This is a genomic window from Mesorhizobium sp. B2-5-11, assembly GCF_006440835.1.
In the GTDB taxonomy this organism is placed as follows: domain Bacteria; phylum Pseudomonadota; class Alphaproteobacteria; order Rhizobiales; family Rhizobiaceae; genus Mesorhizobium.
In genome coordinates, this window is sequence record NZ_VFUK01000007.1 from 227,618 (window position 1) to 285,288 (window position 57,671).

Genomic DNA, 57,671 nt, shown 5'->3' on the forward strand with positions numbered 1-57,671 from the left:
AAAGCTGCCTTACGCCTTTTTCGATGTTGTGGACGACCTTGAACGCCATGTCAGCAATACTCCCCGCCTGGAGACAGGCCGACCGGAACGAAGACGAGAAAGCTCATGATCTCAAAGAGATCAGGAGCCGCGGTCTTGAGGTCGTTGACCAGCAAATCGACCGGGAGCGCAAAGTCTACGTCATCTGAGTCGTCATCGGACCCCCAATCGCCCTCCTCCGGCGCGGCGTCCGGCTGCTTGTTTGTTTCGTTCTCGCGGTTCAGTTCGAGGATGCGCAGGTAATAAATCCGGACGACCTCAAGCACTCTGGGATGCGCAACGGGACCCATCGGCCATCGTTGTTCGAACGCGTTGAGGGATTTTGCGTCCTGCATTTTTTCAGGACCGCGCCCAGCGCGTTCCCTCCACCAGGTCATCACGGGCGGCACAATCTTGCGGAGATCGGCGACATATTCAGCCTGGAGATCGTCGTATCGCGCGTTCATCGATTGTGCCTCTCATCTCCTGCTCCTGGCTACCTTCGCCTTAACCTTCGAGCCCTGGCTCATGTAGTGCTCTTCACAATGCGGTCGGGCGAACTTCGCCTTGCGCATCATCTCCTTGAATTTTTCCACTCCGAGATGGCAGCCGCCCTTGTCCCATGCCTCGTTCAGCGGGGGCTGGTGGTCGTGGGTGCGATACTCCTTCTTTTCCCATGAGCCGTCCGCATTCTTGGTCCATTGCTTCTTGCTCTTCCTCCTCCCCCTCTTTTCCCGATGGAATGGGGCGGTGCCGGTTGCCCTCTTGCCCTTGCATTCCCAGCAAGGCTTGCCATTGACCGCGTTGCGCTGCTCGGCCGAGCGGCCCGGCCGGCAGGCCTGACTATAGGGTTTGTTCTTCGGGCAAGGCGTGTTGTACAGGTCACCCAACTCGGCCCTGAGCGTCGTTAATGCGCCAAGGGTCGTGCAATTCGGCGGAGTGCACATGGTGTTCTGCAGCACAGGATCGCCGTGCCGGCAAACGCCCTTGCCTTCTACCTTCACCGTGAACGACCACAATGTGAAACTGGCCTTGCCCTTGATCTTGTGCGTCACCACGCCCGCGCCGAGACCTGGCGTCGCCGGTTCATTGCCGGTGGACATCGAGCACTCGGAAACGTTTTCCAGTGCCGTCGGATTGCCGCCATCCGCTTTGACGCTCTTGCTTCCCTTGATCAGGTCCTTGGCGAACGCCATGTTGACATAAGGCACCGGAACCGGCCCCGCGGGTGGCGGGGGCGGCGTCAAGCAGACGTCACCCGGCGCGATCGCCTGGCCGTTGCTGCCCTTGTGGAACCACCCCATGTTTTCCGCGAACACCGTGCAGGGCATGCCTTAGGCCTCGGCTGGCGTGGACGCCTGACGCATGGCAATCAGACCATTGTCGGCGAGGTCGTAGATGTCGGCAAAAGCCAGTTCCCTCACTTCCCAGTCGTCCGTCCAGAAGGCTATGCGTTCCGGCGACGCGCCATAGCCCGGCGGCGGCAGTTCCACGATGCGCTGCTGTAGCCGCGACGGCGGCCAGAAATCGTCGACGCATCCCGCGATCAGCCGCGCCATTTCATCAAACCATCGGTCGGTAGCCTCCGGCGGTGGGCCGAGTCGAACGATCGCAAACGGATAGCGCCGGCCGGCCCTGTCTTCGCTCATGCGCCAGACGCCCGCATTTGGCTGGTCGCCAAAGATGCCCGCACGGACCGAGAAGCGCCATATGCGCGGATTGAGCTCGCCCGTATCGGGCCTGTCACGCAGTTCAATCGACATCCAGCGGTCCCAGCGGTCGGTGAGGACGCGCGGCAAATTCCAGGTGATAAAGTCACCTGTCGAGGGGATCTTGCCGAAAAAACCTGTCGTCATATCTGCGCCGGACAGGAGAACTTCTTGAACATTTGCAAATTGTAGGGGTAGTCGATACTTGACGCCTTGAGCGTCAAGTCCCCGTAATAGCCTACTGCCCCTACCCGCAGGCTGTAGACATCCGCGAGTGATGTCGCGGTGAACCGCGCCGTCCGCAGCATTCGCAGCCACGCCCAACTGCCCGTGTCGCTCACCATCATAACCGGCGAGCCGTCGACGGCCTTGTTGTCGCAAGCGGGCGCTGGTTCGTCATTGCAGCGCATCAGTTCGGTTTTGCACACGATTGCCGTCACCAACCACGTGAGGGCGGAGTCTGCGCTCAACAGATCCTTGAGGTTTTCCCTATGAGCCGAAAGGGCGGTCAACCGGGCCAGCTTGACGTCGGGCAGGAAACTGTCCCACTGCGCGTAATAGAGCTTCAGTATATCTTTCGACAACGCGGCGGCCGAGGTCTTGGCGTTGTCGAAACAGCCGCCGGCAAAGACCGCGTGATCCAGCGCCGCCAAATCCTCGGCTTCCGCAGCGCGCACCAATGGAAAAGAGTCGGTCATGTCCCCCAACACCGCCCAGAGGGCCTATATCATAACAATAATAACAAATTTTTGGCGCGAAAGGTGAATTATTGTTCCAGGAGGTGCCATCACTTGCTCCCCTGCATACCCGAGGAGGACCATCCCCTATGCGCCTGAACGAACAGCTATATTTTTGATCCCAGGCCTTGATGGTGCATCCTTAGTCAAAGGAAGCGCTATGGGCCACATTCTGCCTGGGAGCGCCTCGACGACAGAGGCGGCCCGTCGAGCGATACAGCACGGTCAAGAGAGGCTGAGGGCGCTGCCAAGCGCCACGGGATCAAGCAGAAGACCACCGGCAACGGCGCTACCGAAGGGGCGATGGCGCTGATGGTGGCGGCTGACGTTTTGTGAACGACTATGCTCTGGGGCCGACCGCTGAACTCGCGCGTTGTTCGTTCACATCCAGGCCGGGAACCGGCGCGTCCGGCGCCAATCGATTAGGGGTGTATCCGGATTGGCGAGTGCGGCGCGTATTGCGTCCAGCCGAAGCCTGCGCATCGAATGGAAGGTCTCGTGATTGCTCCCGCCGCATCCCCCGTCCCACCACGCGGACACGCGATCGGCGACCGGAAGCGGGCTGGCGGTCAGGGATTCAAATTCCTTGCCGAGCGCGGCCGCGTCTGTCGTGAACAGGTCGGTATCATTGAGATCTACCTCGAACAGATCGCGCAACGCCAGCCCGGCGGCGAAGACAAGCTCTGGCTCACGCATCTTGGCGATCAGCCACGGCATGACCGACCGGTCGCCAAAGAGGCCGATTGCCGCTGTCGCAGTGGCGCGCAAGGCAGGCTGCTTCAGACGGTCCTGCAGCCAGCCCTTGCCGGCCTTCAGGGGCGTCGTCAAAAGGCGCATCTCGATCGCTGCAGGCGCGAGGGCCGGCTCTGCCAGTACGATCTGGTCAAGCACCGGGTGAGCCGAGCGCGCTTGACCAAGAAGGCAAGCCGCAAGTGCGGCGATCAGGCGTTCCTTCGACGTGTGGCCCTCGAGTCCTCCCAGCACCGTCGGAAGGACGTCGCGCCGCTTGAGCCCGCCGGCAAGCCGAAATGCACGCCTGCGAATATTCGAGTCCGGATCGCCCAGCAAATCGCCAAGGCGGGTACCGGGATCGACGCGATGATGCCAGAGTGCCGCGAGGCCGAGGCCGCGCAGCCGCGCATCGCGCGCGTCCAGCCATTCCGCCACGAACGAACTCAGATTTTCGCGCGGCGTACGCGCTATCGCGCCGGACAGGCCCGACGCGCCATCCTCGCCCAGCGTTCCCGCGGCGTCGACCACCGAGGTAACTGTTTCGGCCTCGCCCCAATGCAACGCCAGCACGCAGAGCACGAAAAGCTCGCCGGGCTCGGCGTAGTCGGCGAAATGCGCCTGAGCCGCCTCCCAGCCGGCCTTTCCGGAAGCCATTAGCCCTTCGAGATTTGCATTCAGGCGCTGGTCGATACGGCCGATATCGGTTTCGCCCAGGATCGGACCATCGATTTCACGTCGTCGACGGGACCAGAGGAAAGCCGCGTCGCTGGCGTGCTGGTCCACCATGGCAGCGATAGACGCGATCCGCTGCATCGTGAACGCCTCAGTTGAGATGGATGGCTCCGCCACGGATGCGGTTGGTGCCGCTTGCGTGGCTCGTCAGTTGGTTGCCGCGAATTGTGATGCGCCCATCCTTCTCTAGGATAATCGATGCCAGGCCGCAGCGCAGTTCTATCCGTTCTTCTCCGCTGATGACGACACGGTCGCCTTCGCGGACAACTGACAGTTTCCTCTCCTTGTGAGCTGGATCGACGATACGTCCGACGACCAGCGGCCGCATCGGGTCGCCACCTTCAAAAAGCAACGCCAGTTCCGACCCGATCGACGAAGTGTCCAGCTCGGTCAGACTGCGCGCCGCAATTGCTGTCTCACGTGGATTGCCAACGAAGACAACTAGCGGCGCCCCGTCTGCGAAACCAATCAGCAGGCCGATCACGACGCCGTCGATACGATCCAGCACTTGCATGATGATGCCCTCAATTGTTGTGGATGTTGCTTCCTTTGACGACCACGTCGCCACCGGCCTTAATGTTGATCTTGCCACTGCCCTTGATCGTAATGTCCTTGCCGTCGGCAACAATAGTACCGTCCTTTTTCATCGTGATCGACGCGTCGCCGCATTTGAGCGTGATGGAGTCGCCGGCTTCGATCACCAAATTCTTGCCCACCTTGATCAAACTGTCTTCGGCAATCTCGATACCGCTGCCCTTGCCGACCTTGAGAGCATGCGCTCCACCGATGTCAGTGGCATCATCTGCGCCGATCTTGGCTGCTCGTGCCTTGCCTATCTGGGAAGACTGTGCGCCGCCAACAGCGAAACTCTGGTCGGCGCCAACATTGACGCTCTGCGCCGCCGCGATGTCCCAGCTATCCGACGCGCCGATATCGTGGCTCTGCGCCGCGCCGACAGTGACCGACCGTGTAACACCGATGGTGTTCATCTGTGCCCCGCCGACAGAGCGGGTCTCCGCGGCGCCGACGGTGTCGAAACGCGCCGCCTTCACGGTAACGGTCTGGACAATCCCCACGGTCTGAGAATGATTGGCGTCGATGTTTTCCGTCGAGTTCGACACGACATGGATGGTTTCGTTGGCCATGACTGTCAGCGAGCGGTTGGCGCCCACTGTCTCGGTGTCGTTCGAGCCGATGTTGGTGGTCTGGTCGACGCCGATCTTGACCGTCTTGTTGTTGCCGACGTCCTCGTCGAGGTTGTGGCCGACGGAGTGTTTGGCGTCGTGGTCAATGCGGTCGGACTGATCGTGCTGGACCAGCTTTGTGCGGTCATGCTTGATCAGAAGGTTGTGATCCTTCTGCGCCTGGAAATTGACCAGTTCGGAGCCGGCCTTATCCTCGAACATCAGTTCGTTGTAGCCGCTACCGCCTTTGGAAGAATCCGACTTCCAGCCCGATTGTGTGGCGTTGCCAGGCAGGCCGTAGGGCGGCATCTGCGAGGCATTGTAGACCCGGCCGGTGATAATCGGCAGGTCCGGGTCGCCTTCGATGAAGTCGACGATGACCTCCTGGCCGATGCGCGGTATCTGGATGAACCCCCAGCCACTGCCGGCCCAACTCTGCGACACCCGTACGAAACAGGAACTGTTCTGGTCCTTCTTGCCGACGCGGTCCCAATGAAACTGGACCTTCACCCGCGCATATTTATCGGTGAATATCTCCTCGCCGGATGGACCGACCACCGTCGCCGTCTGCGGGCCGCGCATGATCGGTCGTGGCGTGGTCCGCGGCGGGCGATAGGGCAAGGCTGTCGGCGCCACACCGAGGACCACTTTGAAACTCTCGCTTTCGACGTCGGCCTGGGCTCTATAGCCGGGGTCAAACAGCCTGTATTCGGCGCTGACCACCAGATATTCCTGGTTCTGGTCTTCGCGCGGAAAACCGTCCAGCTTGAACGTGCAGCCGGAATACAAGCCCCGCACGGTGCCGGCCGCGGCGATGCGCTGGTGCAAGGCCTGGATCTCCTCGCGCCGGATCGAAGCCAGGCTGTCGCCCCGGCTTACTTCGAGATGCGCGCCCGGCTGGCGGTAGTTCTCACCCGCGGACAATTTGTGACTGAACGGCTGGGCCGACTTGGCCATAAGGTCGGCGCCCGGCTTCTTGAAATCATAATCGGTGTGGGCATAGGCGCCTGGGCGCACCGAGCTGCCCGGTATCCATTCGGTGATGTATTCGACGTCGCGCCGGGAGCCCTGACCTTCAAAGTTATAGAGCACTTTCTCGTAGCCCGGCGCAGGCTTCAGCTTGCTCATCGCGTCAGCCAGGACAAGCGTATGCTTGCCGTCATCGTGCTCGAAGAAATAGAAGATACCTTCGTGCTCCAGCAGCCGCTGCACAAAGTCCAGATCGGTCTCGTCGTATTGCACGCAATATTCACGCGCCGGATAGGACCCTTGCAGGCGTAGATCGAATTCGGAGATGCCGTATTTCTTGAAGACATCCTTGACGATGTCAACGACGCTCTTGTTCTGGAAAATATAGCAATCTGTGGTGTTGCCGAGAAACCAGAGCCACGGCCTCATGACGGCCTCGTAGTAGGCTAGCCGGTCCTCCATGCGGGTGAGCCGAAACTCCGACACGATTCCACTGAGCCAGCGCTTTGGATCGGATTCACCTTCGATCGAGACAGGCCCGCCCAGCATCTTCAACGGGTCGATATCGGAGTCTGTGCTCACGAACCCGACCGTGTAGGCAAAGCAACGGCTGATCTCATCGCGTCCGACAAGATGCGTGAAGGTCAGCAAGTCGGAGCCAACCGGTGTGCGGACAACGGTGGCACGTTCATTCGGCATGGGTCGAGCCCCCTCCTGGACGCGGCCGCCAATGTGATGGATTTGAAGTTCCCGCTATATCAACGGTGTCATTAGCGGTGTTACGTTCAGGAACTTTCCAAATCCGCCACGCCAGGCCATGCTTAGCCTACCACATGTTTTCCCGCTGACCAAAGAGGACGGGCGGGCGACAGAATCTTACCCCTCGACTCGTCGGCTTGAAACGCCGCTGTCCTGTTTTGCCTGCAAGCTGCTAGAATGTTGGAGTATCGATCAACGATCGACGGCGATCTTGGATGTACATCAGTCTGCGGATCAACAATGTCGACGCCCTGCTCGCTGGCACCTCGACCAGCTACGTGGCGCGTGATAGCGGCTTCGAAATCGGGCGCGATGCTTGTGACTGGACCTTGCCCGACCCCGACAAGTTCATCTCGGGTCGGCACTGCGAGGTTCGATACGAGGCGGGCGCGTTCTGGCTGTACGACATCTCGCGCAACGGGACCTTCATCAATGGATCGAGCCAGCGCATGAGTGGCCCGCATCGGCTGGTCGATGGCGACCGGATGCTGATCGGCCGCTATGTCGTCTTGGTATCGGTCGAAGAAGAGCGCGCCACGGCAGACCACCCCAGCCGCGATTCGACACAGCGGGAAACGCCGGTCGCGACAGGCCGGCCGCTGGAGTTCGGAGATGGGCCTTTCTTCGAGCCCGCGCAGCAACGGTCGGCACAGCGCATTTCCGCGCCGACATTCCCGTCGCCCGCCCTGCCCTCAACCAGGGACGAGGTGCTGCGGGAGATCGCGATCGCAGCCGGCATTTCGCCGGAATTGCTTCAATCGCGCGACCCCCATGAAGTTGCCGCCGAAATCGGCGCGGTCTTGCGGGACGTGGTCGAGGAGCTGACCCTGCTGCTGAAAGCACGCGCGGCCGCGAAAATGTTGGCCAAAAGCACACAGCGAACGATGATCAGCGCCGCCGACAACAATCCGATGAAGTTCGTTCCAGGAACCGACGACATCCTGGAAATCATGTTCGCCCGGCGCAGGACCGGCTATCTTGATGCCAGGCGCAGCATCGAAGATGCGTTCCGCGATCTCAAGACTCACGAGTTTGCCACTTATGCCGCGATGCAAACCGCGCTCTCCCGGCTGCTTGACGACCTGTCGCCCGAGGCGATCGGCAGGAAACTCCCGCCTACCTCGTTTACGAGGAAGAAGAGCCAAGCCTGGGACGTCTATGTCGCGACATGGCGGACCATGGAGGAGGCACATGAAAACGGCATGCTTGATATATTCCTGGCCTATTTCAGCGAGGCCTACGCCAAGGCCGGCAAGCAGAAATAGGAGACCCCAGGAAGGCACGGCCCCGGGAAACGTATGGCACATGGCCAAAAATGCATGGCACGGCAGTCGGCGAAGAAAAGTCTCGCTGACGCCGGCGGCCGGTTCCAATCGACGATTTCTGAGATTACGATCGCATAAGACAGTTCGCCAAGCGGGTAAGACTCATTAAGCTGGGGGTCTGCGGCAAATGTCATGCCACGGCGGGATAGCATCTTCTAGCCACTGCCACGGCCGGCAGCGGCTGTTTTTCCTTTACCCGACTGGAAACCGTTCTGCGCCCATCTCACCCCATCGCCGGCGCCCCGCCTGCACGGACGATCTGCGATGAGTTCGGAGGACGACCCCTTCGGCCCGGCGGGCAAGACGGTCATTCGCGCAAATCCGCGGAGCAAGCAAAAATCGACGCTAATTCCCGAGCTGCCCGTCGCGGACCGAGGCCAGTCCTCTCCAATCAAGGATTCGACGGTGTTCGATCCAGGCGGCGGGCGGTCGCCAGGCTGGGCATCCGGAACCGTGATTTATCAAGGTGGCCCCGGCGATGTTGGGGCGCCGGCAGGCTCTGCTGGAACTGCGCCGGCGACAGGGATCGAGCAGGAAAGCCTATTCAACGCCGGGAGCGGCATCAAATACGCCGCGGCAAACCCCATTCTCGCCGCGGCGGCACCTTTGCTGATGCTGCTCGGACAGTTCAGGCTCTTGCCCGTTGAAAGACAGGCGGCGCCATTGGCGCAACATGTCACCGAGGCGATTGAGAAATTCGACCGGATAGTTGAGAAGTCAGGGGTTGCCGAAGAGGATGCCCGGATCGCGAAATTCGCCCTCTGCGAAACCGCCGACGATCTCATCGGTAACCTGCCCTGGCCCAGGAATGACGCCTGGGCGCCACACGGGATGCTGCGGCAATTCTTTCACCTCGAGCCCACCGGCACCGGCTTCTACGAAGCGCTGAACAAGATCCTGGCCAGTCCCGAAAAACACTACGATCTGCTCGAACTGATGCATGCCTGCCTGTCGCTGGGTTTCGAAGGCCAGTATCGAGGCGTGACGCGACAAGACAACAATCTCGAACGCGTTCGTCGCGACGTCTACGAGACGCTTCGCTATTTCAGGCCGCGTTCCAGTGGAGACATCTCGCCGCATTGGCAGGGCGTAGCGGCGACGATGGCGCAGTCCTCCGCCCGCCTGCCGCTTTGGGTCGTCGCGGCAGCGGCGACCGCGTTGCTGACAGCGGCGTTCTTCGCATTGCGGGTCTTCATAACCAATGAAGGCGAGGCGGTCGCGGGTGAATTGCTGGCGCTCGACCCATCAACACCAGTCGTCATAGAACGCGCCAGCGTGGCGCCGTTGGCTGAGCCGGCGAAAGTCACCCCACCAGCGGCCACCGCGCAGATTGATCGTATTCGTGCGGCATTGGCCAAGGATCTCGAAGGCGGCGGGCTGACCATCGGCACCAAGGGCGACTTCATCGTCGTGGAGATCAACAATCTCCTGCTGTTCCAGTCCGGCAGGGCCGAGGCGAGGCCGGAATTCCAGCCCATTGCCACCGACATCGCCGCGGCTCTGGAACACGAGCCTGGACCAATCCGGATCGTCGGCCACACGGACAATGTGAAGCCACGAAAGTCGAGCGCGTTCAAATCCAATTTCGACCTTTCCGTCGCCCGGGCGAAGGCAGTCGAAGTGTTGATGGCAGTGAAATTCAGCGATCCCTCGCGACTGACGGTCGAGGGTAAAGGCGAGGACGAGCCAATCGCCGACAATGCGACACTGGATGGCCGCGCCAAGAACCGCCGTGTCGATGTGATGATCCCCCGGGAGGAAACACTGTGAGCACGGCCCGCTGGAACCACCCATGACGCGTTGGCTGTTGCGGATATTCAGCGTGATCGCGCTGGTCGGCTTCGCCGCGGCAGTGTGGTTTGCGGGGCCATTGATCCGCTTCACCGAGATCCGGCCGCTCGGACCTGGGTGGCTGCGCGCGACGATCATTGGTGTGATCCTCGCGCTGCTGGCGCTTTTTTACGCGCTGCGTTTCTGGAAAGCGAGGAAGGCGCAAAAAGCGCTCGAAGCCGTCGTTGCGCACAATGACGACCGCGATGACGATTCTCGGGTGCTCGAAGCGCGGATGAACGAGGCCGTGGCGGCGCTCAAACGGTCGAGCGGCAAGCGCAACTTTCTCTATGAGATCCCCTGGTACGTTGTCATGGGCCCGCCGGGTGCCGGCAAGACAACGGCTCTGGTCAATTCAGGCCTGAATTTTCCGCTTGCCGGTTCGGGGGACGCCCAACCGGTGGCCGGTGTTGGCGGAACACGTGCCTGCGACTGGTGGTTTACCGATCAGGCCGTGCTGATCGACACCGCAGGTCGTTATACGACGCAGGACTCCAATCCCGAGATTGACAAGAAGAGCTGGCTCGCATTCCTGTCACTGCTCAAGAGGTACCGCACCAGACAACCGATAAACGGCGTCATCCTGGCCATCAGCCTTGCCGATGTGATGAGCTTCGATGATCAGCAGCTTGATGCCCACATCGTCGAGATACGCAGCCGCCTGAGAGAAATTCACGAGACGCTGAAGATCCAGTTTCCCGTCTATCTGCTTTTCACCAAGGCCGATCTGGTTTCAGGGTTCACGGATTATTTCGGCGGTTTCGACGAGGCGCGCAGACGCAAGGTATGGGGCACGACATTCCAGACGGCGGAGCGCGATAGGAACATGGCCGCCGCGGCTCCTGCCGAACTCGATGGGCTGGCGGAACGACTGGCGGACGAGATGGCCGACCGCCTCCAGGAAGAGGCTGATCCGGTCACGCGCATCTCCATCTTCGGCTTTCCGGCTCAGTTCGGCGCGCTGAGGGGGCGCATAACCAGTTTTGTCGCCGGTCTATTCGACCCGTCCCGCAGCCAGGTGAACGCCAGCCTGCGTGGACTCTATTTTTCGTCAGGCACGCAAGAGGGAACGCCCATCGATCAGGTGCTGGGCGCAATCGGCCGCAATTTCGGGGGCAATTCCCGCCCGCATCTTTCCGGAACCGGCAAAAGCTTCTTTTTGCATGATCTGCTGACGGACGTCATTTTTGCCGAATCCGGATGGGTTTCGTATGACAAATCAGCTGCGAGGCGGGCGGCGGTGGCCAGATTTGGCGGCCTCGGTACGATAGCGCTGATCGCTGCTGCCGCACTCGGTACGCTCGCTCTGAGCTTCGCGGCCAACCGCTCGCTGATCGCGTCCGCAACGGTTGCCATGGGCCAGTATCGCGCGACGGCGGAAACGCTGCTCAAGGCAGCCACGGTTACCGATGTCGACCTTGAAAACGTCATCGGCCCGCTCGACCAGTTGCGCGACCTGCCGGCCGGATTCGAAGCCGCTGAGCTAGCGACACCGATCGGGGAGACGTTCGGCCTCAGTCAGCGGGAAAGACTTCTTTCCGCGTCCCGGACCGCTTATCGGAAAGGCCTGGAACGCATGTTGCGCTCGCGCCTGCTGATCCAGGCCGAGCGAACGATCCAAGCCAAGATGGGCGATCCCGCCGCACTCTACGTGCCGTTGAAAATCTACCTGATGCTTGGTGGCAAGGCGCCGAAGGTCGATGACGCGCTGATCGTTTCCTGGATGAAGCAAGATTGGGAAAAGAACCGATACCCGGGCGAAAACAACCGCGAGGGACGAGCGCACCTCGAAAAGCACCTGCGCGCCATGCTCGCCTTGGACGACGCCTATGACCCCGTTTTCGAACTGAACCAGCCACTTGTTGAAGCCGCACAACGCTCTCTCGAACGCATGAGCCTTGCCGATCGAGCGACCGCTTTGATCAAGTCGGCGATCTACGCGGCGGCGCTGGAGGACTTTTCCATTTCCAAGCAAGGTGGTCCCGAAGCGCAACTGCTGTTCGAACGTATCGATGGCAGCGATCTGGCGGACCTTCGTGTTCCCGGTCTCTACACCAATGCCGGCTTCAACAGGTTCTACCTTGCCCAACTCTCGCGCGTTGCGCAGATGCTCGTTGACGAGCAGTGGGTTCTCGGTGGTGGCGGAGAGCAAGGCGACATCGATCAGCAATTGCTCAGGCTCGGCCCGGAACTTCTCGATCGCTACGACAAGGCGTTCGCCGCGGCGTGGAACAGCGTTCTCGACCAGTTGAAATTCAAGGCGATGCTGACAGACAAGCCGCACTATACCGCGCTTTCAGCCGCTGCCTCCCCCAATTCGCCGATAAAGCGGCTGTTTTCGGCGATCGCCAACGAGACGGCGCTGACACGGGACCCAGGTGACGGTCCTGGCGCCGAGACAGAATCCGCGGCTCAAAACCAGCAACGCAGCGCCGCAGAATTAGCCAAGGGCTTAGCCCGTATCGGCATACACATAGCCAACGGCAAATCGCAAATCCGCGCCGGCGCACAGCCCGCTGACGTACAGAACTTGAATCCGGGCGCGAACATTGAAGCGCGATTCAAATCATTCCAGGTCCTGGTGAACGGGCCCACCGGACATCGCCCGATCGACGCACTAACCCAGAACTTCAGCGACATCTATCAAAGCCTGCGACTGGCCACCGAAGTTCCTTCGCAGGTGGAGCGGCTCAACGGTAATCTGCAGCTACAGATTGCCACCCTTCGCGCCAATGTCTCGCGTCTGCCCAAGCAACTCGGCCGGATGGTCAACACGACGGCAGATGAGTTCGAAGGTAACGTCGCCGAAACCTCGGTGACAAACTTGAACCAGATACTCGACCAGACGGTCACAGCCCCCTGCGAGGCAGCGATCAACGGCCGTTACCCCTTCGACGGGAGCAGCACCGAGGATGTCGTCATGACCGATTTCGCGAAGCTGTTCGCCCCAGGCGGACTGATGGACCGGTTCTTTGCACAAAATCTGGCCTCGCTGATCGACATGACCGGCCAGGACTGGCGTTGGAAACAGGATACGCGCTTTGGACGCAACTTGTCGAAATCGACCTTGAAGGACTTCCAGTTGGCTGCGGAAATCCGCATTGCCTTTTTTCCATCGGGCGCTTCAGTACCCTCCGTCAGCGTCACCTTTACACCCTTCTCGCTGCATGGCGATGCCGACATGGCCGTACTTGATATCGATGGCCAGACCGTTCAGAGCAACCAGACCGGAAATGGGCCGAGCACGGTGACTTGGCCGACCGGTACGGCTACCCCATCCGCGAGCCTCAGCCTGACGCCAGAAATGCCGGGGCGCCAGTCCGCCATCACGTTCGAAGGGCCGTGGGCCTTGACGCGGCTTCTGAGCAAGGCGGCTATCACGGGCAACGAGGGCAGCATGCAGGCCCGCTTCGTGATCGGCGGGCGCGACGTCACCTACACGATCCAGACAGGGTCCGGCACCAACCCCTTCCTGCTCCCGGCCCTTTCCGGGTTCACCTGTCCCAAGGCGTTCTGAGATTGAGATGATCCTGGGCAGTAAGCCGCAGAAGCGCAAAACCAGGCACACACATATTTTAGTTTTCGATACTCTAATGTTTGAGCCTGTGGCAAAGTGGCACGAACGCGCCCGAAGGTGCGCCGCGGAGGACGCTGGGTGAAGCGTTTGGTGGCAAATTGAACAATGTCGCCCTTCCCATTGAAAGCTTCGGCGTGAGCCACAGAGGCTGTGTGCGGGAGCTCAATGAAGACAACTACCTGGTCGAGCCCCAGGCTGGCCTGTGGTTGGTCGCCGACGGGATGGGTGGTCACGACGCCGGAGAAGTCGCTTCAGCCAGTATCGTCAATCATCTGGCAACGATCGGGATTGCCAGCTCCGCACCGGATCTTCGGGCGCGCTTCGAAGACAGGCTGAGCAGGGCTAATGCCGAGATCCGCCGCATATCCCAGTCTCGCGGGATAACAATCGGCTCAACTTTTGCCGCCCTGCTTGCCATAGACGGGCGGTTCGCCTGCCTCTGGGCTGGTGACAGCCGCGTCTATCTGATCCGCGAGGCCTCGATCTCGCAAATATCGAAGGACCATACCGAGGTTCAGGAACTCATCGATAAAGGCATGCTCACCGAAGCCGAAGCGCTCACCTGGCCGCGCCGCAATGTCATCACGCAGGCAGTCGGCGTCAGCGACGAGATTGTCATCGATTTCCAGCAAGGTGAAATCCTGCCGGGGGACATCTTTGTGCTGAGCACCGATGGCCTGACGGCGCATGTCACCGATGCCGAGATCAAGGCTGCGACAGTGTCCGCGACACCTCAGTCGGCGTGTGAAAACCTGCTGGAAACGGTTCTGGCGCGTGGCGGAACAGACAATGTGACCATCGTGCTTGTCAGGGTCGCGGGCGGATACGATAGCCAGTCGCCCCGTCCAGCTCTGTACAAAGCGCGGGGGCGGGGCTGATGAGCGCCGACGACAAGACGCGGATATCGCCAGGCGCGGCCAACACTGCCGTGGGCACGCAACTGAGCGGTATCTACGAACTTGACGAGCGGATCGCATTCGGGGGCATGGGCGAAGTCTACCGGGGCCACAACATCCAGACCGGCGACCATGTCGCGATCAAGATCGTTTTGCCGGAATTCGCGCGCGACCAAACGATCTTGTCCCTGTTTCGCAAAGAGGCAACTATCCTGAACCACCTGTCGCATGACGCGGTCGTGCGTTATCACGTCTTCACGATCGATCCGGGGATCGGTCGTCCCTACCTCGCCATGGAATTCGTCGATGGAGCGTCGTTGTTCGACATCATGCGACGTGGGGCGATGCCGACGGGAGAGGTACGAAAGCTGTGCCATCGCCTCGCCTCCGGTCTAAGCGCCGTGCACCAGGCCGGAGCAATACACCGCGACCTCTCGCCGGATAACATTATTCTGCCGGGGGACCGGGTTGACCGTGCGAAGATCATCGATTTCGGCATCGCACGCTCGGCGACGGTGGGCGGAGAGACCCTGATAGGCGGAAGGTTCGCGGGAAAGTACAACTATGTTTCGCCCGAACAACTCGGGCTCTACAGCGGCGACGTCAGAGAGCAGTCCGACATCTACAGCCTTGGGCTGGTATTGGTTGCCGCCTTGCGCGGCAAGCCGGTCGATATGAGCGGCTCGCAGTTCGAAGTCATTGAAAAGCGCCGGACCGTGCCTAATCTCTCCGATATCGATGACGATTTTCGCGGCATTGTCGAAGCCATGCTTCAACCGGATCCGCGAGACCGGCCCGTCAGCATGGCCGAAATCGCCAGGATGACACGTGACGACAACGAGGAGACAATCCCGCCGACTTCCCTCACACCCCGCGTTAGGCCGGGTTTGCCGCCGATAGGGCAAGCCGCTGCTCCAGCCAGCAAGAATGAGGTCGAGCGGCACGACGACGCAGACGCGACGGGTTCAGGTAGGCCGCGCTTCGTCCAGCATGTGCGGCCCGCGCATTTGTCTGGACCGCCGCGCCCGCCCCCCCTCGGCGCTGCACGTACGGCCATGGCCGAGGTGCCTGGCAAATCCACAAGGACCCGAACGATCGCGCTCTGTGCCTTGGCGGCGCTAGCCGTGGCCTCTGGAGGCGGCCTTTATCTGGGCGGCGTCATGACGCCCGCGACGCCGACTGTCGGCAAGACGTCGCTTTCCGCGGCAGAGCCAGCAAAGCCCACGCCCCAAACGTCACAGCCCGCCGCTACGCAGGATGTAGCGAACGCGCCCGAGCCGCCAAAGGTTGTTCCGCCGGCGCAGCCGGAAACGCAGGCCGGCACACCGCCCGCCGAGGATAAGCCACATGCTGTGGCAGCTCAAAGACTGCCGTCGGCCAAGCCCGTCGACATACCTCTACGAACCGAGGCGCCGCCGAAGCCAATCGCGACGAACGCGCCGCCGCCCGAAAGGGCATCGCCGGCAATCCAGCCCGACACGACGGCCAGCGATAGGCAAAAGCCGACTTCACCCGCTACGACCGCTCCAACCCCGCCAGAAGCCGAAACGGTCCAAACTCCGCCGCCGGCTGAGACGGAGGTTGTCGAGACCAAAAAGCCCGAACCACGGGCCAGCCCGCCGGCCGCCCCAATCCCGGAACTGAAATCGAATGCAGGTCCAGCGGTGGATGCCAACGGCAACAGCCAGATTTCTGCATTGCCGACAGGCAAGCAGCCGAACCAACGCGTTGTAGCGTTGAACGTGCCCAAACCAGCGATCCCCCCGGCGGTCGACGATATCGCTCAACGCGTCGCCTGGGTTCGCGCCTTCGGCGGCGGCGACTGTTTCTATGCCGCCGTCACATCTGCTACCGACAAGGCCGCCGCAATCGAAGGATTTGGCACGGCCGTCCAGCCATTCGAACGCATGCTCGGCGATTTCCAGGCAAAATTCCATGTCGAGCCAGACATCAGCGTCCGCCTCATTGAGCCAAGCCAATGCGAGGTAACCAATTTTCTGCGCTTTCTGGGACAGACCGCGGCCGACCAGCCGCAGCTTGTTCTCGACCGAACATCCGTGCCGAACGGTACGCCGATTAGCGGTACATTGGTAACGCGCAGAGGGCTCATCTCCAGCGTTCTGCTGATCGACCACAAAGGCATGGTGTTCAATCTCGACGACCGCATCGTCACGGGGTCGGACAAGGCGACCTTCAGGATCCCGATTGGTCTCGGCACGGCCGATAAGGCTGCTGGAAAGTCCGTGCCGCAGATAATACTGGTGATCACGGGCCCTCGCGACATTCAGTCGGCTGCCTTCTCCGATCCCACGCCAGCTTCGGCGCTGTTGCCCAAAATCATCGAGGAAGTCGAGACCGACGGATCTCGGTTCTCAGCCACTGCCAAGTATTTCCGGCTCGGCGGATAGCGTGGGCCTAGCATGGAACGCCGCCGCTGGTGTTTGACCGCTTGGTCTGCCCTGCCCGAAAAGCAGCAGGTCCGGTTCCAGCCCTATCTGCCCCGAGGGCGCGCATGAAACTCGCGATCATTTTGGGCGCTCCCCTCGCCCTGCTGTTGTCCAGCCAAGCGCGAGCCGAGTTCACGGTCTGCAATCAGACACTCGATGTCGTCAATCTCGCCGTCGGCCAGAAGGTCGACAATGCGGACCAGACCGATGGATGGTGGACCATCGGCGCAAACCAATGCGTGAACGTTATCCGGGAGGAACTGACCAACCGCTACGTCTACATCTATGCAACTGACGTGTTTGGTCATGCCATCCTCGCCGGATTGACCGAAATGTGCATCGAACGGCGACGTTTCTCGATCCGCGGCAGTGACGAATGCTGGCAGCGCGGCCACATCACCGCCCGGTTTCTGGAAGTCGACACCCTCGAACAGGTGCGGTGGACCTTCTTCCTGACCGCAAGCAATCCGTGACACACCATATCGACACGAGCTTCAGACAGAAGAAGCAGGCGCGCGCCGCCCTTCGCAGGCGCACGCTATGGCGTAGGTTGATGGTGGGTTTGACCTCGGCTGTGCTGCTTTGCGTGGCCGCCGGTTTTTACCTGACCGCGGACTATTGGGCATTCGGCGACGAAGACGAGGAGTTGCATGCAGTCGAGGGGGCGGACGATGTGCCGGCCGACGCATCCGTCTACGTGCCAGCGCTGATCGATCTGGCGGGGGACCCGATGTGGATCACCCTTGCGCCAGATGCCGGCGCCGCAACCAAAGGCCGAGTGGTCCCGCGTCCGGCAGAACTCGATCAGGCCGACGTTTCTCCCCAGCTCGAAGTCCTGTCAGACGTCATGCTGAGCGCCAGCGAAAAATTCATGACGACGATACCATCGACGCAGGAGGATTTCGCATTCTTCCAAGCACAACGAAAAACCGCTGCCGCGCCATCGGGCGATCTGGAGAACGATCTTCAACCCTCGCCTCCCGCCAGGGAACTTGAAGCGGCTTCCGGTCAGAAAGCCGACAGCGACGATCCCGAAGCCGGATGGGGTGAGACGATCGATGCAGGCGATGCAGCCCTGCCGGCATTCCAGAAGACCGAGATCGAGAACAACACGAGCGTCGTAGCCGTCACCAATGAGTACCAGCGATTCGCGGCGACCGAAGACACGTTCGTGAAGGTTCTCAATGATCGCAGTCTGGACAGCGTAGCGTTGGATGCGCACTTCTCCGCGCAGGATGCCAAGCTGGCAGGCGAGGCCCTGAGCGCGCTTTTCCACCGGGACGGCCTGGCAGCGGGTTACGTCGTTGCGATGCGAGGGTTCAGGCCGACGCGCGACACGAGCGCAATGTCCCTGATGCAGGTTTCGATCTACGCCAAGAACCTGTTCGTCGGCACGCTGACGCGCAACGGCGCGGGCGCCTTCGTGTCGGGTGTTGATCCCTGGGTTCGCGAAGATCTGTTCAACTATTCGGGCGCACAGGAAGAAGGTACGCATAAACGACAGTATCGTCTGCTCGACGCCATCTATTCGACGGCAGCCCGCAACAATGTTCCAACCGGCGTGATCGGCGAGGCGATCATGTATCTTTCGAGAGGACAGGATCTGGACGCCTTTGCAAGCGAGGACCAGCGTCTGGTGATGATCTATTCACAGACGCCCAGGGGCAAGGACGAGGGCGCGGGACGGGTTCTGTATGTGGGCGTGCAGGGGAGCGAGAAAAGCCTCGACTGTTTTGTCTTCCAGCAAAGCGACGGCCAGTTTGCGTGTGTTACAGGTGACGATCAGGTACGCTCGCTGACAGTCACCAACGGCATGGTCACGCCGGTGAATGGCGTCATGACCTCCACCTTCGGACCACGAAAGCACCCCATTCTGGGGACCGTGCGCATCCATAAGGGCGTCGATTGGGCGGCACCCGTCGGCACGCCGATCGCAGCCGCCTTCGATGGCGAGATCACCTTCCAGGGCGATGGGGGAAGCTACGGCAATCTGGTCAAGATCTTGCACAAAAACGGCCGCGAGACGCGTTATGCGCACATGCAGAAATTTGCAATCGAAGCCGGCGTCGGCACCAAGGTCAAGGCAGGCGACGTCATCGGCTATATCGGCACCACCGGATTATCGACCGGCCCTCACCTGCATTTCGAGCTTTACCAAAACGGCGAGGCGATCGACCCCTTGGGCACGGTTACCGCGGTCGCATCGAACGATTCCGCGGTCGAAACGCTCACCGAGCGCATCGTTCACGTCGAAAGTGGCGGTAGCGCTCGCGCCAAGAATCCTAATTCTTCCGCGACGGGCGCCGGCCAGTTCATAACCAAGACCTGGATCAGGATGATGAATACCTACCGCCCGGAGCTTGCACGCACGCTGTCGACCGACGACCTACTCGCCCTGCGCTACGACGCCACGATCTCGCGAGAGATGGTGCGCAACCTGGCGCGCGAAGGCGAGGCCTACCTGCGCCAGCGCGGCCACCAAATCACGGCCGGCCGGCTCTATCTCTGTCACTTCCTTGGAATGGAAGGCGCGCATCAGGTTCTGTCGGCATCAGGTTCGGCGCAGCTGAGCGCTGTCCTGGGGTCGGCCGTCATCCAGGCCAACCCGTTCCTCACCGGCAAGACAGCCAGCTACGTGGTGGACTGGGCCGAAAGAAAAATGGGCCAGAAGCTGACTCATCTGGCAACCGACGCCGGGTCACAGACAACGACCACCGAAATCCGTCAGACGTCGCCGGAGTTCGAAAAATACAAACAGGCCATCACTGCTCTCATGGGCTCGATCCCAAATACGCTCTGAGCGTCAGGTCTGGCATGAGTTTCTTGCGCAGAAGGGTTCCCCCTCGGTTTGCCGCGCAGTTTCGACGGTTATTGCGTTTTTATCCGCATTTCCACGCGGCGGTTGGCAGGATCGTACGGGTTGGCGTTGCGAGGGTTCTTCTCGCCCATGCCGACGGCGTTGATGCGCGCGGCCTCGACACCGCTGGCCGTCAGGAAAGCTGCCACCGATTTCGCTCTTCGTTGTGACAGACCTTCGTTGTAGCGCAGCGTGCCCGTCGCATCGGTGTAGCCTTCGACGACGAAGTTGAACGTGCTCAGCCGGTTGTCTTTCAAAGCCTTGGCAAACTCTTCGAGCTCAGCGCGCGCGGTTGCGTCGAGTTGGGCCGAATCCAGCCCGAAATTGATCAGCATGTCGAGGTTGGATCTGCCTTCCTGCTGCCCATTGGTGTTGCTCTTGTTGCACTCCTCTTCGGAACCGACACAAATTCCTCGAGATTTGCCAAGATCGGCTGCGCCGGCAAAAAACTTCACGATGTCTTCTGATTTCCGAGCCGGATCGGCGGAAGCATGGTTCGAGAAAAACACGACCGCCAACACAAAGGCTGAACGACTCCACTGCATAGCGCTCCTCCTGTTTGAGTATCCGATTTTGATCGATCGCGAACATATCAAATTCCAGCGCAATTGTCTGTGGCCAAACGTTGGAGGTGCGATCATCGCGACTGTTTTGGCCGTGGCACGGCTTGAGACTTGACCCGCGCCGTGCCTGAGGCTTGAGTGGCCAAAGTTCCTCGATGAAAGCGCGGCGTTCATGGCCCATGGGCTCCGATTCAAAACGGCACGGGATCTTTTCGCAGCTTGTCCCGCTATCACCAGGGACATGCGCACTCCTCCGACCGAACAGCACTCGATCGCGTTTTGCCGCGACCTCCTCGCCGGGCGCATTCCTGAGGAAGCGATTACATTTTGCGCCTACCTGCTTCCCGAGCGGGCCGCGGTCTGGTGGGCCCACGAATGCCTAAGCCATCTGAGCGACCTCTTCGATGAGACCGATCACCGGTTGCTCGGTCTTGTCCGCGACTGGGTGAGCGAACCCGACAGCCCCCGCCATCGAACAGACGTCAGAGCCGCCGCGGCAAAATCGCCAACAACCCCGGTCGGCTGGATTATCCTAGCTGCGGGATCGCGTGAAGATCGGTCAGCCGTGGCCGCGATGCCGGCACTGGATTTGCAGCCTTCTCCTGCTGCCTATGCAATCAATGCCGGAATTCTGGCCGGTCTGGCACGCGTGGCGCTCGTGGACCGCTTCTCGGTGCTGTCGGCGTTCGTCGAAATCGGTATCCAGATGGCCGAGATCGAGGCCCTCCACCAGTCAACGGATGCATCTTAGGGGCACTCGCCCACAGGACCGGCTCCCACAGAACTGGAGGACGCCCTCCGTCCCGCCTACTTGCAACCGCCTTGAGCCCATTTGGCGAGCGCCACCTTGAAGCGTGTCCCAAGCGGATGCTGCAAGCGCAGAACGGAGACATCGTTGGCGGCGAAATTCTTCGCCTGATCACACAGTCGGGTCTCGTTCCACTCATGGCAGCCGTCGCAGTGCTTGCCCTGCCATACCGAATTGTCGAGGCCCTCCACCGGACTGAAGCGTGGCTCGCCTTTTATGAGCTCCGCAATACTCTTCCCATCGATTTCGGGGTCACCGAAATCGATGGGAACGTCGAAAAAGATCGGGTCGTCAGAGGCGAGTTTTGGGATTTTCTGACGGAGCACATTGAGTGCGAGTTGGGCGTCATTGGCGGAGCTCGACGGATTAGCAGTGGCATTGCGCGTATCCGAGCCGCCTTGCGGTCCGGGAACGCCCGCCTCACCGACGATCAGCGGTGCGTTGAGATCAACCTTGTGCAGGACGACCTCGGTGGTCAGCGAGACGTTGCTCCAGGGGCGCTGCTTGCTAGCGGTTGCCTTGAACACATCGGCGGTAACACGGTTCATCGCCTCAGTGATGGACACATTTGTCTCGCCAATGTGCGCAAGCAACGCCGAGGTGAACGGCGAATGTTTGCCGGATCCGTCGTAGGCGACCTGATTTGGACTGGTGGCGAACGCGACAAGCGTACCGGCACCGCCATTCTCGATCGAGATTTCCGCAAGGCCGCTTTTTGCTCCCCTGACGCCGGCGGTCTTTGCCAGCACCTCGGCTAGAGGATTGTCGCGACAGGCGTCGAGGAAAATAAGCCTTATGCTGGTCTCGCGAGACATCTGTCGCAGAACGAAATCGACAGGCACCGCCTCGAAGTCGAGCGAAGTCTCGTCCTCCAGGGCGGCATCGATCGGAAGAAGATAGTTGCTGCCTGAAACCTGCAAGCCATGGCCCGCATAGAAGAAAAGCGCGATGTCCGCCCCGCGCACCTGCTTTGCGAACTGCGCTATTGTCGTCTGGGTCTGCAACTTGGTCAGATCGAAGCCGGAAACGACTTCAAAACCAAGATCTTTCAGGCTTTCGGCGATGGCTTTGGCGTCGCGCACCGGATTGGCGAGTGTCGGGGCGTGCAGATATTGGGAGTTGCCAAGTACCAGCGCTGTACGGCGCTCGGCATCGGCTGCCGTCAAAGTGAAAAGCAGCGCAACTGCCGCGAGCCCGATTGCGCGCAGAAGGCTACTGCGACGGGCGATCAGATCGAAACCCACCGGGACAACAGATCCTTCCTCAGTTGACGAGCTTGGTGGCGGAAAACTCGATCCGCCGATTGAGCGCCTTGTTCTTCGGCGTGTCGTTGCCGGCGACTGGGCGTTCCTCGCCGTAGCCGGTCGCCGTAATCTGCGTGCGCGGAATGCCCGCTCCAACAATGGCGTCGGCCACTGCCTGGGCCCTGCGCTCCGATAAGCGCTTGTTCTCTGCAACCGGTCCATCGGCATCGGTGTGTCCGGAAACTTCGACCTTTAGGCCTGGGCATTTGCTGACGACACCGACGACCTCAGCGAGGAGCGGGCGGCTTTGGGCATCGAGCCGCGCGCTCGCGGGGCGAAAATAGATCGCCCCGGTACGGGACAGCACCGCAAACCTGTTGAGGCATTCCTCATCGTTGAAGTTGGTCTTCGTCGCATCGGTGGCGACGGGCCCGACCTCGGTGCTTGCCGCAACGGTCTGGGCGGGGGGCGGCTTGCTTCCGTCGGCCGTGAACACGAAATCGAACGACACCGATGCGGTAGGAACAATGTTGGTCACACTGGCCGCCTGTTGGAGTTTGTCGACATTGGGCAATAGACCGAAGTCTTCCACATGCACCGCGACAGGGGCCTCCGAGGCGACCGACACCATGGTGTCGCTGACCATGGTCACCACGACGTTGGCCTCAAGATCCTTGTCGACCCCATGCAGGTTGAGACGGAATGGAAGAACCGCCTTCATACGTCGCTTGGTGGCGAGGTCGGCAAATGCCGCCGGATCCACTTTCGCTGTCAGTTCGGCGGTTGGAAACTTGTAGGTCTCAAAGAAAAGGAACCGCATCCGGACATTGCGCAGGTCGACCCCGGTATCCACTGAGTTGAGGTCAAAGGAGACCTTGGCGTCGCCGGTCGAAGTAAGGCTGCCGGAAATATTCCTGATCTTGTTGGTTTCGACGATCGTGTTCTTCTTGACCGACTGATAGGTGAGGACCGAAGCGGTCGGATCGAGCGCCCAGTTCGTCTGCGCGTTCGCCGTTCCCAGTCCGGGCAAAAACAACACGAACAACGAAACGATCAAGCCAAGCGTCTTCGCGGCGACTCTGCTTCTTGACCGTGCTTTGCGCCAGACTCCGAGAACTTCGAACATGGCTCCCCCTGCCTACGACAACAGAACCCCGTATCGACATCACGACCATGCGGTGTCTCCAGAGAGCATAGAGCACTTGCTGCCAATTGGCGAGCATCCCGGTTGGTGTGTTTGGCCAGCCCGCGATCCCGGCATCGCGATACCGCACCTTGCCTGAGTGCGGGGGATTCGAAGGTCCTGCTATTCCCATCCCAAAGACGTCAGGAACTCAGCGCGGGCGCGGATGATCCGCGGATCGAGGAACCGCTAGAAAGCTATCTTAAGTCCGAGCTTGGCGCCAATAGTGGAGCTATCCGACGAGGCCTTACCACGGACTTCGCCGTTGACGGTCGTCAACTCCGAAACTTTCAGGTTGAACCCCGTCGATAGCGCCACGGAAAAATCCGCATCGTCGAAGGCGATCGTCCTGGTACCGATCTCGGTCGTGTTCTTGTAACCGAAACGCTGCTGCAATTCGCCACGCGCATAGGGGCTGAACACCATACCGTTGCTCAGCGTGTAATCGCCATAAATGCCAGGCTCGAACTTGATGGCGCCAAATGAAAGCCGGCTCTTGCCGAACTGATTGCCACCGCTGTCAGTGTAGGGATCGCCGCGGAATGAAACACCAAGCAGGCCGCCACGCAGATCGAAACGGGTGCGTTCGCCCAGCGCGAAGATGTGGCCGACAGATCCCGTGACCGCGTAGCCCTCGGTGTCATAGCTGCCGGTGGTGTCAAGCACCCCGTTCATCACGTCGCTTCGGCCGAAGAAACCGGAGGCCGAGACCAGCGCGTAATTGTAGTCCTTGCGCAACAGTGCGTAGCCGCCGAACAGTCCGGCCTTGTTGTTACCTTCCCCTATGGCATCAAATCCCTGGAAGGCCCCGAGATTGACGTCAGTCGAGGCGTAGCCGGCGAATACACCGATGTTCAGGCCATACTCATTGTCGAACTGGAAATGCTTGGCGGCATTGAAGTCGAGGCTGATGGCGGCCGAAAAATCATTGGCATCGAAGCTCGGGCCCGGGCCATTCAAGCCGCCGCCACTGATGTTATAGCCGTCATGCTCGGTATGAGCGAACTGGCCGGAAGCAAAGACCCCGAAGCTCGAAGAAACCGGTACCATTCCAGGTCCGGATGCAGGCGAAAGGTGGAGGTCAGCATCGATCGCGTCGCGATTTATGCCGTAGAGAGCGTCGAGTGCCACCTCGACCGCGCCCGCGTTGGTCGCGCTGGTCGGCGCCGCCGCAATACCGAAACTGGCCGGCGTGGCACGCAGGAACAAGCCGCCATTCGGGCCGTTCACGATCTCATAGCTGAAAAGCGAACCCGGCGTGCCGGAAATGCTTCCGAGACGGAAGGTGCCGGCAACCGGTCCGCTGGCCGAGACGATGATCGGGATATTGGTCACTTGGGCGAATTGGGGGGTGCCCAGCAGATTGATAATAATGGTGCTGGTGCCGGCAGCCGAAAACGCATTGGCAACGAGTTGATCCGACCGTAGCGTCTGTTGGTTGATGTCGAGGCTGATGGTGGCGCTGTTGAGGGCGAGGCCGCCGAGCATCAACACGTCATCGGCGACACCGTCCATCATGTTGATCAGGGAATTTGTCGCGATGATCGAACCCGGCATAGTGACGTTGCCGTTAATGAACAGCGTTGAACCGTTACCGAGGTTGAGTTGGTTTATGCCCTGCGTGCCACCGCTGAAGCGAAGGGTCGAATGGTCGGCCGAAAAATTGTCGAAGCCGGCAAAGTTCTGGCTCTTGCCGCCGGCGGCAAGGTCGGTGTCGACGACTGTGCCGTTGGCACCTGTACCGCTGAATAGCACCCCGTCGCTAAGGATGAGCGGCTCGACGGCGCCGATATGATCGATGGTTAGCGTGTTGGGTCCAAGGCCGGTAATGTCACCCTCGATCGTGCCACCCGACAAATGGACATGTTCGGCGTCGATGCCGCCCTTTATGTCGCCGCCGAAGACCGAGACGCTGTCGAAGCCTAGGCCGCCGGTGATGTTGCCGCCTGACGTGGCGCCTATGGTTCCGCCGTTTATGTTGACGGTGTCGTCGCCGTCATTGCCGAATATGCTGCCGCCAATGGTGGCGTTGCCAGCGACCATTATCGTGTCGTTTCCGGCAGCTCCGTCGAGGTCGAGGTCGACCGCGGCACTGCCGCTGACGCTGACCCGGTCATTGCCAGCCCCGGCATCCAGGGCATCAACTGTGCCCCCCGCAATGATGATGGTGTCATTGCCATCGCCCCCGGAGAGAACGCCGACGGTCGGCGCGCTGAAAAAAATTCCCTCCTCGGTAGTGAGGATGCCGATCGATAACAGGTCGTCACCTCTGCCGCCGGTCACATTGCCAACCTGTGTACCGTCGCCGAATATCACGGCGCTGTCGGCACCATCTCCAAGGTCAATGTCCTGAATACTGCCGGCCTGAATGACGACCAGGTCATCCCCGGCCCCGGTATTGAGATTGGCCGCGACGGTTGGGGCGTACGGAACCCCCAAGAAATCCCCATAGAACATCTCAAACCGGTCGTTGCCGCCGAGGAGTTCGATTGTACCGTCCGCCGGCTGCAAGGAGGTCGACCCTCCCGCAGGCAGGCCGCCTACACCGGGTGTTGTCGCCGCTTTATCGGTCAGGAGGCCGCCAAAAATTCTCACGACGTCGTCGCCATTGCCGTCGTAGTCGTTGACGATGACTTCCGACGAGTTCTCGAACCCGCTAAATCGGGTGGTGAATACGCCATCGACGTCCTGAAAATCCCCGGTCGTCGTGCAGTTCACGGTAACCGATGTCGCCTGGAAGGGAGTGCCGCCGCCGTTTGCAGTAGCGGAGCAGGCCGCCGCGCCAGACACTTGGAACGTGGACGCCGCCGCTAAGGCGAGCAACGAGACTCCCGTCAATCGATAGGCCTCGCGCGACACTCTCATTCGACCCCACCTTAGAGAAATCGATACCGTCACAAATCAAGGCAATTAAATAGATCAACGATCCATCTCATGGGATCGTTGACTGCTTAACCGGCACTGTACGCGTCGCGTTGCTGGGCGGCAATGGTTTGGCGTTCGTTCTCAGGAGACTATAAGGCTATCTGTGGCGACAAGGACACTATCGTAAACTTAAATGAGCCTGTCAAAAGCAGTGGCCAAACTTCAAAGGCATCTTTAAAGATCAGAATAGGCCGCCGAAACAGTCAGATCCCCCGCATGTGCAATCTTGCGATGGTAGCTTGCCCATATTTCGCCACCACACTGCTCAACCCAGCGGTAACAGAACGAGAAGTCGGTAGGGAGGTCCAGTTCCGGCGTCACAATCTTCGCAAACGGCGTCAGGAAATTCTCGAACTGAGCGGTGTACTTGCTCTTTCTGTAACGAGACCGGTCCACCGTCTCGGGTAACTTCTCGATTATGGCCGTCACGCAGTCGCGGGAGACCAGAAAGATGCCCGTGCCGCATGACGTTACCCGGACAAAGCCTTCTTGCTCTTGCCGAGGTTCGACGACAGTTCCGATGAACTCCAGGCTTTGCGCAAAGGCTTTGTCGAAGGGCAGTGTCGAGAGGGAGTGGAGTTTGCGCAGATCGATCCGGCGCCGCGGATACAGGGTGCCGACGACTTGCTTGTCCAGCGCCAGCATCGCCGCGATAAGATCAGGTGAAAAGCCCATGTCACTGTCGATCATCAGAATGTGGCTGCAATCCGATTTATTGTAGTAGAAATTCGTGAGCAGATAGTTCCGCGAAAATGGAATATCCGTGTACTCGATTTCCGACAGCGTGAAGGCGTATTTGGACAGGCTCTTATGAGTTAAGGCCGCGAACAGGCTGCGAACGAACACGCTTTTGTAGGCGGCTCCATAAACCGGCAGCGCAAGATTGATCTTGGTCGGCATCTTGTCCTCCACAGTCCAATGACTGATCGCATACAAATCCCTTTTCCCTATCTTTGACAGGATTCTTGGTATAAATTTTGGTGACCTTCGCCGGTATGAGGGCAGGCGCTCAGGCTGATTGTGGTTGCGTCGTGGTGCGTTGGGAAGTTGCTGGACCAAGATTGAGGCAGGCCGGAGCGAGCATGCTGATATGACCCACTGCAACAGACTTCTGTTTCGTGTCCCACTGTTTCTCATTTTTCTGCTTCTTGGCTCAGCTGGTGCTCGCGCCGCGGTCGAGCCGACCGCGGCGCCGCAGCCACGCAACCGGCTAGCGATCGTCATCGGGAATTCGAACTATCAAAGCAGCCGACTTGAGCATCTCCCCAATGCCGCAAATGATGCCGCAAAGCTCTCAGAGAGCTTGAAGCGGCTAAATTTTGAGGTCCTGACGGGCACCGATCTTTCGACCCAAGATTTTTCCAGAATCTTTCGAGAAGCTGATGCAAGGCTGCCTACCGTCAGCGCAGTTTTGATTATCTACGCCGGTCATGGCGTGCAGTTGAACGGCGAAAACTACCTGCTCCCGGTCGATACGCCCGATCCTGAAAGCCTGGAAAAACTCACCGCCACGGCCATCAAGCTGAATGATGTGATCGCGCGGTTCGCGCGCCGCGACCGCCAGACGTTCATATTCCTGGACGCGTGCCGCAACAATCCGCTCGGTGCCGGTGCCGGCAATGGTCTGGCGCAAGTTGAAGTCGGTGAAAACACGTTCGTTGCCTTTGCCACCCAGCCAGGCAATGTCACGGCCGATGGCGGCGGCGAAAACAGCCCGTTCACCATTGCGCTGCTGAAGAATCTCGAGATCCCCGGGCTCAGCATTTCGGATATGATGATCCGCGTCCGCAACGAAACCGAAGCGTTGACGGTTGGCCGTCAAGTGCCGTGGGATCAATCGAACCTGCGTGAGCAGTTCTATTTCACGGAGCAACAGGTACTCGATCCGGGACAGTTGAGCGCAAGCCTTTCACGCATCCTTGCGGACCCTGCGGCAAAGAAGAGATTGCAAGTCGAACTTGCCTCCAATGACCTGCAGACCGCCGTGCTAATCGTCGGACAGACGTTGCGGTCGGTCGAGATTCCGGCACCGTCCGCCAGTTCACCGGAGCCGGTTGGCACACAGGTCGCCAACCTGTCTCCGACCGAAAGGGTTGAGGACGCTCGCCAAAGCGTCGTCTCCGGTCTCGAAACGCTCATTGTCGGCGCATCCATGGGCGAGGCGGACAAAGACAAGACAGCCGATCTTGCGCGCAACGTTCAGACCGAACTTCGTCGCTTGGGTTGCTACCGGATGCAGATTGATGGAGATTGGGGCACGGGTTCAATCCGTGCTCTCACCGACTACTACAAGAATACCAAGCAAGTCGCGGCGACGACGGAGCCGAGCGTCGGACTGCTGGGCGATCTCTTTTTGCGCTCAGGCAGAATCTGCAAGCAGCCGGTCATCGTGAAGGCCAAGCCGGCTAAGATAGCGTCGGACGCCGCCCCTTCACGAAACGGCTCCGTACGGACGACTGCGAAACGCTCGCAGGCCGCCCCGAGACGTCCCGCGCCTCCCCCACCGGACATCAGTGGCGGCATAGGCATTGGTGGTGTGTTTTAGGTTGGACCACGTCGCGTCAGTCCATCGCGGCGCAGCTTGCGTTGACGGCGGCAGAGGTGCGCTGAAGTTTCCGGCGCTACGTCTGCTGCGCGTATGGACGATAGCGAGCCGGTCAACAATGGGCCGCGCTCGAGTTCCAGATCAGGTGCTGCAGCCCAATAAGATGCGCGATCCTAGGATATGCTGGCGTAATTGTTCATTCATATTCGGTGGCTCAGTACAAGGTAGATAGCGGGGACTAACATCAACCAGCCCCCCATTCCCAACACCACCAAAATCGCCACGCGCTCGGTTCGCCTGACAAGGTCGGCAATGTTTTCCTCGTTCGTCAAAGAAACAGCGTCCAGTAGCGCAGGCGCATGATCATCGTTGTCATTTGCCGGTTGGTTTGCGTTGCCACTCTCATTGGTTCTCTGGATCGATGTCATTGTCTTTTGCTCACCAAACATACTGGAAATAGAGGGCCCGCCAGCCACCGAAGCGGCTTGCGGGCCCTATCAGCACAGGAAGGGACGTAGCTGTGCCGATCCACGACATGTCAGCCAAGGAATATGCCGATCACCAAAAATGTGACGGCTGCGGCGAAAGTTGGCGCGAGCAACCAACGCGCTTGGCCAATGCTTTTATCCATCTGCTTTCTCCTGATTTGGAGAAGCAACTAGCCTAGCCCTAAGCCGTTCCGCCTAGTCTCAAGAGATAAGACCATTGCGTTTTGTGATCGGCCTTTGGTCTGGTCAGGATTCCGACTGAAGCCTGATCGAGGAACGTTCGGCCTGCCGACGTGTTCAGTTGCCTGGCGCACAGAAGACTTGTGCTGTCGCCGGAACAACAGGAGAAAAACCATGAGGATCCACCTTACCAGCACCGCTGCCGCGCTATTGCTTTTGGCCGGCGTCGGCGCAGTTGCGGCACAGGATGTTGTCATCACACCGGAACAGGACACCGTCGTGCGCAAATACGTGAAGAAGCAACCGCTGGCTTCCGTGAACCTTCTCGGACTTGAGCTGAATGTCGGCACGGCTCTGCCGGACACGGTCGAGCTCCATGAGGTCCCCAATGTCAAATACCGGTATGTGGTGATCGACAACCGCACGGTTTTGGTGGACCCGGGCACCCGCAAGATCGTCAAAGTCTACGACTGAGACCTAGAACGAACCCGACCTCCGCCATAGCTGGCGGCGGGTTGGGTATGTCAAATCGCCCTTCGGACAGTTGAGATAAACTCCTGAAGTCGAGACGTCGCAACCCCCTCGTGGCGCGCCTGGTGGATCTAGAACACGCGCTCAACTCGACTTGGCACAAGGTACTTACTTCCTGGTGATCCAATCCAGCAAGCCAACTTCGACCTGATCGCACCCGGCGTATTCGAGTACCAGGGTCTTAGCCAGATCGCGCCATTGACATTTGGGCGCGTATGTTCCCAACACCAAATCTTTGAACACTGCCCGGAGAACATCGGCATCGAACGCTGAGATAGCGAAGGGAACCGGGTCTGCATCCTCCCAAGCTCGGGAGGTGTCATCGCCATGGCTTTGGCGCAGCCGTTTCAGAAGCTCGCGTGATGCCGCGAGCACGCGTCGGGAGTGATCAATATCGCGCGGAAATGCGGCGCGACGTGGCAGGAAGGTGGCTTCAATAGCCGCCCGCGCAATGTCTGTATGGGTATCGAGCATCGCTGCCTCCCTTAAGCAGCTATCGGGGCTGCACCTTCTTAGGTGCTGAGCTGCGAATCTCAGTCATCAGCCCTTGCTCTCGGAGCCGAGCTGTCTTCGCATCCCGTGCCGCCCGCTCGACCTCGATCGACTCGCGCGCAACATCCGAGATGCGCTCTTTTCTCTCGTGCCTTTTTTGTCGGTGAACCGTTGCCTTCTCCGCATCGTCGCCCCGATCTGACGGTCCCGCGGTGTTGTCGCACAGAACGATTGTGGCCAGATGCGGGCGACCTGGGAGGTGTTTCACCTGCCGAGCCAGCAGCCGCTGCCGCTCGGGCTGCGACTGTTTTGCGAACCGTCTAAAAGGTTGGACATCATGGCCAGGCCAATCATCCACTTTGAGACAATAGGGCGTGATCCTGCGAACCTGCGCCGCTTTACGCGGAACTCTTCGGATGGGAATTCGAGATCGGCGGATCGGTGTCGCCGCTTGTTCCCGACGCACTATGGCTTCCTTGCCCTGCCTCCGGGGCTCAATCGGTAGCAGGGGCGTTGGAGGCGGGAGGAATTTTGATCCGGATGTAGTCCCGCTTCTTGGACGTGGTGCGCTTTTCAGAGCCCCCTTTAGAAACTCAATTTCCAAGGCTTGCCGGCCTACCAGCCGCTCCAGCGCTGCAATCCGCGCCTCATAGGTCTGCATTGTGTCGGCCGCCGCCACGTCTTCGTCGAAGGAGCCGGCCTCGTATTTCTGAACCCAGATGCGGATCAGGTTACGCGGCAGTTCGTGCCGCTTGGCGAGACCATGCAGCGTCTCGCCGGACAGGAACTCCTGCACTACCTGACGTTTGAACTCGATGCTGTGCGTGCGATAAGCCACCATGGGCTTCCATCCTTCGAAAGCCCGGCTTCCAAGTCAATTCTGCTTGTTCATCCTGTCCGGCCCGAGGGGCGCACTCCACACATGGGTCTCATTTAGCCGGTATTTGCACCGTCATGACGCAGAGAAGCTCGAACAGGAGGGTGGCACCGGTTAGCGCGGTGACGCCCGAAGGATCGAGCGGCGGCGAGACTTCGACCAGATCGGCGCCGATGATGTCGACGCCGGCCAGCGCTCGGATCATCTTCTGGGCCTCGCGCGTCGTTATGCCGCCGATCTCCGGGGTGCCGGTGCCGGGGGCAAAAGACGGATCGAGCGCGTCGATGTCGAACGAGACGTAGGTCGGCGCGTCGCCGACGATCGAGCGCGCCTCGGCCATCACCGCGCCCACGCCGCGCTCCATGAATTCCTCGATGAAGATGATCCGGATGCCGGCCTCGCGGGCGAAATCGTAGTTTTCCACATCGGAGATCGCTCCTCGGATGCCGATCTGGACCATGCGCTTGGGATCGAGCAGGCCTTCCTCGACGGCACGGCGGAACGGGGTGCCGTGATTATAGCGGTTGCCGAAGAACTCGTCATAGGTATCGGAATGGGCATCGAAGTGAATGAGGCCGGCCGGTTCCTTGGCGATGCCGCGCAGGATGGGCAGCGTGATCAGATGATCGCCGCCGACGACCAGAGACCGGGCGCCGGAGTGGTGGACGTTTTCGAAGAAGGCGCTGATCGTGTCCAGCGAGCCGGGCAGGTCGAGCGGGTTTACAATCACGTCGCCGCAGTCGCCGGCACGCACCTGTTCGAAAGGCGAGACGCCCGTCACATGGTGGACGCGCCGCACCAGGCTGGATTGGTTGCGGATTTCGCGCGGTCCATGGCGCGCGCCCGGCCGGTTGGTGGTGCCGCCGTCGAAGGGGACGCCGATCAGCGCGATGTCGACCTGCTCGGGGGTAGCCATGGGCAGGCGCATGAAGGTTGAAGGGCCGGCAAAACGCGGAACGCTGCCGGAATCGAGTGGCTGGAAATTTGTAATGCTCATGGTCTTGTGTCCTGTTGGCGCATCGGGTCGCTTGACCGCGAGGCGCACTCCGAAGGTGGTGCTATTTCTGTTGGAAGTCGGACCTGTGGGCGTCGCGCCAGGCGTTCTGCTTGCCGGCGCGCTTGGCCGCGAGGCAGAACAGGGCCTCGGCCAGCAGCCGGCCGGCCAGGATGCTGGTGGTGCCGCTGGAAGCATCGAAATCCGGCGATACCTCCACGAGGTCGAACCCAGCAAAGCCGTCGCGGGCCACTATCCTTACGCCGCGAATGATCTCGCGCGAGGTAAGGCCGCCTGGTTCGGGGCTGTTGGTTGCCGGGGCAAAGGCTGGATCGACGCCGTCGATGTCGAGGCTGATATAGAGGCGCGCGCCGTCGGCACTGGCGATGGCGCGTGCGCGTTCGGCAACCGTTTCGATGCCGAGGCGCTCGACTTCCTCCATGGAAAACACAGTGATGCCGAGCTTGCGGTAAAGCGGGGTCCATTCGAGCAGGTTGCGGGGGCCGCGCGCGCCGATGACAACGATGCGGCGAGGGGCCACCTTGTCGAGTTCGGCAATGCGCAGCAGGGGCGAGGCGCGGGTGAGGCGGTCGCCGCCGAAGGATTCGCTGAGATCGAGATGGGTGTCAAAAACGATGAGCCCGACCGGGGTGTCGCCGGCATCGGAGACCGCGCGTACCGCCGGATAGCTGATGCCGTGATCGCCGCCGATGGTCAGCGGCACCGCCCCGTTGACCAACACCGCGGCAAGCCGCGCTTCGAGGCGGGCGTAGCTGGCGGCATTGTCGCCCGGCACTACATCGATGTCGCCGGCATCGGCGACGGTGATATGGGCCAGCATGTCGAGGTCCCAGTCGAAGCTGTAGCTGCCGTAAAGAAGCGAGTATTTGCGGATTTCCTGCGGGGCGCGGCGGGTCGCGCCGCCGCGAAAGGTGGCGATGCCGTCATAGGGCATGCCCACCACCACAGCGTCGGCGGAAAGACCTGCCAGATCGCGCACATAGGGAAATGCCATGAAGGGTGGCACGTCGCCATACATGCGGGGAACACCTGCCGGGCTCAAACCTTCGCTCATGGTACGGTCCTCCGTCTTGTCGTGTCGATTGTGCCGCTGCCCTACTGGCCGGCGGCGGGCTCGCTCTGGAACAGCATGTTGCGCTGTCTCCAAGTGTCGAGGAATTCACGCAAGCGCGGGCTTTGCGGATCGTTGAAGAGTTTGGCGGGCGGGCCCTGCTCGATCACCTTGCCGCGGTCCATGAAGACGACACGGTCGGCGACCTGGGCGGCAAAGCCCATCTCGTGCGTCACCACCACCATGGTGATGCCCTCGACGGCCAGTTGCTTCATGGTGTCGAGAACCTCGCCGACGAGCTGGGGATCGAGTGCGGAGGTCGGTTCGTCGAACAGGATCACATGCGGCTCCATCGCGACCGCCCGGGCGATGCCGACGCGCTGCTGCTGGCCGCCGGAAAGCTGCGAGGGGTAGCGCTCGGCGAAATCCGCGAGGCCGACCTTGGCCAGCGCACGGCGCCCGCTTTCCTTCGCCTTGGCGGCGGGAGCGCGCTTGGAAAGACGCAATCCCAGCGTCACGTTATCCAGCACTGTCATATGCGGCCATAGGTTGAAGTGCTGGAACACCATGCCGACGTTGCGGCGCACGGAATCGATGTTCTGGTCGCTTTCTCGTACCAGTCCTTCGGCACCGCGCTTGTAGCCGAGCAACCGGCCCTCGATCTCGATCTCGCCGCTCGTATATTCCTCGAGGAAGCTCGCGCAGCGCAGCAACGTGCTCTTGCCCGACCCCGAGGGTCCGATGATGCAGACGACTTCGGAGAGGTTGATGTCGAGCGAGATCCCGGACAGAGCCGCGAATGTGCCGAAATCCTTGGTCAAATTGCGGATCTTAATGACGGGCTCGGTGGTTTCAGTGGCCATCGTTTATTCCCAATTGGTGGTTGAGCGGCCTAGAACCGCACCCGGCGCTCAACATATTTGCCGAGCTGCGCGACTGCCTCGACCAGCAGCCAGTACAGTAGGGCGGCGGCGAGATAAGGTTCGATGACCGCGTAGGTCTCGTTGACGAATTGCGTCGTGTTCTTGGTCAGCTCGGCAACGGTGATGATGGACAGCACCGCGGATTCCTTGATGAGGATGATGATCTGGTTGACCATCGGTGGCGTGATCATGACCAGCATCTGCGGCAGCTTGATATGGCGGATGATCTGCGTGCCTGAGAGCCCGGCCATGCGCGCCGCCTCGATCTGGCCTTTGGAGATCGACTGGAAACCGGAGCGGAAGATTTCGGCGAAATAGGCGGCACCATAGAAGCCGAGGCCGAAAACACCCACCGCTTCGGCACTCAGCCGGAGGCCTATGCTCGGGCCGCCATAATAGAGCACGAACAGCAGGATCAGGATCGGCAGGCCGCGCATGATCTCGATATAGGCCCGAACGGCCCAGCGCAGTGGCGTGAACGGCGTGCTCTCGAGGCAGGCGAGCAACAGGCCGATCGCCAGTCCGAGGGCTGTGGCAAGTGCGCAGATCCAGGCCGTCGTCGCCAGGCCGGCCAGCATCAGTGGTCCGTATTGCACCCATAGGTCGAAGAATTGCGCCATGGCTCAGGCCCTCCGCGCCAGCCGTTGCTCGGCCATGCGGCCGATCAGCGACAGAAGAAAATTGATGACGATATAGATGACGGCGGCGGTGATGTAGATTTCGAACGGGCGATAGGTGGTCGCGACGATCTGCTGGCTTACCCGCATCAGTTCCGTCACAGCGATGACGGAGACCAGCGATGAGTTTTTCAGGATGCTGATGGTCTCATTGACCAGCGACGGGATGACGAGGCGCAATATCTGGGGCACGAGTATATGCTGACGCCCCGCCCATTTGCGTATGCCTACCATGCGCGCCGCCTCCAGTTGCCCTGGTGGAATGGCCAAAAGTCCGCCGCGAAATATCTCGGCCTGGAAGGCGATCGTGTTCAGGGTCAGCGCGAGGATGGCCGCGAGGATGGGCGCTACATTGATGCCGATGAGCGGCAGCAGATAATAGATAATCAGCAACTGCACGAGGATGGGCGTGCCGCGCCACACGCTTTGATAGATGCGCGAAAAGCAGCGCAGCCACGTCTTCTTCGAGGTGACGCCGAAGCACAGGACGAGGCCGAGCGGCATGCCGAGGATGATGGCGACGCCCGACACCAGGATGGTCATGCCCGCGCCCCAGAGCATGATGGGCAGGTTGTTCTGGATGAGGGCGAACATTGCCAAGTCGTCAGACCTTATGGACTTGAGGCCAGGCTTGCAGCCTGTGCGTTTTTAGGCAGGCGAGGCTGGAAAGCCTCACCTTTATCCGGGCGTTGGATGCCGACTCGTCAGCTCTTGGGTTCGGGCAGAGCGTCCGTCGGCAGTTTCATGGTGAAGCCGAACCACTTTTCCTGAAGTTTGGCCATGGTTCCATCGGCGGCGAGCTTGCGGAACTGGTCATCGATGAAGTCGGCAAGCGCCTTGCTGTCGTCGTCCTTGCGGAAGGCCCAGCTGAAATAGGTCGGGTCCCCGAACGTTGTGCGGATGGTTTCGAAGACGTCGCCGCGCTGCGTCTGCAGGTAGAGCAGATTGGGCAGGGAATTCACGACGGCATCCGTGCGCCCGGCAGCGAGATCGGCATAGGCTTCATTGAAGTCGACATAGGTCTGGATGTTGGCGATCGGCGCTAGGCCTTTTGCTTTTAAATTCTCGGAAAAGGCCTCGGTGCCCTTGAGCTGTGCCGAGCCGGCCTGCGTGCCGACATTTTTGCCGCTCAGGTCTTCGGGCGTGTTCAAGGCGGCGTCGCCTTTGCGCTTGACGTAGGAGAACGACGCGTCGGCGATTGGCAGAGACAGCCTGTAGGTATCGTAGCGCTGTTTGTTAACGGTGACGGAGGTTATGATGGCATCGAACTTCTCCGTCTGCAAACCGGGCAGCAAGCCCTGGAACGGCAGGTCGAGCCGGTTCACCTTCACGTCCGGCAGCGCCTTCATGACTTCTTCGAAGAGGTCAACTCCGTAGCCTACGATCTTGCCGTTTTCGACATATTCGAACGGCGGGTAGCGGGCCTCGGACGCGATGGTGATTTCCCCCTTTGCCTTGATCCGATCCAGAAGATCGGCGGCGGTGGCAATGCTCGCCACGGCGAGCGAGAGCGACGCGGCCAACAGCGTCGAAGTGCACAGTTTCAAAGCGGATCGCATAACTTCCTCCAGTTTCGTATGTTCCCGTTTATTATGGATTATTTGGAGTCCGAGGCTTCTGTACGCGCTCAGGAATCTCGCATGCGTGACGAGCCTTAGACCTCCAGGTCGTCAGCCGGCTGCAATGCCGGCCCGATTGTTTGCTTCCCCAGTGGCATGACGGCACGGCACCATCTGGTAGGGCAGCATGGCAGGATTGAATCTTTGATAAACATGGAAGGAATAGACTATACATCGAAGTTGACGATGTAAGGCTGATACCCAACACCGTCTGAGAGGCTCAGGGAGGAGTGTCAGAATGCGTCTGTCGGTTGCCGACATTCGTGCGCTCAGGGTTTTCCGCTCGGTGGTCGAGCATGGCGGATTTACCGGAGCGCAGCTTGCTTTGGCGATGAGCCAGTCGACGATCAGTTTCCAAATCAATGCGTTGGAGGAACGGCTGGGGTTTTCGCTGTGCCAACGCGGCAGGCGCGGCTTCGAACTGACCGATAGGGGCACCGCGGTCTATGAATATTCCCATTCGCTGACTTCAGCGCTGTCGGCGTTCGAGATGCAGCTGGGCGAACTGCGCTCCAAGGCGACGGGTGTGCTACGCGTCGGAATCGTCGATGCCACCGTTACCGATTCAGCCCTGGGCCTCGATGACGTCATTCATCAGTTCATCAAGAAAGCCAGCGAAGTCGATCTGCGCATCACCATCGGCTCGCCTGAACAGCTTATCGCGGAAACCGCCAAGGGTGGGATCGACTTCGCGATCTCCCCCCGCATCAAATTGCTGCCCGGCTATTCGCAGACCGAGTTCCATTATGAAATCAACTCGCTCTACTGCAGCGAGCGCCACCCGCTGTTTTCCCGCAAGCTGGTGACAAAGGCTGATGTGGAAGCATCGCAGATGGTGGTGCGCCCTTATGCCAACAAGTCGGAATTGCAGCATTTCCCCAACGCGCATGTCGGCGCCTATGCTTCGAATATAGAGGCGCAGGCGATGTATATCCTGAGCGGCCACTTCGTCGGCTATCTGCCGGATCACATGACCGTCACGTTTAGACAGAACAACCGGCTTAAGGCGCTGCTTATTCCCGAGGCGCAGATCCGCTCGCCCTTCGTCATCATCGCGCCAAAGCACAAGAAAGCCTCGCTGTCGCAGAGGATTTTTTTTCAGGAACTGCGCAAAAGGGTGGGGAGCGCCGAAAAATCGACCGGAAAAGGGCAAGCCGCCGACGCAAAAAACAAGATGCCCAAGGTACGCGGCATGTAAAAATTCCGTTATGCATTGATCCCGAAAAGCGGGAGCCGCTTTTTCGGGATCAATGGTCTGAATGCTGGCTGCGCTTTAAAGGCGCGGCGCCTTGGCGTCGATCCGATAATGCGCTTCGGTTGGAACGCAGCCTTGACCGTTTACCGGAATGAGGTCCTGGGGGCAGGCTGAGAACGCGACGATCAAATCCATTTCCGCGCACATCGACACATAGGAGCCCGGTCCCGCCACCGGTGCCTCGAAGGTGACCGAACCGTCTTCGCCGACGGGAATGTTCATGAACAGGTTGAGCGGCGAAGGGGTTTCGGGTGGCGTCAGCCCGACCGCGCCGAGGGCCGTCGCCAGATTGTCGGTGCAGTTGTCATGGTGCCCGACATGGCCCAACTGCTGGTAGCGATAGCGGTCGCAGGCGGCGATCAGCGTATCGTGCACGCCACCCGACGTGTCCTGTATCAGGGTCAGCATCGGACGCCGCCTGTTGCTGCACAGCGTGTCGCCGTTCTTCGGGTTCACCTTGAGCATGGCTCCACGACTGTGCTCCATCGACATGAATTCCGCGATATCGTCGGCGCAGAAGGCCCAGGTGTCCACCACCTGGGTGCCGTGGGTGTTGATGACGGTGATCACCTGGCCTTGGGCAACGCGCGTCGCCACGCCCTTGCGGGCAGGAATGACGTGAACCTGACCGTTACTTGCGTTCGTTGGCATCGTTGAATTCCTTTCGTTCAGCGTCCGCGCGCTCCGTGTTCGACAAAGATATAGCCGAGAAAGTTCAGGAGTACCTGTGCTGCTAGAAAGCCGGTGATGCCCGAAGGGTCGTAAGCCGGGGCCACCTCGACGAGGTCGATGCCGACGACGTCGCCGCGCTTCACAAGGCCCCGGAGCATTTCCATTACTTCATAATACAGGAAGCCGCCATGGCTAGGCGTGCCAGTGCCCGGCGCAATCGACGGATCGAAACCGTCGATGTCGATCGTCACATAGTAGCGTACGCCTTCCGGAATGGTCGCCAGAACACCTTCGACGCCGAGCTTGCGGGCCTGGCGGACGGAAAGGATCGTCGAGCCGCGTTGGCGCGCATCCTCGTAACCGTCGCGGGCGGTCGAGGAGACGTTGCGGATGCCGATCTGGCTGAGGCCGCTGACATGCGACTGTTCGGCCGCGCGGCGCATCGGATTGCCGTGTCCTTCGCGCACGCCATGACGCACGTCGACAAAGTCGAGATGCGCATCGATCTGCACGATGTGAATGGGGCCATGTTCGCTGAACGCCCTGACGCAGGGAATGTTGATGGCATGGTCGCCGCCCAGAACGACGGGCAGCGCTCCGCGTTCAAGAATCTTGCGGACCGCCATTTCCGTATTCGCGTGGCTGGCCACGGTATCGGTATGCACGATATCCGCGTCGCCTATATCGACGATCCGCACCTTGTCGAGCGGCAGATAGATCTGGTCGTCCTCATGGTCGTAAGCGCCGGCATGACCGAAGGAAAACAGCGTCGAGGCCTCGCGGATGGCGCGGGGGCCGAAACGTGCACCGGAGCGGTACTGGGTCCCCATGTCGAAGGGCACACCCAGCACGGCGACATCCGCGTCGATCTTGTCCCAATCAAGGCAGATCGGCCGTTTACCGAAGGTGCTAAGCCCAACGAAGGGGAGATCGAGCCGCCCACCCTCATACCCGTGTCCAGACATCGAAACTCTCCCTTTCGGATAACCCTCACGCCATCCGGCAGCGACCTTCGATATGAGCCGAAGCGCTTAAGCTGGAGTGAAGCACGACAGGCCTGCGGTCTGTCTGCCTCGTGGCTAGCATGGTCCCGCCACTCCTATCCATCACGAGTATCGGGCGTTCATATCGATTTATCCGGAAATTGGCCCTATTAGGGTTAGAACAAGAGCAGCCCGAAATCGATGGAAGGAAGACTCCCGCTCCGCCGGTGAGCGCTGTCGTTCGAGCTTGCTGTGCCCGAGCAGCACCTGGATGACGCTGATGTCGACATCCTGCTCAAGCAGGTGAGTGGCGAAGCTGTGCCGGAGAGTATGCGGGCTGAGAACGTTCTCACCGCTCCCAAAGCAATATCTCTTGTCAGCCGAGATTTGACGGCCGCGTCTCGCTATTGACGCACAGCTGAAGCAGGCCTACTGGTACATATACCGGACCACTAGACCTCTTCGGATGTAAGGACGGATGGACTTACGAGCGATTCTGACCGACGACGGGAGTGCGCTTGGCGGCGTGCCGAAGCATTCGATGAAGGACTTCGTCGTCCAGAAGATCGCGACATTCATTGCGACCGGCATTCTTGACGTGGGGGACCCGTTGCCAAGCGAGCGTGAACTTGCGGGCGCTTTGTCGGTAAGCCGCGAGACGGTGCGCGGCGCGATCCTGATCCTTTCCACAAAGGGCATCCTTTCCGTCGCCCAGGGCACGCGGACAGTGGTGGCCTCGACGGAAGTCGGGGAACTCGCGGTTCAATCGGCCCGCTATCGCGACATTTCCAGATACAGTCTTGACGACGTGCATGAGGCGCGGTTGCTGATCGAAGATCAGGTGGCGCGGGCCGCGGCCGTCCGGGTTGAAGCCGCGACGCTCGAGACCCTGCAAAAGTCGATCGAGGCGCAGGAAGCGGCGATCGACGATCCCGTTCGCTTCCTCATTTGCGATCGCGAATTTCACACGGCCATCTATCGGGCGGGCGGCAATGCCGCGCTGGCGGATATCGCCGCCGATCTCTATTCCTACCTTCTCGACCATCGGCGGCGAGCAGTCGCCCAGCCTTCAAGCATCGCAACGAGCATCGCCGATCACCGTGCCATTCTTGCGGGACTTGAGGCGCGCGATTCCGAGGCGGCCGCAAGGGCCTTCGCGATCCACGAAACACGCATCTACACCACGACCAAGCAGCTTTTAACGCAATCCGCTCGAAAGGGATAAGAATAGGGGCGGATTGCCGGGCAACCATGCAGCACAACAGGAGGAGTTCCCATGCTGACAAGACGCCTTTTTGCCACCGCAGCCCTCGCGGGCGTTGTCGCGCTGACCGGCATTGCCGGGACGGCGACCGCCGCTCTCGCCGAATCCAAGGAGTTGGTCTATCTGACTCCAGGCCTTGATCTTGCCTTCTGGCGATACCTCTCCAAGGGCATCGAGAATGTCGCAACCAAGGGAGGCTACACCTATCAGGCGCTGGATTCGGGCAACAATGCCCAGACCCAGCTTAAAAATGCCAAGGACGCGATCGCCCGCGGCGTCGCCGGGATCATCATCTCTCCGACAGACAGTTCAACCGCGCCGGCCGTGCTCGATCTCGCCAAGCAGGCAAACATTCCCGTGGTCATCGCCGACATCGGCACGGACAGCGGCGACTATGTGTCCTTCATCATCTCTGACAATTATCAGGGCGCGAACGGCGTCGGCAAAGCGCTGGCCGAGGCAATGAAGGCCGCCGGCAAGCAGGACGGCAGCGTGGGCATTGTCGGCATCAGCCAGGCCCGCCTCAACGGCCAGGCCCGCACCAAGGGCTTCAAGGACGCGATGACAGAGGCTGGCATCACCAAGGAAGCCGGGCTGCAGCAGATGCAGACCTACACCGCGGACGAAACCTTCAAGTTCACGCAGGATATGACGACCGCGAATCCGGACATGAAGGGCCTCTTCGTCCAGACCGACGGCCCGACGCTGGGCGCCTTGCAGGCAATCAAGGCGGCCCGCCTCACCGGCGACGTGCTGGTTGCCGGTTTCGACGGCGTGCCGGAATTCGTGCCGTTGCTGCAGTCGGGCGAACTGGTCGTTTCGGGCATGCAGCAGCCGTATCTGATGGGCCAGGAATCGGGACGCGCGATGGTCGACCATCTCGGCGGCAAGACTCCCGAAAAGAAAATCCTCGTGCCGATCAAGATCGTGACCAGCAAGAACATCGAGCAGGAGCTTCCAACCATCAAGGAAACGGTCTTCGCCAACGAGATGTAATCGGGGCCTGGCCGACATAGGCCGTCCGGGGGCACCCTCCCCCGGACGCTTTATTCGTACCACTTGGAGTGTGTCCTCGGATGGTAGACAGCAGCAAGATTCGCGAGCCGCTTCTCGTGGCTCGTGGCGTCACCCGCCTGTTCGGGAACGCCTACGCGCTCAGCAACGCGTCGATAGCGCTCTGCCGGTACGAGATCTGCGGATTGCTGGGCGCGAACGGCGCGGGAAAATCGACGCTGTCACGGATCGTTTGCGGACACCTGCCGCCTTCATCGGGCGAGATACTCTTCAAGGGTGCTCCCTTGACCGTCGGATCCGCGCGCGACGCGCTGCGTTCCGGCATTGCCCTCGTGGCACAGGAAACCAGTCTGGCGCCCGACATGAGCGTGCTGGAGAATATCTTCCTACCCAGCTACGCGATGCCGGGCCGTCTGTCTTTCAGCCAGTTGCGACACAGGGCGCAGACCATCCTGTCGGAACTTGGCCACGACCACGTACTGCCACTCGACATCGAGGTGCGCCGGCTCTCGGCAGCGCAACGCCAACTCGTCGAAATAGCCAAGGCGTTGGCTCTCAACGCCGATCTTGTCATCTTCGACGAGCCGACGGCCTCCCTCTCGCCGATCGAGGTTGACCGGCTGTTCGAGATTATGGGACGGCTGAAAAACAGCGGGAAGGCACTCGCCTTCGTGTCGCATCGGCTTGAGGAGGTCTTCGCAGTCACCGATCGCGTCACAATCCTGCGCGAGGGCAAGACCGTGGCCGAAAGCGTGCCTACGGCGGGGCTCACGCAGGCCGACGTCATCCGCCACATGGTGGGACGCGACATCGGAAATGTGTATCGAAAGGCCGTCTCGCGAGTGACCACTAACGAGCAGCCGGTGGCTCTGGAGGTAATTGGGCTCAAAGCCCCGCCTTTCGTGCGTGACGTCTCGTTCACGGTGCGCAGGGGTGAAATTCTCGGCCTCGGCGGGCTTGTCGGAGCTGGACGCTCGGAGAGCGCCGAAGCGATATTCGGACTGCGCCACCGCAGCCGCGGGCGCGTCCTTGTCGGCGGCAAGGAGATTGCCCCCAACAGCCCTATCGCGGCAATCCGCGCCGGTCTCGGAATGGTCGCCGAGGACCGGCGGGCCCAGAACATCGTGCCCGACATGACGGTCGGCGAAAATCTCTTCCTCGCCCAGATGGGCAAGCACAGGGGTTTCGGGCGAGGCCATTCGGCGCGCCGCAAGCAGGCCAGCGAGCTGATTTCGCGTCTCGACCTTCCGACCGACCGCATGGATGCAAACCTTCTGCACTTCTCCGGCGGCATGCAGCAAAAGATCATTATCGCGCGCTGGCTGCTGATCGAGCCCGAAGTGCTCATCCTCGACGAGCCTACGAAAGGCGTCGACATAGGGACACGCCAGGCAATCTACGAACTGCTGCGCGAGGTGGCCGAAAGGGGGATAGCCGTAGTCGTGATCTCCTCGGATTTCCAGGAATTACTGGGGATCTGCGAGCGGGTCGTCGTGGTGAGTGACGGCTATACCATCGCCGACCTGCCCGCCTCGCGACTGAGCGAAGAGAGCCTGACGCTGCTCGCCGCGCCCCGAAGCTCAGCCGAGCGCAACACGGCATTCCTGCGCGATCTTGTCGCCGGCCATGGCGGCACGGCATTTTGGGGATTGATCGACGACGACCGGTTCGTCTGCCTCGCCCTCGCCGAGGGTACGCCGGGTGCAACGATGGGACTCGCGGCCGGGCATGTCTATCTTGCGCAGGAGACGGCAATCCCCCTCGCGCTTGGAAGGCGTCAACCCGGCATCGTGACCGAGAATGACGGCCGCTCTACATTGCTTGCACCACTGTCCAATCGCCGAGGGCACGATCTGGGATGGATCGGGCTCAGCCTGCCGGCCGGCTCCAGGCTGCCGGACGCCGGGGCTCTGTCGGCCCGGATCGCCGGCCTGTTCGATACACCTCAAGACGAAAAGATCGACGCATGAACGCGCCCACACGATCCTTTGCGATGCCCAGATTCGCCAGCACGCTTGAGTTCCGGATGCTCTGCCTCGCCATGGTGCTTGCGGTGATCCTGTCGTTCATCTCGCCGCACTTCTTCACCGAGCGGAACATGTTCAACATACTCGACCAATCGGTGGTGCTTGGCATAGTTGCCGTCGGCATGACCCTGGTGATCCTGACTGGCGGCATCGACCTTTCCGTCGGGTCGGTCGCGGGCGTGACCGGCATCATCCTCGCCCTACTCCTGAAGGAATTCCCCATTCCGGTGGCGATCGCGCTCGCCATAGGTTGCGGCGCCCTGATCGGGCTTTTCTCCGGCGTTCTCATCGCAGTGTTCGGCCTGGCCCCCTTCGTGGTGACGCTCGGGGTCATGGCGATGGGGCGCAGTCTCGCCTACATCGTGTCGGGACAGCGCTCGATTTCGGGACTGCCCATGGGGCTGCAGAATATCGTCTACACGAACCTGCTGGGCATCCCCGCCAACGTCATCTTCCTCATCGCGCTCTACCTCGCCACCTGGGCGTGGCTGACATATTCCAAGGGCGGGCGAACCATCTACGCGGTCGGCTCGAACATTGAAGCCGCCCGGGCGGCCGGCCTCAACACCCTCTTCTACTCGATCTTTCCCTACGTGGCGTCCGGTGCCCTTTCGGCGACGGCGATGACCTTTTCGCTGGCGCAGATCATGTCGGCTGACCCGATCGGGGGGAACCAGCTTGAACTCGACGCCATCGCGGCCGTGGTCATCGGTGGCGCGAGCCTCTACGGCGGACGAGGCACGATATTCGGCACGCTGATGGGGGTTCTGATCATGGTGATGATCCGCAATGGCCTCAACCTGCTCGGCGTCTCGCCGTTCTGGCAGGGGACCGCCATCGGCGCCATCATCATCCTCGCCTTGCTGGCCGAGCGCCTCATCACCTGGAAATCGCGCCGCGTTTGAGACCGGGAGAATCCTATGACACAGTCCGATCCTTCCCGAGCCGTCCGCCTCTACGGCACGGAAGAACTACCGGCAGAGGAGTGGCTACTGAGCGCCGGGCCCCTCAGCGTGCTTTTCGACGGCGCGAACCTGCGCGACTTCCGCATGCATGGCGAAAAGGTGATCCGCGCAATCTCGTTCGTGGTCCGCGACAAGGACTGGGCGACGCTCATTCCGAAAATCACCGACCTGGTCGTCGAAAAGGACGACGATCGCTTTCGTGTGGCCTATCGCGCAAGCGTTGCCAGCAAAGGCGAGACCTTCGGCTATGACGTGGCCATCGCTGGTACCGCGGCAGGCGTTCTGACCTATTCGGCTCGCGGAACCACGCCGACCGGGCTTCTCACGAACCGGACCGGCTTTGTCGTCCTGCATCCCATAGAGGGGATAAGCGGCGCGGCCGCCACGATCACGCACACAAGCGGCGAGAAGGCCGAGACACGGTTTCCTGTGGAGATCGATCCGGTGCAGCCGATGATGGATCTGCGTGAAATCTCGCATCGTACTCCCGGCGGGCTGGAGGTCAGCTGCCTTATGGAGGGCGACGCGTTCGAGATGGAGGACCAGCGGAACTGGACCGACGCCTCCTACAAGACCTATGTTCGTCCCCTCGCTCTGCCCTGGCCGTACAGGATCGAGCCCGGCGAGGTCGTCGAACAGAAGATCACCCTGACCGTCAAGGGCTCTCCCAAGGGTCCGTCGCGTCAGGCGGGAGGCATCGCCGCCCTGACGCTCGGCGAGGCGGCGGACGCGATTCCACCTCTCGGCGTCGGATTGCATCCCGATGACGCTTCGGCCGCATTGCGGCATGTCGAGACGCTTGCCCAGCTCGGCGTCGCCCATGTCATCTGCCATTACGATCCGCGGTTCGGCCATGATGCCGAAACGCTGGCGAGGCAGGTCGAGATCGCCGTCGCAATGGGCGCCCAACCCTGGCTCGAAGCCGTGGTCGAGCATGCCGACGATGCTGGCGCCGCGGCGGAAATAGACTCCCTGGGCAAGGTGGCCGCGAGGCTCGATCATCGCTTCACGACGGTTCTGGTGTCACCCGCACCCGATCTCAAATGCACGCTGCCCGGCAGCATCTGGCCGCCAGCGCCGGATGCGGCGAAGCTCTATGCGGCCGCGCGCGCGGCCTTCCCCGCATCTCGCATCGGCGGAGGCATGTTCAGCTTCTTCACCGAGCTCAACCGCAAACGTCCCCCGGCCGAGGCGATAGACCTCGTGACATTCACGACGGCGGCGATTTTTCATGCTGGTGACGACCGCTCCTTGATGGAGACGCTCGAATGCCTGCCGCATATTGTCAGGACCGTGCCGGCGATCGCCAAGGGCCGCCCATATTCCGTTGGGCCGTCCGCAATCGGGTTGCGCGACAATCCCTATGGCGAAGCGCCGGTCGCCAATCCCGCCAACATCCGGCAGGCGGTCAATTTCAATGATCCGCGCCAGCGGGGCGTCATGGGAGCGGCCTGGAACCTCGGCTACTTCGCCGCCTTCGCGGAAGGCGGCGCGGCGGCCATCGCGCTCGGCGCCGCGGTCGGCCCGTTCGGCGTCCTCTCCGTGCCGACGTCGTTTCCGCAGCCCTGGTTCGAAGGCAAGGGCGAGCTCTATCCTGTCTGGCACATCGTGCGAGGCCTGGCGAAGCTCAAAGGCTGCCCGCTCCGTCCGCTGCGATCGTCGGTCCCTGGCGCAGTGCGAGGAATCGCGGCGGTTACCGAAAAAGGCACCGAGCTGTGGTTATGCAACCCCTCGCCCAACGCGCTGGAGGTGCGCCTCCCCAAAGGCTTCGCGCGCGCTGCAATTCTTGACGCCTCATCTTTCGTCGCGGCATCGCGCCAACCGGATCTGCTCGATCGGCTGACGCATGACGGAACGCAAACCCTGTCGCTCGAAGCCTACGCAGTCGTGCGCGCGCTCAGGCAGGTCTGAAGCGGCATCACAAACCAGTCCCGGAAGAGAACGGAGCATCCATGCATATACTCATCATTGGCGCTGGTGGAATGATCGGCCGCAAACTCGCGGCCGAGCTTTCGCGGACAGCATCGCTTGGAGATCGAAAGATTGACCGGATGACGCTGGCGGACGTGACGAAGCCGCCGGTGCCAACCGGTGACATAGGTTTTGTCGACGCCATTGCCGCCGATATTTCCGCTCCCGGCGCAGCGCAGGATCTGGCCGCGCGCCGCGCGGATGTGATCTTCCATCTCGCGGCCATCGTGTCCGGCGAAGCGGAACGCGATTTCGAGAAGGGCTATCGCATCAATATGGACGGCACGCGCGCTCTTTTCGAGGCGATCCGGCTGGAAGGAACCCGGCGGAAATATATCCCCAGGCTGGTGTTCACCTCCTCGGTTGCTGTCTATGGCGCGCCTCTGCCCGACCCTATTCCCGACGACTACATCCTTGCCCCGCTGACCAGCTACGGCACCCAGAAGGCGATATCCGAGCTGTTGCTGGCCGACTACTCGCGCCGCGGCTTCCTCGACGGCGTCGGGATACGCCTGCCGACGATCGTCATTCGGCCCGGCACTCCCAACGCGGCAGCCTCGGGCTTCTTCTCCGGCATCCTGCGCGAGCCACTCGCCGGGCAGCGCTCCGTGCTGCCGGTGAAGGAGACCGTCAAGCATTGGCTGGCGAGCCCGCGCTCGGCGGTAGCCTTCCTCATCCATGCCGCGATGCTCGATACATCCGCGCTGGGCGCCCGGCGCACGCTGAACATGCCGGGTGTCGCGGCCACGGTCTCCGACCAGATTGCCGCGCTCCGCCGCGTGGCAGGGGCCGAAGCCGAGGCGTTGATAGACCGCAAGCCGGACGAGGCGATCGAGGCCATTATTGCCGGGTGGCCGAAATCCTTCACGCCCAGGCTGGCCACCAGTCTGGGCTTTGTGGCCGAAAGCACGGTCGATGAACTGATCGCGGTTTACCTGGCGGACGACGCCCCGAAGACCATCCCTTAACCGTTAGGGCATGGTCGCCAAAGTTCCGTGAAAGTTGAAACTGGGAAATTCCGATGCTTCTGGGCTGCATAGGCGATGATTTCACCGGGTCTTCCGACCTGGCCAACACGCTTGCCAAGGGGGGCATGCGCACGGTCCAGTACAACGGCGTTCCCAACACCGCCTCCGACCGCTCGGTTGACGCGGGCGTCGTTGCCCTGAAGACCAGAACGATATCCGCCTCGGAGGCGGTGAAGCAGTCGCTCGCGGCGTTGGAGTGGCTTCGACGCCAAGGCTGCCGCCAATATCTGTTCAAGTACTGCTCGACATTCGACTCGACGCCCGAAGGCAATATCGGTCCCGTGCTGGACGCTCTTGGCGACGCGTTGGGAGCGGCACGCGCGATCGTCTGTCCGGCGTTTCCCGCAACCGGCCGGTCGATCTACCAGGGGCATCTTTTCGTCAACGATCGGCTGTTGAGCGAATCCGGCATGGAGAAGCATCCGCTTACGCCGATGACGGATCCCGATCTGCGGCGTTGGCTTGCGCGACAGACCGCGCGCGGGATCGGCCATGTCCCCTACGATGTCGTAGCGGGAGGCGCCCTCCCGATCAGGGATGCGCTGGAGGCAGCATCCGCCAGGGGCTCTCGCTACGTCGTGGTCGACGCCATCCAGGACAAGGACCTTGTCGCCATTGGCGAGGCTGCCGAAGCCGATGTCCTGCTCAGCGGCGGTTCGGGAATAGCGCTGGGACTTCCGGCCAACTTTCGTCGGGCCGGGTTGATCGGCACGGCGGCCACGCATTGGAAGGGAATACAGGGGCCGGCGGCCGCGCTTTGCGGTTCGTGCTCGACCATGAGCCGGCGCCAGATTGCCGAGCACCGGAAAAGCCATCCGACGCGCGTTGTGGAGGTGGATGCGGTCGTGGACGGCACGGCCAATCCTGTTGAATATGCCGAGTGGGCGATCGACCGCCAGCACCACGGCTTGCCACTGGTGTTCTCGTCGGCCGAGCCCGAAGCCGTCGCCGCCGCACAGAACCGCTACGGGAAGGAGCGCGTCGCGACGGCGGTTGAAGATTTTTTCGGCGAACTGGCGCGTCAGCTTTCGGCGCGTGGCGTACGCCGGCTGGTTACGGCGGGCGGCGAGACATCGGGGGCCGTCGTATCGGCGCTCAACATTTCGTCATTCGAGATCGGACCGGAGATCGACTCCGGTGTTCCGGCGTTGAAGGCCCGTGACCCGGATATGGTGCTCGCCCTTAAATCGGGCAATTTCGGCTCGGCCGGGTTCTTCGAAAAGGCAGCCGACGTCCTTACGGGAGGCGTTCTACGATGAGCGATGAAACAAGACTCAGGGATCAGATGTGCAGCATCGCTGCGTCCATGTTCGCGCGGGGCCTCACTGCGGGAAGCTCGGGGAACATCTCCGCCCGCCTCGGCGACGGTCGGCTGCTCGTCACGCCGACAGGATCGTCCTTTGGCGCGCTCGACCCCGCCCGCCTGTCGCTCTTCGACGCTGAGGGGCGGTTCCTGGACGGCGACAAGCCGACGAAGGAGATGCCGCTGCATCAGGCGTTCTACGAAACACGCGGCGCGCGCACCGGAGCGGTCGTCCATCTTCATTCGACCCATTCCGTCGCGGTTTCGCTTCTGCCCGACATCGATCCCGACAGCGTCTTCAAGCCGCTGACGGCCTATTCGATCATGCGGCTGGGAAAGGTGAAACTGCTGCCCTACATCCGGCCCGGCGACCCGGCGATGGGAGACGCCGTGCGCGGACTCGCCGGGAAACGGTCGGCCGTATTGCTGGCCCACCACGGACCCGTCGTCGCCGGCAAGGATCTCGAAGCCGCCGCCTATGCGATGGAGGAACTTGAGGAAACGGCCAAGCTCACGCTTCTCACCCAGGGCTTGCGGCCCAAGATCCTCGCGGCTCCGCAAATTCGCGAGTTGGTGGAACACTTTGACGTGGAGTGGGACGACTGATGCAACTTTCGGCCAATCTGGGATTTCTCTTTCGTGACCTAGCGCTTCCGGATGCGATCCGCGCGGCCAAGCGGCGCGGTTTCGCGGCGGTCGAGATGCATTGGCCGTACGATACCGACGCATCGGTGGTCGCGGCGCTGCTCGCCGAAACCGGTCTTCCGCTGCTTGGCATCAACACGGCCCGGGGGGATGTTGGGGCGGGCGATTTCGGCCTCTCCGCGCTGCCGGGCCGTGAAACGGAAGCGCGCGCGGCGATCGACCAGGCGATTGAATGGGCAGCCGTAACAGGCTGTCGCAACATCCATGTGATGGCAGGAAAGGCAATCGGTGACGAAGCCTTCGCGACGTTCACCGGCAATTTGCGGTACGCTTCGAAGGCGGCGGCACGGCACCACATCGGCATATTGATCGAGCCTCTGAACCCGCGCGATGCGCCGGGCTATTTCCTCTCCGACCTTTCCACCGCACTGCGTGTGATCGATGCGACAGACGGTGCGGTAAAGGTAATGTTCGACTGCTATCACATGCAGATCATTCAAGGCGATTTGCTTAACTCGGTAAGGCAATTTTCCGACAAGATCGGCCATATCCAATTCGCCGCCATACCGGATCGTAGCGAGCCCGATCACGGCGAGGTGGACTATGGCTGGCTCCTGCGCGCAATCGCGGACGCCGGCTATGATGGTGCATTCGGCGCCGAATATCGCCCCGTCACCGATTCGTTCGGATGGATGAAGCGTTTCGACCACTAGAGGCCTGAGTGCGCGTGCTTGGCGCGGCACGCTTTCGGCCCCGGCGGAGCCGATATCCACGCCAGACAGGAGGCGCGAGAACACCCGGTCGATAGCGGATCTGCCGCGTTCGGGATGACCTAGGCTACTCGCCAAAACTCTTGGCGTCGTTCAGGCGGCGCCTGTAATCAAGCCGAAATGAGATCGCCCCACCGGGCATGACCCGGACATATAGGCCATCTCGGCCAGCAATCTTGTAGATATTCTGTGGTTCCAGCGCCTTAAGGGCGGCATCCGTCAACAACCCTACTGCGTCCTGAAAAGTACCGTCAGTACAATTTGGAGGCTCGTGGCAGGAAATTCCTTTTTCCTCTATGCCTTAGGCAAAAAACACCGTCACGAGCCTCATTGCTCCGACGTACTTAAGTCGCGGATTGGCGTATTTTCGGCGGCGTTTGAGTGGGCCTGAATCATTCCCACTCGATGATCAACCGGACCTTCAACACACTGGTTTTGCAGTCCAATTGCTGCCATAAATTTCCTAATACCGTTCCAAATACCGTCGGATTCTTACGCTGTTGAAAAGGCTACAACAATGTAGTCGCTGTCGCGGCATGCATCCTTTTGACTGCATCATTTCCGTAGCGATTTCGCAGCGCCAAACAGAATGGCGCGTGGGCGCCATTTCCGCCAGCGGATGCGGTAAGCAAACCGACACAGGACAGCGGCTGCTTGGTTTCGCATCCGTTTGGCCCACCGAGCACCGGCGAATTTGCACAATTCGACTGTAGACGACTTTGGACTATTCGCAGCCAGTTGGCGAATGGCCGCAGTCGGGCGCCGAAAGCGGATTGTTAATCAGATTGCCTAAGCGAGATAGCGAACGGATACATCCATGAGCGCCACCGCTGTGCCTCCGCCTGGCGCCCAACGGCTGTTCACTTGTTATTCAAGGCGAGGCCGAAGATGTAAGCTGATCGAAACCTATCCCGGCGAGAGCCATCAAGTCGCTTGGCAGAGCGACGTCGCCCGCCGTTTTCCCATTTTCGCTTGAGATGAATGCGATCAGTGCGCTCACTTCTGCGTTGCTCAAAGTTCCAGGCGCGTTCCTTGGCATATTAGTTTTGATGAAACTGAACAGGGCACTGACGCTGCCAGGGAACCACTTTTGTGTAAAGACAGAGCCTCTAAGGGGGGGGCCGAATCCCCCCGAGAGGTCGGCCTTATGACAAAGCACGCAGGTCGAAAGGAATTTGGTCCGACCGGCCCCAGCCTGATCGGCAGAAAAGGTAAGTGGACCTAATGTCGCCGCGTGGCCATCACCCTCGGGGCGATCGGTTGCTCCATTACTTGGCAATGCAATCACTAAAGCCGCGATTGCCAGGAGCATCGCGCCCAAACAGCGCCTGACACTCATCTCGTCAGCCCCCTTTCATTTTTGAAATGGACAGGAGGCGGGCGGCGGACCTGCAGTTTCTGGCTTTGCACGGAACGGTATTGACATCACGAAGTCGGTCTGGACGAAGTCGTCAAATACATTATTACGCGTAACCTGCAGATTGGCCGATGGGAAGCCTGGCCACGGAACGAGCGTACCGTCAACAGATTTGGCAAGTACAGCACCATCTGGCACGGGTTCTTGGTTAGGCAACCCGATCTGAAACAATCCGGTGTTCAGAGGGTTGAAAAATCGCGGTGATGCGGCTTTCTTGTCCCATCCACCGTATGAATGGCAGCTAATGCACGAGGAGTTTACAAAGCCATTCTCGATATGGGCATCTGAAAGCACAATTGGAGAGCCGGTCGTGTCCACGAAATTGACCTGCGTCCCTCCCAATTTATAGTTCTCCCAAACGGTTCCCGCGAGACTGGCTGGCATTTGCGCTGTGTCGGGATACTCCCTTCCAGGTTGGCTGGGGAGCGGCTTTCCAGCGAATATCTTGTGATGAAAGGTCGCCCAGAACCAGTTTGGAACGTCTTTCGTGAGGATGTGAAGCGTCTGTAGCCCAAAGACGACTTTCGTTGCTCCTGTTGATTGTCCAGAGCTGAGCTGCCCATTCTTCACATAGAGTACTATTGAATAGAAATTGTTTGGAACGCCCGACCCAATCTCGGCATCGGTGAATTGCACCCAAGCAGCTTTGACTTCAATGCTCTCTGGAGGGAAAGTGATCGGTCCGACCGCCTTATCAAGTACCGCCTTAGCGTACCTCGCCAATCCATCTCGACTATACAGACAATTCGTACGAATGAAGTCGAACGTCGCTTTGTTCATATATGTCTCGCCGAGACCGCCTACGCTTCCGATATAGACACCCTCTCCTGATGTATTGAACCTTGCGCTTAATGCGGCTTGTTCATGAAAACCTGGCTGCTGCCCAGGCGCCTGACCAAAAAGATGTCTTTCGTCGTTCGCATCGGTCCAATCGGCCGGGTAACTTCCGTCGTCCTTGAATACCTCGCTATCTGCTAACTTCCACGTCTCCCAAACAGAAGTGGTACCTGGCGCTCCAGGACGGCGCGAACAGTCTGGTACTCCGCGAGATTTAGGGTCTGTCGCGACCGCAGGTTGGACCAACGTAGCGAACAAATCCCAAGCGTGCTTGCTGGGATTATCCATCGCATCGGTGCGTACGGGCGACGGAGGACAAAAATCGGCGGGTGTCGCAGGCGGCTGCCCTGCGGCCACCGCGGGAGCAAGCGCGCAGTCCCAACCAACAAACAATGACAAGCAAGTCGCAGCCTGCATCAATCGACGTCCAAGGACGCTGACCATAGCACTCTCCCGAAGTATTAAGTCTTGTCAGTAAAGCGCGCTGCCAAGAGCTTCCATGACCTGGAACATTAAATGGGCAACAATATATAATGCCGGACTAGACGCCAAAGCCAAAAGCGCCCCCCCTGCGGTATGACCATATCCCTCAGAGTCGATTGACGCAATACCGCTTGCACGCGACGACAAAAAGATTAATTGTCAGGGCAGAGACTATAATACAGGCACGTGCGTTCGCGACGGGCATACGTACACTTATTAACTGAGGAGAAGGGCAAGCACGTCACACCTGCGAGAGAGGCACATAACCTTGGGAGGGATTGGAATGCAGGTATTTGCTGGATTGGCTGCGATTGGCTTTTTTGTGATAGAGGTACTGTCAGTCACGCCTGCAGCGGCGGGAGGACTGGGGAATATCGAGCGCCTCCAGAACGAGGTGCAAGACATCGTGAAGCGGGCGAAACTGCCCGACGCCGATCAGAAGTTGATACTCAATTCGATTCGTGTGGACCCTCGCATCGTTGGCGGCGAGGCGGTGGATTTCAAGCAAAATGAGTGGCAGGTTGGGCTTGTAAGGGCGGTCGCCCCCGATCCACAACGGTTCCTGTTTTGCGGCGGGTCGCTTGTGGCGCCAGGCTGGGTCCTAACGGCGGCGCACTGCGTCGACAACTTCATCGTGAACAAGAACCCAGCCGCGCTAGACGTCGTCGATGGCACGAGTTTCCTGCCTGCTGGCGGCGAGCGTCTCAAGGTAACCAACATCATCATCCATCCGAAATGGGACTCGCAGCTTAACGAGTACGATTTCGCACTACTTCAGTTGGCGCGGGACGCGAGGATGGGCCGACCGATTGCGCTGATCCCAGAGGGTTCAAGTTACCACGGGACGGCCTACGTTACGGGTTGGGGAGCGATCTTCCAAGGCGGAAATACGACGACCGACCTGCTCGGTGCAACCGTGCCCATAGTGCCGAATGATGCGTGCAATGCGAAGGACAGTTACAACGGACGAATTACCTCGGCGATGATATGCGCTGGCAAGGAGGACGGCGGCGTCGATTCTTGTCAAGGCGATAGCGGAGGGCCACTAAGTGCCGTTGTAGACGGGAAGCGCCAGCTCGTCGGCGTTGTGAGCTGGGGCGAGGGTTGCGCCAAACGCCTGAAATATGGCGTCTACGCCAACGTCGCGGTTGCAACCGTGTGGATAGCCAACACGCTGGCGCGCTGAGCTATTAGTCCGGGCTTGAAGCGAGTGACTCCGTTGACGGGACTATTCGGTTGTCACCTTGCCCGTTGATTTTAGGGGCAAGGTCAGGTGTTGCGAACGTTGGTCCGCCTAGCGCAGGACCGAGTCCGGTCTACGGCTTTGCAGCTGGATCGAGAACAAGAACAAACGCGGTTAGGAGGATCATGCAAGCCGACCGCTATTGGAGCGGACGGCCTTTGTTGAACATTTGGTTAAGCTCCTGAAGCGGAGGCGCATTGAGGTTTGATCGGGTTAGCGCGTCGGTTTCCTGTGCTGCCTTCAACTTGTTTTGTAGCGCTCTTTTGAGCGCCGCCCATTGCGCGGCATCGAGCTTCCCAGCCGATTCCGCGCTTTGGGCATAGTTTCGCACCGCCGCTGCATAGACGAGCGACGGTGTGTTCGGATCGGTGGCGACGGTGAGTGCGTAGGACGTGAATGTCGGATCATATTGACCAAGCACTTGAGCCGCCGCGGCTCGAAGAGCGGGCTCCGCCTGGTCGTTGAGAAAAATCTTGTTGCGAATCAAAGGTCGGTCTCCTGGAATTGAGCCAAGAACCGCCACGGCAGCCAGTCGCGCTTCCGCGGGCCCCTTATCCAGAAAATCCAAAAGGCAGGCACGCGAACGCGCCTCAGGTGCTTGCGTGCAAAGTTCGGCCGCTTGCTTTGGTGTGACCGCTCCATTGGCTAGGGCCTCCGCCAGCAAGGGCGAGGCTTCCTCCGCGGAGGACCTCACCAGCGTCTTTAAGGCGAGCATACCTGCCTCGGATCGACTTTGGCGAGTTGCCAGCCTCAATGCGTCGAGCGCCACCTTGTGCTGGTTTTGAACGTAGCTTCCCCATATTGTGCCCGGGTGCATCGCGGGGTCGTGATTGCCGGCGTCGTGACCGGCCATGACGACCGAGTTAGCCAAGATTCCGACTGCGGATTTTCGCACGTCTTCGACGGGATCCGTTACCAACTCCGCAGCGACGGGCAGAGCCGCGTCTTCGGAAATCAACGCAAGACCTTCGAGCGCCTTGCTGCGTGTTCCTGGATCAAAATTCGTGTTTGCGGCGGTGACGCGCAGTCTTTCGATCTCGCCTGCGTTCTCCAGGAGATACGCCCTGACACGCGGATCGGGATTGGGGGGCTGGCCCAACTGGGCCAGGCACGGCGCAGCCAAAAGCCAAGCGCTAACCAAGGCGGAAACGAAGATGCGGCTGTTATTGTTGCCACCCATGTAGGTCATTTGAGAGGCCGTCCGAGATAGTCGATGTCGTCGTAGCAATATCCCAGCGCCGAGGAGGCCTGTTCGGATCCTAGGTAATCTAGCATTCTTGCTGGCGTGAGCGAAGCGGCCTCGGACTTTGAACTTATTCCGGGCATCTGATGCGACGTGGAAGGCCATCCCGATGCTTCTGCGGGATCTGGGTATCCCCAAGGCCACATCGGATCGTCGGCGTAGGTGCCCTTCCTGTATATGCCCGCATCTGGCCCGGTTCCTGGATATTTCCCCAGGGCTGAGTACGCGTCCTCATCATTCCCGCTGAACCGGGAATAGGTGGCCTGCCAGTGTGCCCAAACCCTATCCACGTTGGCATGCAGCAGGAAGAAGAGTGGGTCGGCGGGCGAGTCGGCCGTGGCAAGCCAGCCGCCCAGGTTTCGATGCACACCGCTATGGAAACTACTCTCGATTTGGCTATGGAATATCACGAACGCGCGGTGGAAGTTCGCCGGTACGGCTGGATCAAGGACGCCTTGGCTTGGCGCCACAGCTGGGTCTCGAATCAGCCGACCCATTTGTGGATCGATCCAGTCGCCTAGACCTGGCCCGCTGACGAACGGCACACCTGGCACAGTCGCTCCCATGAAATCATCGGAAAAAACATGGTCCGCAGGCTCATCGAAGCGCCAATATGGAATGGTCACACGCGGGTCGACCTGCTGGAGGCGACGTTCAAGATCAAGGAGTAGCGCTCGGTGCCATGGCAAAAAAAGTGGCGACCTGTGAATTTCAAGCTGATTGGCCGCTTCATGGATGCGAACGAACGGTTCGTAATCCGACGACGCGGCGCTGTTTTGGATATCGTGAAGCTTCTTCAAAGCGTCCAGAAAAATTTGGACTTCAAATCTCGTCAACGACTCCGCGTTTTTTCGCACCCGCACCATCACGTCCACCGATCCAAGCTCCAGGCCTAGGTCATCAAGCGCGATCACGCGCACGTCTTTGGCGCCAGTGGAGGCCTTCGTCCCCATGATCCAGAACGACGCCCATGCCCCATTCGAGGGAAGGGGCAGACTGAGAGTGGAGGAAGGAGAGTAAGACTTCTTGTCGAGGACTTCGGCTCCGTTTAGCTGGAAGGCCACATTGCCGCTGCTGTCGGTAGAGACAGCAGAGAGGGTTAGATGTTGTTGCGCTGTCGACGACTTGCTTAAGAGTCGAGCTCGCGAGAGAACAGGAGTCCAGCAAATATAAGGACTGCTATCGTGGGCGCCGTCGCCGATTTGTATTTCGACCGACTGAGCCGTTGATCGACCGACGGCGGCAATCGAGATGAGGACGCACCAGAATATTAGGCCGAGAAGAATTCGCATTGCACCCTTGCGATTGGATTGCCACCGTCGAAATCATTGCCCTGGCGCCGTCACTCGCACAACAGTCTCGGCCCCACCGTCGGCGGGCGCATTGAAAAATGTAAGGGTGGCGTCCGCAGTCGTGGGAGGCTTATCGGAAACGAACGAAAAGTTATAGGCCGAACCCCAGCGAACCGCGTTTGCGTTGGTGTCTTCGGAAGATTTGCGCGTTGACCAGATTATCTGGTTGCCTTGAATGCGGCTGTCCCAGGCGTCGTTCGACCATATCTCCCCATTCGAATGTGGAGCTTTGAATGAAGCGCTGCTCTGGTCAATCTGCTGCTCAGGCACTGCAAATGCCTGGACAGCGAGATCGCTGTTCATATT

48 protein-coding genes and 4 pseudogenes (2 of these 52 running past the window's edge) are annotated in these 57,671 nt (G+C 60.4%); 22 read left to right on the forward strand and 30 right to left on the reverse strand.

What is annotated here, in order from left to right; all coding sequences use genetic code 11:
* From FJ490_RS22460 to tssI, 8 genes and pseudogenes are all read right to left on the reverse strand, one after another.
* On the reverse strand, positions 1–49 hold the 5' end (the start) of the coding sequence (locus tag FJ490_RS22460; RefSeq protein WP_140729106.1) for a hypothetical protein. Its footprint begins 443 nt before the window's first position; the window shows 49 of its 492 coding nt (coding positions 1–49); its start codon is at positions 47–49; the stop codon falls past the left edge of the window.
* Position 50: 1 nt separating this feature from the next.
* Positions 51–485: a hypothetical protein gene (locus FJ490_RS22465; RefSeq protein WP_140557361.1), complete on the reverse strand. Its 435-nt coding sequence runs from the start codon at positions 483–485 to the stop codon at positions 51–53.
* Between the two features lie 12 nt (positions 486–497).
* Entirely contained in the window at positions 498–1,349 is an 852-nt protein-coding gene (locus tag FJ490_RS22470; protein ID WP_140729107.1) for a DUF4150 domain-containing protein, read from the reverse strand.
* Positions 1,350–1,352: 3 nt separating this feature from the next.
* Positions 1,353–1,874 carry a type VI secretion system-associated protein TagF gene (gene tagF / locus FJ490_RS22475; protein ID WP_140557358.1) on the reverse strand — a complete coding sequence of 174 codons (522 nt, stop codon included), beginning with the start codon at positions 1,872–1,874 and terminating at the stop codon, positions 1,353–1,355.
* Positions 1,871–2,377: pseudogene (locus FJ490_RS22480) on the reverse strand (hypothetical protein); the annotation flags it as partial. The gene tagF and the pseudogene FJ490_RS22480, both read right to left, overlap by 4 nt.
* A 468-nt stretch (positions 2,378–2,845) precedes the next feature.
* On the reverse strand, positions 2,846–4,009 hold the full coding sequence (locus tag FJ490_RS22485; RefSeq protein WP_140557355.1) for a hypothetical protein: 1,164 nt from the start codon (positions 4,007–4,009) through the stop codon (positions 2,846–2,848).
* Between the two features lie 10 nt (positions 4,010–4,019).
* Complete coding sequence (locus tag FJ490_RS22490; RefSeq protein ID WP_140557457.1) at positions 4,020–4,445, reverse strand: DUF6484 domain-containing protein; 426 nt, start codon at positions 4,443–4,445, stop codon at positions 4,020–4,022.
* A 7-nt stretch (positions 4,446–4,452) separates the two neighbouring features.
* A complete protein-coding gene (tssI, locus tag FJ490_RS22495; RefSeq protein WP_140729108.1) occupies positions 4,453–6,780 on the reverse strand; it encodes a type VI secretion system tip protein TssI/VgrG in 2,328 nt (775 codons plus the stop codon).
* A gap of 275 nt (positions 6,781–7,055) precedes the next feature.
* Here tssI and FJ490_RS33635 point away from each other — a divergent pair.
* From FJ490_RS33635 to FJ490_RS22530, 8 genes and pseudogenes are all read left to right on the forward strand, one after another.
* Positions 7,056–7,325 (forward strand): annotated as a pseudogene (locus tag FJ490_RS33635) (FHA domain-containing protein); the annotation flags it as partial.
* Positions 7,326–8,105: a type VI secretion system-associated FHA domain protein TagH gene (tagH, locus tag FJ490_RS22500; protein WP_318013162.1), complete on the forward strand. Its 780-nt coding sequence runs from the start codon at positions 7,326–7,328 to the stop codon at positions 8,103–8,105.
* Between the two features lie 324 nt (positions 8,106–8,429).
* Entirely contained in the window at positions 8,430–9,935 is a 1,506-nt protein-coding gene (tssL, locus tag FJ490_RS22505; protein WP_140560440.1) for a type VI secretion system protein TssL, long form, read from the forward strand.
* Between the two features lie 22 nt (positions 9,936–9,957).
* The gene (gene tssM, locus FJ490_RS22510; protein WP_140729109.1) at positions 9,958–13,512 is read left to right on the forward strand and encodes a type VI secretion system membrane subunit TssM; all 3,555 of its coding nucleotides are present in this window, start codon (positions 9,958–9,960) and stop codon (positions 13,510–13,512) included.
* A 158-nt stretch (positions 13,513–13,670) separates the two neighbouring features.
* On the forward strand, positions 13,671–14,450 hold the full coding sequence (locus tag FJ490_RS22515; protein WP_140581123.1) for a protein phosphatase 2C domain-containing protein: 780 nt from the start codon (positions 13,671–13,673) through the stop codon (positions 14,448–14,450).
* Positions 14,450–16,876, forward strand: coding sequence for a serine/threonine-protein kinase (locus FJ490_RS22520; protein ID WP_140729110.1), 2,427 nt, complete (start codon positions 14,450–14,452; stop codon positions 16,874–16,876). The genes FJ490_RS22515 and FJ490_RS22520 overlap by 1 nt, the downstream gene beginning before the upstream one ends.
* 104 nt (positions 16,877–16,980) lie before the next feature.
* Positions 16,981–17,388, forward strand: coding sequence for a DUF1036 domain-containing protein (locus tag FJ490_RS22525; RefSeq protein WP_181165311.1), 408 nt, complete (start codon positions 16,981–16,983; stop codon positions 17,386–17,388).
* Positions 17,385–19,715 carry a M23 family metallopeptidase gene (locus tag FJ490_RS22530; protein WP_140632398.1) on the forward strand — a complete coding sequence of 777 codons (2,331 nt, stop codon included), beginning with the start codon at positions 17,385–17,387 and terminating at the stop codon, positions 19,713–19,715. The genes FJ490_RS22525 and FJ490_RS22530 overlap by 4 nt, the downstream gene beginning before the upstream one ends.
* Before the next feature lie 68 nt (positions 19,716–19,783).
* Here the strand turns inward: FJ490_RS22530 and FJ490_RS22535 are convergent, their stop codons facing one another.
* Positions 19,784–20,317 (reverse strand): OmpA family protein, encoded by a 534-nt coding sequence (locus FJ490_RS22535; protein ID WP_140498307.1) that lies wholly within the window; start codon positions 20,315–20,317, stop codon positions 19,784–19,786.
* Positions 20,318–20,576: 259 nt separating this feature from the next.
* Here FJ490_RS22535 and FJ490_RS22540 point away from each other — a divergent pair, with 259 nt between their 5' ends.
* Entirely contained in the window at positions 20,577–21,086 is a 510-nt protein-coding gene (locus tag FJ490_RS22540) for a hypothetical protein (protein WP_226880417.1), read from the forward strand.
* Between the two features lie 56 nt (positions 21,087–21,142).
* Here the strand turns inward: FJ490_RS22540 and FJ490_RS22545 are convergent, their stop codons facing one another.
* From FJ490_RS22545 to FJ490_RS22560, 4 genes are all read right to left on the reverse strand, one after another.
* Positions 21,143–22,387 carry a caspase domain-containing protein gene (locus tag FJ490_RS22545; RefSeq protein WP_140729111.1) on the reverse strand — a complete coding sequence of 415 codons (1,245 nt, stop codon included), beginning with the start codon at positions 22,385–22,387 and terminating at the stop codon, positions 21,143–21,145.
* A 19-nt stretch (positions 22,388–22,406) separates the two neighbouring features.
* Positions 22,407–23,513, reverse strand: coding sequence for an OmpA family protein (locus FJ490_RS22550; protein ID WP_140566538.1), 1,107 nt, complete (start codon positions 23,511–23,513; stop codon positions 22,407–22,409).
* Positions 23,514–23,759: 246 nt separating this feature from the next.
* Positions 23,760–26,435, reverse strand: coding sequence for an autotransporter (locus FJ490_RS22555; protein ID WP_140729112.1), 2,676 nt, complete (start codon positions 26,433–26,435; stop codon positions 23,760–23,762).
* 234 nt (positions 26,436–26,669) lie between these two features.
* Positions 26,670–27,395, reverse strand: coding sequence for a hypothetical protein (locus FJ490_RS22560; RefSeq protein ID WP_140729113.1), 726 nt, complete (start codon positions 27,393–27,395; stop codon positions 26,670–26,672).
* A 190-nt stretch (positions 27,396–27,585) separates the two neighbouring features.
* Between FJ490_RS22560 and FJ490_RS22565 the strand changes: the two genes are divergently transcribed.
* Positions 27,586–29,040 carry a caspase family protein gene (locus FJ490_RS22565; RefSeq protein ID WP_140557334.1) on the forward strand — a complete coding sequence of 485 codons (1,455 nt, stop codon included), beginning with the start codon at positions 27,586–27,588 and terminating at the stop codon, positions 29,038–29,040.
* A 200-nt stretch (positions 29,041–29,240) separates the two neighbouring features.
* Here FJ490_RS22565 and FJ490_RS22570 read toward each other — a convergent pair whose 3' ends face one another.
* A complete protein-coding gene (locus FJ490_RS22570; RefSeq protein WP_140498314.1) occupies positions 29,241–29,468 on the reverse strand; it encodes a hypothetical protein in 228 nt (75 codons plus the stop codon).
* Positions 29,469–29,882: 414 nt separating this feature from the next.
* On the opposite strand from FJ490_RS22570, the gene FJ490_RS22575 reads away from it, so the two are divergent.
* Positions 29,883–30,182 carry a DUF1236 domain-containing protein gene (locus FJ490_RS22575; RefSeq protein ID WP_140498315.1) on the forward strand — a complete coding sequence of 100 codons (300 nt, stop codon included), beginning with the start codon at positions 29,883–29,885 and terminating at the stop codon, positions 30,180–30,182.
* A 165-nt stretch (positions 30,183–30,347) separates the two neighbouring features.
* On the opposite strand, the gene FJ490_RS22580 is transcribed toward FJ490_RS22575, so the two are convergent.
* The 8 genes from FJ490_RS22580 to FJ490_RS22615 all read right to left on the reverse strand — a co-directional run bounded on the left by FJ490_RS22580 (position 30,348) and on the right by FJ490_RS22615 (position 36,833).
* Positions 30,348–30,713 (reverse strand): hypothetical protein, encoded by a 366-nt coding sequence (locus FJ490_RS22580; RefSeq protein WP_140498316.1) that lies wholly within the window; start codon positions 30,711–30,713, stop codon positions 30,348–30,350.
* Between the two features lie 19 nt (positions 30,714–30,732).
* Entirely contained in the window at positions 30,733–31,572 is an 840-nt protein-coding gene (locus FJ490_RS33175; RefSeq protein WP_224619125.1) for a transposase, read from the reverse strand.
* Between the two features lie 88 nt (positions 31,573–31,660).
* Complete coding sequence (gene speB / locus FJ490_RS22590) at positions 31,661–32,605, reverse strand: agmatinase (RefSeq protein WP_140498317.1); 945 nt, start codon at positions 32,603–32,605, stop codon at positions 31,661–31,663.
* A gap of 61 nt (positions 32,606–32,666) precedes the next feature.
* Entirely contained in the window at positions 32,667–33,677 is a 1,011-nt protein-coding gene (locus FJ490_RS22595; protein ID WP_140498318.1) for an agmatinase family protein, read from the reverse strand.
* 41 nt (positions 33,678–33,718) lie between these two features.
* Positions 33,719–34,537: an amino acid ABC transporter ATP-binding protein gene (locus tag FJ490_RS22600; RefSeq protein ID WP_140557328.1), complete on the reverse strand. Its 819-nt coding sequence runs from the start codon at positions 34,535–34,537 to the stop codon at positions 33,719–33,721.
* 29 nt (positions 34,538–34,566) lie between these two features.
* Positions 34,567–35,217 carry an amino acid ABC transporter permease gene (locus FJ490_RS22605; protein ID WP_140498320.1) on the reverse strand — a complete coding sequence of 217 codons (651 nt, stop codon included), beginning with the start codon at positions 35,215–35,217 and terminating at the stop codon, positions 34,567–34,569.
* Positions 35,218–35,220: 3 nt separating this feature from the next.
* Positions 35,221–35,868: an amino acid ABC transporter permease gene (locus FJ490_RS22610; RefSeq protein ID WP_140632261.1), complete on the reverse strand. Its 648-nt coding sequence runs from the start codon at positions 35,866–35,868 to the stop codon at positions 35,221–35,223.
* A 110-nt stretch (positions 35,869–35,978) separates the two neighbouring features.
* Positions 35,979–36,833 carry a transporter substrate-binding domain-containing protein gene (locus tag FJ490_RS22615; protein ID WP_140649844.1) on the reverse strand — a complete coding sequence of 285 codons (855 nt, stop codon included), beginning with the start codon at positions 36,831–36,833 and terminating at the stop codon, positions 35,979–35,981.
* A 298-nt stretch (positions 36,834–37,131) separates the two neighbouring features.
* Here FJ490_RS22615 and FJ490_RS22620 point away from each other — a divergent pair, with 298 nt between their 5' ends.
* Entirely contained in the window at positions 37,132–38,091 is a 960-nt protein-coding gene (locus FJ490_RS22620; protein ID WP_140649846.1) for a LysR family transcriptional regulator, read from the forward strand.
* A 75-nt stretch (positions 38,092–38,166) separates the two neighbouring features.
* Here FJ490_RS22620 and FJ490_RS22625 read toward each other — a convergent pair whose 3' ends face one another.
* From FJ490_RS22625 to FJ490_RS33180, 3 genes and pseudogenes are all read right to left on the reverse strand, one after another.
* The gene (locus tag FJ490_RS22625; RefSeq protein WP_140498324.1) at positions 38,167–38,799 is read right to left on the reverse strand and encodes an urea carboxylase-associated family protein; all 633 of its coding nucleotides are present in this window, start codon (positions 38,797–38,799) and stop codon (positions 38,167–38,169) included.
* Positions 38,800–38,816: 17 nt separating this feature from the next.
* Complete coding sequence (gene speB, locus FJ490_RS22630; RefSeq protein ID WP_140498325.1) at positions 38,817–39,785, reverse strand: agmatinase; 969 nt, start codon at positions 39,783–39,785, stop codon at positions 38,817–38,819.
* Between the two features lie 261 nt (positions 39,786–40,046).
* Positions 40,047–40,184: pseudogene (locus FJ490_RS33180) on the reverse strand (tyrosine-type recombinase/integrase); the annotation flags it as partial.
* Positions 40,185–40,281: 97 nt separating this feature from the next.
* On the opposite strand from FJ490_RS33180, the gene FJ490_RS22640 reads away from it, so the two are divergent.
* From FJ490_RS22640 to FJ490_RS22680, 9 genes are all read left to right on the forward strand, one after another.
* Complete coding sequence (locus tag FJ490_RS22640) at positions 40,282–41,028, forward strand: FCD domain-containing protein (RefSeq protein ID WP_140649849.1); 747 nt, start codon at positions 40,282–40,284, stop codon at positions 41,026–41,028.
* Between the two features lie 51 nt (positions 41,029–41,079).
* Entirely contained in the window at positions 41,080–42,063 is a 984-nt protein-coding gene (locus tag FJ490_RS22645; protein ID WP_140498327.1) for a substrate-binding domain-containing protein, read from the forward strand.
* Positions 42,064–42,143: 80 nt separating this feature from the next.
* Positions 42,144–44,051 (forward strand): sugar ABC transporter ATP-binding protein, encoded by a 1,908-nt coding sequence (locus FJ490_RS22650; protein ID WP_140729114.1) that lies wholly within the window; start codon positions 42,144–42,146, stop codon positions 44,049–44,051.
* Positions 44,052–44,074: 23 nt separating this feature from the next.
* Positions 44,075–45,013, forward strand: a complete 939-nt coding sequence (locus FJ490_RS22655; protein ID WP_224619126.1) for an ABC transporter permease — start codon at positions 44,075–44,077, stop codon at positions 45,011–45,013.
* 15 nt (positions 45,014–45,028) lie between these two features.
* Positions 45,029–46,984 (forward strand): hypothetical protein, encoded by a 1,956-nt coding sequence (locus FJ490_RS22660; RefSeq protein WP_140649851.1) that lies wholly within the window; start codon positions 45,029–45,031, stop codon positions 46,982–46,984.
* A gap of 41 nt (positions 46,985–47,025) precedes the next feature.
* Positions 47,026–48,012 carry a D-erythronate dehydrogenase gene (gene denD, locus FJ490_RS22665; protein WP_140729115.1) on the forward strand — a complete coding sequence of 329 codons (987 nt, stop codon included), beginning with the start codon at positions 47,026–47,028 and terminating at the stop codon, positions 48,010–48,012.
* 53 nt (positions 48,013–48,065) lie between these two features.
* Entirely contained in the window at positions 48,066–49,331 is a 1,266-nt protein-coding gene (otnK, locus tag FJ490_RS22670) for a 3-oxo-tetronate kinase (protein ID WP_140729116.1), read from the forward strand.
* On the forward strand, positions 49,328–49,981 hold the full coding sequence (gene otnC, locus FJ490_RS22675) for a 3-oxo-tetronate 4-phosphate decarboxylase (RefSeq protein ID WP_140566510.1): 654 nt from the start codon (positions 49,328–49,330) through the stop codon (positions 49,979–49,981). Before otnK ends, otnC begins: the two co-directional genes overlap by 4 nt.
* Positions 49,981–50,733, forward strand: a complete 753-nt coding sequence (locus FJ490_RS22680) for a TIM barrel protein (RefSeq protein WP_140729117.1) — start codon at positions 49,981–49,983, stop codon at positions 50,731–50,733. The genes otnC and FJ490_RS22680 overlap by 1 nt, the downstream gene beginning before the upstream one ends.
* 137 nt (positions 50,734–50,870) lie before the next feature.
* Here the strand turns inward: FJ490_RS22680 and FJ490_RS22685 are convergent.
* Both FJ490_RS22685 and FJ490_RS22695 read right to left on the reverse strand, forming a co-directional pair.
* A pseudogene (locus FJ490_RS22685) lies at positions 50,871–51,016 on the reverse strand (Arm DNA-binding domain-containing protein); the annotation flags it as partial.
* Between the two features lie 1,128 nt (positions 51,017–52,144).
* Positions 52,145–53,488 carry a hypothetical protein gene (locus tag FJ490_RS22695; protein ID WP_140696752.1) on the reverse strand — a complete coding sequence of 448 codons (1,344 nt, stop codon included), beginning with the start codon at positions 53,486–53,488 and terminating at the stop codon, positions 52,145–52,147.
* 322 nt (positions 53,489–53,810) lie between these two features.
* On the opposite strand from FJ490_RS22695, the gene FJ490_RS22700 reads away from it, so the two are divergent.
* Positions 53,811–54,713 carry a serine protease gene (locus tag FJ490_RS22700; protein WP_084015715.1) on the forward strand — a complete coding sequence of 301 codons (903 nt, stop codon included), beginning with the start codon at positions 53,811–53,813 and terminating at the stop codon, positions 54,711–54,713.
* A 196-nt stretch (positions 54,714–54,909) separates the two neighbouring features.
* On the opposite strand, the gene FJ490_RS22705 is transcribed toward FJ490_RS22700, so the two are convergent.
* The 3 genes in view from FJ490_RS22705 to FJ490_RS22715 are tightly spaced (at most 33 nt apart) and all read right to left on the reverse strand, a layout consistent with a single transcriptional unit that may run on beyond the window.
* Entirely contained in the window at positions 54,910–55,959 is a 1,050-nt protein-coding gene (locus FJ490_RS22705) for a hypothetical protein (protein ID WP_064993455.1), read from the reverse strand.
* The gene (locus tag FJ490_RS22710; protein WP_064993454.1) at positions 55,956–57,305 is read right to left on the reverse strand and encodes a tyrosinase family protein; all 1,350 of its coding nucleotides are present in this window, start codon (positions 57,303–57,305) and stop codon (positions 55,956–55,958) included. The genes FJ490_RS22705 and FJ490_RS22710 overlap by 4 nt, the downstream gene beginning before the upstream one ends.
* A gap of 33 nt (positions 57,306–57,338) precedes the next feature.
* Positions 57,339–57,671 carry the end of a hypothetical protein gene (locus FJ490_RS22715; RefSeq protein WP_064993453.1) on the reverse strand. Its footprint extends 867 nt past the window's final position, so only the last 333 of its 1,200 coding nucleotides appear in the window; the start codon falls outside the window, past its right edge; it ends in the stop codon at positions 57,339–57,341.

Bases quoted from the DNA above. Each gene is read 5' to 3' on its own strand.
- FJ490_RS22540 (WP_226880417.1), top strand. From the start codon at position 20,577: ATGCGCACTCCTCCGACCGAACAGCACTCGATCGCGTTTTGCCGCGAC.
- tssL (WP_140560440.1), top strand. From the start codon at position 8,430: ATGAGTTCGGAGGACGACCCCTTCGGCCCGGCGGGCAAGACGGTCATT.
- speB (WP_140498317.1), bottom strand. From the start codon at position 32,605: ATGAGCATTACAAATTTCCAGCCACTCGATTCCGGCAGCGTTCCGCGT.
- FJ490_RS22575 (WP_140498315.1), top strand. From the start codon at position 29,883: ATGAGGATCCACCTTACCAGCACCGCTGCCGCGCTATTGCTTTTGGCC.
- FJ490_RS22565 (WP_140557334.1), top strand. From the start codon at position 27,586: ATGACCCACTGCAACAGACTTCTGTTTCGTGTCCCACTGTTTCTCATT.
- FJ490_RS22535 (WP_140498307.1), bottom strand. From the start codon at position 20,317: ATGCAGTGGAGTCGTTCAGCCTTTGTGTTGGCGGTCGTGTTTTTCTCG.
- FJ490_RS22550 (WP_140566538.1), bottom strand. From the start codon at position 23,513: ATGTTCGAAGTTCTCGGAGTCTGGCGCAAAGCACGGTCAAGAAGCAGA.
- FJ490_RS22710 (WP_064993454.1), bottom strand. From the start codon at position 57,305: ATGCGAATTCTTCTCGGCCTAATATTCTGGTGCGTCCTCATCTCGATT.
- tagH (WP_318013162.1), top strand. From the start codon at position 7,326: ATGCTGATCGGCCGCTATGTCGTCTTGGTATCGGTCGAAGAAGAGCGC.
- FJ490_RS22580 (WP_140498316.1), bottom strand. From the start codon at position 30,713: ATGCTCGATACCCATACAGACATTGCGCGGGCGGCTATTGAAGCCACC.
- denD (WP_140729115.1), top strand. From the start codon at position 47,026: ATGCATATACTCATCATTGGCGCTGGTGGAATGATCGGCCGCAAACTC.
- FJ490_RS22655 (WP_224619126.1), top strand. From the start codon at position 44,075: ATGCCCAGATTCGCCAGCACGCTTGAGTTCCGGATGCTCTGCCTCGCC.
- FJ490_RS22620 (WP_140649846.1), top strand. From the start codon at position 37,132: ATGCGTCTGTCGGTTGCCGACATTCGTGCGCTCAGGGTTTTCCGCTCG.
- FJ490_RS22640 (WP_140649849.1), top strand. From the start codon at position 40,282: ATGGACTTACGAGCGATTCTGACCGACGACGGGAGTGCGCTTGGCGGC.
- FJ490_RS22555 (WP_140729112.1), bottom strand. From the start codon at position 26,435: ATGAGAGTGTCGCGCGAGGCCTATCGATTGACGGGAGTCTCGTTGCTC.
- otnK (WP_140729116.1), top strand. From the start codon at position 48,066: ATGCTTCTGGGCTGCATAGGCGATGATTTCACCGGGTCTTCCGACCTG.
- FJ490_RS22660 (WP_140649851.1), top strand. From the start codon at position 45,029: ATGACACAGTCCGATCCTTCCCGAGCCGTCCGCCTCTACGGCACGGAA.
- FJ490_RS22705 (WP_064993455.1), bottom strand. From the start codon at position 55,959: ATGACCTACATGGGTGGCAACAATAACAGCCGCATCTTCGTTTCCGCC.
- FJ490_RS22485 (WP_140557355.1), bottom strand. From the start codon at position 4,009: ATGCAGCGGATCGCGTCTATCGCTGCCATGGTGGACCAGCACGCCAGC.
- FJ490_RS22700 (WP_084015715.1), top strand. From the start codon at position 53,811: ATGCAGGTATTTGCTGGATTGGCTGCGATTGGCTTTTTTGTGATAGAG.
- FJ490_RS22625 (WP_140498324.1), bottom strand. From the start codon at position 38,799: ATGCCAACGAACGCAAGTAACGGTCAGGTTCACGTCATTCCTGCCCGC.
- FJ490_RS22525 (WP_181165311.1), top strand. From the start codon at position 16,981: ATGAAACTCGCGATCATTTTGGGCGCTCCCCTCGCCCTGCTGTTGTCC.
- speB (WP_140498325.1), bottom strand. From the start codon at position 39,785: ATGTCTGGACACGGGTATGAGGGTGGGCGGCTCGATCTCCCCTTCGTT.
- FJ490_RS22465 (WP_140557361.1), bottom strand. From the start codon at position 485: ATGAACGCGCGATACGACGATCTCCAGGCTGAATATGTCGCCGATCTC.
- FJ490_RS33175 (WP_224619125.1), bottom strand. From the start codon at position 31,572: ATGGTGGCTTATCGCACGCACAGCATCGAGTTCAAACGTCAGGTAGTG.
- FJ490_RS22600 (WP_140557328.1), bottom strand. From the start codon at position 34,537: ATGGCCACTGAAACCACCGAGCCCGTCATTAAGATCCGCAATTTGACC.
- FJ490_RS22645 (WP_140498327.1), top strand. From the start codon at position 41,080: ATGCTGACAAGACGCCTTTTTGCCACCGCAGCCCTCGCGGGCGTTGTC.
- FJ490_RS22470 (WP_140729107.1), bottom strand. From the start codon at position 1,349: ATGCCCTGCACGGTGTTCGCGGAAAACATGGGGTGGTTCCACAAGGGC.
- FJ490_RS22615 (WP_140649844.1), bottom strand. From the start codon at position 36,833: ATGCGATCCGCTTTGAAACTGTGCACTTCGACGCTGTTGGCCGCGTCG.
- FJ490_RS22605 (WP_140498320.1), bottom strand. From the start codon at position 35,217: ATGGCGCAATTCTTCGACCTATGGGTGCAATACGGACCACTGATGCTG.
- otnC (WP_140566510.1), top strand. From the start codon at position 49,328: ATGAGCGATGAAACAAGACTCAGGGATCAGATGTGCAGCATCGCTGCG.
- FJ490_RS22650 (WP_140729114.1), top strand. From the start codon at position 42,144: ATGGTAGACAGCAGCAAGATTCGCGAGCCGCTTCTCGTGGCTCGTGGC.
- tagF (WP_140557358.1), bottom strand. From the start codon at position 1,874: ATGACGACAGGTTTTTTCGGCAAGATCCCCTCGACAGGTGACTTTATC.
- FJ490_RS22520 (WP_140729110.1), top strand. From the start codon at position 14,450: ATGAGCGCCGACGACAAGACGCGGATATCGCCAGGCGCGGCCAACACT.
- FJ490_RS22680 (WP_140729117.1), top strand. From the start codon at position 49,981: ATGCAACTTTCGGCCAATCTGGGATTTCTCTTTCGTGACCTAGCGCTT.
- FJ490_RS22560 (WP_140729113.1), bottom strand. From the start codon at position 27,395: ATGCCGACCAAGATCAATCTTGCGCTGCCGGTTTATGGAGCCGCCTAC.
- tssM (WP_140729109.1), top strand. From the start codon at position 9,958: ATGACGCGTTGGCTGTTGCGGATATTCAGCGTGATCGCGCTGGTCGGC.
- FJ490_RS22610 (WP_140632261.1), bottom strand. From the start codon at position 35,868: ATGTTCGCCCTCATCCAGAACAACCTGCCCATCATGCTCTGGGGCGCG.
- FJ490_RS22595 (WP_140498318.1), bottom strand. From the start codon at position 33,677: ATGAGCGAAGGTTTGAGCCCGGCAGGTGTTCCCCGCATGTATGGCGAC.
- FJ490_RS22695 (WP_140696752.1), bottom strand. From the start codon at position 53,488: ATGGTCAGCGTCCTTGGACGTCGATTGATGCAGGCTGCGACTTGCTTG.
- tssI (WP_140729108.1), bottom strand. From the start codon at position 6,780: ATGCCGAATGAACGTGCCACCGTTGTCCGCACACCGGTTGGCTCCGAC.
- FJ490_RS22570 (WP_140498314.1), bottom strand. From the start codon at position 29,468: ATGACATCGATCCAGAGAACCAATGAGAGTGGCAACGCAAACCAACCG.